Annotated in this window: 54 protein-coding genes and 1 pseudogene (1 of these 55 cut by a window edge); 21 read left to right on the top strand and 34 right to left on the bottom strand. The window is 64.1% G+C overall.

Going from position 1 to position 52,153, the window contains the following annotated elements:
• Window positions 1-1,332, top strand: the 3' portion of a protein-coding gene (locus IVB27_RS05040) for a fatty-acid--CoA ligase (protein WP_247441876.1). 297 nt of this gene lie to the left of the window's left edge; 1,332 of the gene's 1,629 nt are visible here — the last part of the coding sequence; its start codon lies beyond the left edge, outside the window; it ends in the stop codon at window positions 1,330-1,332.
• Between the two features lie 174 nt (window positions 1,333-1,506).
• Window positions 1,507-2,361, top strand: coding sequence for a DUF1499 domain-containing protein (locus IVB27_RS05045; protein ID WP_247441878.1), 855 nt, complete (start codon window positions 1,507-1,509; stop codon window positions 2,359-2,361).
• Window positions 2,362-2,368: 7 nt separating this feature from the next.
• Here IVB27_RS05045 and IVB27_RS05050 read toward each other — a convergent pair whose 3' ends face one another.
• The 4 genes from IVB27_RS05050 to IVB27_RS05065 all read right to left on the bottom strand — a co-directional run bounded on the left by IVB27_RS05050 (window position 2,369) and on the right by IVB27_RS05065 (window position 7,785).
• Window positions 2,369-3,292: an MBL fold metallo-hydrolase gene (locus IVB27_RS05050; RefSeq protein WP_247441880.1), complete on the bottom strand. Its 924-nt coding sequence runs from the start codon at window positions 3,290-3,292 to the stop codon at window positions 2,369-2,371.
• Window positions 3,293-3,450: 158 nt separating this feature from the next.
• Window positions 3,451-4,665 carry an acyl-CoA dehydrogenase gene (locus IVB27_RS05055; RefSeq protein ID WP_247441882.1) on the bottom strand — a complete coding sequence of 405 codons (1,215 nt, stop codon included), beginning with the start codon at window positions 4,663-4,665 and terminating at the stop codon, window positions 3,451-3,453.
• A 136-nt stretch (window positions 4,666-4,801) separates the two neighbouring features.
• On the bottom strand, window positions 4,802-5,878 hold the full coding sequence (gene ribB / locus IVB27_RS05060; protein WP_247348021.1) for a 3,4-dihydroxy-2-butanone-4-phosphate synthase: 1,077 nt from the start codon (window positions 5,876-5,878) through the stop codon (window positions 4,802-4,804).
• 176 nt (window positions 5,879-6,054) lie between these two features.
• Window positions 6,055-7,785: a cation:proton antiporter domain-containing protein gene (locus IVB27_RS05065; protein ID WP_247441883.1), complete on the bottom strand. Its 1,731-nt coding sequence runs from the start codon at window positions 7,783-7,785 to the stop codon at window positions 6,055-6,057.
• Window positions 7,786-7,852: 67 nt separating this feature from the next.
• Between IVB27_RS05065 and IVB27_RS05070 the strand changes: the two genes are divergently transcribed.
• From IVB27_RS05070 to IVB27_RS05085, 4 genes are all read left to right on the top strand, one after another.
• Window positions 7,853-8,380 (top strand): DUF3124 domain-containing protein, encoded by a 528-nt coding sequence (locus IVB27_RS05070; RefSeq protein WP_247441885.1) that lies wholly within the window; start codon window positions 7,853-7,855, stop codon window positions 8,378-8,380.
• Between the two features lie 64 nt (window positions 8,381-8,444).
• A complete protein-coding gene (locus IVB27_RS05075; protein ID WP_247441887.1) occupies window positions 8,445-9,677 on the top strand; it encodes an aminotransferase-like domain-containing protein in 1,233 nt (410 codons plus the stop codon).
• 80 nt (window positions 9,678-9,757) lie between these two features.
• Window positions 9,758-10,210, top strand: coding sequence for a hypothetical protein (locus IVB27_RS05080; RefSeq protein WP_247441889.1), 453 nt, complete (start codon window positions 9,758-9,760; stop codon window positions 10,208-10,210).
• A 141-nt stretch (window positions 10,211-10,351) separates the two neighbouring features.
• A complete protein-coding gene (locus IVB27_RS05085) occupies window positions 10,352-10,576 on the top strand; it encodes a hypothetical protein (protein ID WP_247441891.1) in 225 nt (74 codons plus the stop codon).
• Window positions 10,577-10,645: 69 nt separating this feature from the next.
• On the opposite strand, the gene IVB27_RS05090 is transcribed toward IVB27_RS05085, so the two are convergent.
• From IVB27_RS05090 to IVB27_RS05125, 8 genes and pseudogenes are all read right to left on the bottom strand, one after another.
• Window positions 10,646-11,464, bottom strand: coding sequence for an aldo/keto reductase (locus IVB27_RS05090; RefSeq protein WP_247441892.1), 819 nt, complete (start codon window positions 11,462-11,464; stop codon window positions 10,646-10,648).
• 145 nt (window positions 11,465-11,609) lie between these two features.
• Window positions 11,610-11,867: pseudogene (locus IVB27_RS05095) on the bottom strand (PhoD-like phosphatase N-terminal domain-containing protein); the annotation flags it as partial.
• A gap of 117 nt (window positions 11,868-11,984) precedes the next feature.
• Window positions 11,985-12,434: a hypothetical protein gene (locus tag IVB27_RS05100; RefSeq protein ID WP_247441893.1), complete on the bottom strand. Its 450-nt coding sequence runs from the start codon at window positions 12,432-12,434 to the stop codon at window positions 11,985-11,987.
• Window positions 12,435-12,544: 110 nt separating this feature from the next.
• Window positions 12,545-13,546: an NAD(P)H-dependent flavin oxidoreductase gene (locus IVB27_RS05105; protein ID WP_247441895.1), complete on the bottom strand. Its 1,002-nt coding sequence runs from the start codon at window positions 13,544-13,546 to the stop codon at window positions 12,545-12,547.
• Between the two features lie 93 nt (window positions 13,547-13,639).
• Entirely contained in the window at window positions 13,640-15,259 is a 1,620-nt protein-coding gene (locus IVB27_RS05110) for a DHA2 family efflux MFS transporter permease subunit (protein ID WP_247441897.1), read from the bottom strand.
• Window positions 15,256-16,410: an HlyD family secretion protein gene (locus IVB27_RS05115; RefSeq protein ID WP_247441899.1), complete on the bottom strand. Its 1,155-nt coding sequence runs from the start codon at window positions 16,408-16,410 to the stop codon at window positions 15,256-15,258. The genes IVB27_RS05110 and IVB27_RS05115 overlap by 4 nt, the downstream gene beginning before the upstream one ends.
• A 183-nt stretch (window positions 16,411-16,593) precedes the next feature.
• Window positions 16,594-16,752, bottom strand: coding sequence for a hypothetical protein (locus tag IVB27_RS05120; protein WP_247348003.1), 159 nt, complete (start codon window positions 16,750-16,752; stop codon window positions 16,594-16,596).
• 22 nt (window positions 16,753-16,774) lie between these two features.
• Window positions 16,775-17,149: a PRC-barrel domain-containing protein gene (locus tag IVB27_RS05125; protein ID WP_027516524.1), complete on the bottom strand. Its 375-nt coding sequence runs from the start codon at window positions 17,147-17,149 to the stop codon at window positions 16,775-16,777.
• Between the two features lie 155 nt (window positions 17,150-17,304).
• Between IVB27_RS05125 and IVB27_RS05130 the strand changes: the two genes are divergently transcribed.
• The 7 genes from IVB27_RS05130 to IVB27_RS05160 all read left to right on the top strand — a co-directional run bounded on the left by IVB27_RS05130 (window position 17,305) and on the right by IVB27_RS05160 (window position 21,907).
• Entirely contained in the window at window positions 17,305-19,092 is a 1,788-nt protein-coding gene (locus tag IVB27_RS05130) for a thiamine pyrophosphate-requiring protein (RefSeq protein ID WP_247441901.1), read from the top strand.
• Between the two features lie 8 nt (window positions 19,093-19,100).
• A complete protein-coding gene (locus IVB27_RS05135; protein WP_211397214.1) occupies window positions 19,101-19,328 on the top strand; it encodes a hypothetical protein in 228 nt (75 codons plus the stop codon).
• Window positions 19,329-19,412: 84 nt separating this feature from the next.
• Window positions 19,413-19,964 (top strand): DUF4142 domain-containing protein, encoded by a 552-nt coding sequence (locus IVB27_RS05140; RefSeq protein WP_247441903.1) that lies wholly within the window; start codon window positions 19,413-19,415, stop codon window positions 19,962-19,964.
• Between the two features lie 108 nt (window positions 19,965-20,072).
• Entirely contained in the window at window positions 20,073-20,657 is a 585-nt protein-coding gene (locus IVB27_RS05145; protein WP_247441905.1) for a phosphatase PAP2 family protein, read from the top strand.
• Window positions 20,654-21,001, top strand: coding sequence for a DUF3147 family protein (locus tag IVB27_RS05150; protein ID WP_247347993.1), 348 nt, complete (start codon window positions 20,654-20,656; stop codon window positions 20,999-21,001). Before IVB27_RS05145 ends, IVB27_RS05150 begins: the two co-directional genes overlap by 4 nt.
• Window positions 21,001-21,489 (top strand): DUF3147 family protein, encoded by a 489-nt coding sequence (locus tag IVB27_RS05155; RefSeq protein WP_247441907.1) that lies wholly within the window; start codon window positions 21,001-21,003, stop codon window positions 21,487-21,489. The genes IVB27_RS05150 and IVB27_RS05155 overlap by 1 nt, the downstream gene beginning before the upstream one ends.
• 169 nt (window positions 21,490-21,658) lie before the next feature.
• On the top strand, window positions 21,659-21,907 hold the full coding sequence (locus tag IVB27_RS05160; RefSeq protein ID WP_247347989.1) for a hypothetical protein: 249 nt from the start codon (window positions 21,659-21,661) through the stop codon (window positions 21,905-21,907).
• Window positions 21,908-22,044: 137 nt separating this feature from the next.
• Here the strand turns inward: IVB27_RS05160 and IVB27_RS05165 are convergent, their stop codons facing one another.
• Both IVB27_RS05165 and IVB27_RS05170 read right to left on the bottom strand, forming a co-directional pair.
• Window positions 22,045-22,251: a hypothetical protein gene (locus IVB27_RS05165; RefSeq protein ID WP_247441909.1), complete on the bottom strand. Its 207-nt coding sequence runs from the start codon at window positions 22,249-22,251 to the stop codon at window positions 22,045-22,047.
• Window positions 22,252-22,618: 367 nt separating this feature from the next.
• Window positions 22,619-22,813 (bottom strand): hypothetical protein, encoded by a 195-nt coding sequence (locus tag IVB27_RS05170; protein WP_247347985.1) that lies wholly within the window; start codon window positions 22,811-22,813, stop codon window positions 22,619-22,621.
• A 96-nt stretch (window positions 22,814-22,909) separates the two neighbouring features.
• Between IVB27_RS05170 and IVB27_RS05175 the strand changes: the two genes are divergently transcribed.
• The gene (locus tag IVB27_RS05175) at window positions 22,910-23,422 is read left to right on the top strand and encodes a DUF4142 domain-containing protein (protein WP_247441911.1); all 513 of its coding nucleotides are present in this window, start codon (window positions 22,910-22,912) and stop codon (window positions 23,420-23,422) included.
• Window positions 23,423-23,427: 5 nt separating this feature from the next.
• Here the strand turns inward: IVB27_RS05175 and IVB27_RS05180 are convergent, their stop codons facing one another.
• Complete coding sequence (locus tag IVB27_RS05180; protein ID WP_247441912.1) at window positions 23,428-23,724, bottom strand: hypothetical protein; 297 nt, start codon at window positions 23,722-23,724, stop codon at window positions 23,428-23,430.
• Between the two features lie 281 nt (window positions 23,725-24,005).
• Here IVB27_RS05180 and IVB27_RS05185 point away from each other — a divergent pair, with 281 nt between their 5' ends.
• Together IVB27_RS05185 and IVB27_RS05190 are read left to right on the top strand one after the other, a co-directional pair.
• Window positions 24,006-30,296, top strand: coding sequence for a HAMP domain-containing protein (locus IVB27_RS05185; RefSeq protein ID WP_247441914.1), 6,291 nt, complete (start codon window positions 24,006-24,008; stop codon window positions 30,294-30,296).
• 13 nt (window positions 30,297-30,309) lie between these two features.
• Window positions 30,310-31,800 carry an HWE histidine kinase domain-containing protein gene (locus IVB27_RS05190; protein ID WP_247441916.1) on the top strand — a complete coding sequence of 497 codons (1,491 nt, stop codon included), beginning with the start codon at window positions 30,310-30,312 and terminating at the stop codon, window positions 31,798-31,800.
• Here the strand turns inward: IVB27_RS05190 and IVB27_RS05195 are convergent.
• Entirely contained in the window at window positions 31,797-32,018 is a 222-nt protein-coding gene (locus IVB27_RS05195) for a hypothetical protein (RefSeq protein WP_247347975.1), read from the bottom strand. The two genes, IVB27_RS05190 and IVB27_RS05195, sit on opposite strands and share 4 nt — an antisense overlap.
• Window positions 32,019-32,159: 141 nt before the next feature.
• Here IVB27_RS05195 and IVB27_RS05200 point away from each other — a divergent pair, with 141 nt between their 5' ends.
• Window positions 32,160-32,417: a hypothetical protein gene (locus tag IVB27_RS05200; RefSeq protein WP_247347974.1), complete on the top strand. Its 258-nt coding sequence runs from the start codon at window positions 32,160-32,162 to the stop codon at window positions 32,415-32,417.
• Window positions 32,418-32,510: 93 nt separating this feature from the next.
• Complete coding sequence (locus tag IVB27_RS05205) at window positions 32,511-32,756, top strand: hypothetical protein (protein WP_247347973.1); 246 nt, start codon at window positions 32,511-32,513, stop codon at window positions 32,754-32,756.
• A gap of 134 nt (window positions 32,757-32,890) precedes the next feature.
• On the opposite strand, the gene IVB27_RS05210 is transcribed toward IVB27_RS05205, so the two are convergent.
• Both IVB27_RS05210 and IVB27_RS05215 read right to left on the bottom strand, forming a co-directional pair.
• On the bottom strand, window positions 32,891-33,097 hold the full coding sequence (locus tag IVB27_RS05210) for a hypothetical protein (RefSeq protein ID WP_247441918.1): 207 nt from the start codon (window positions 33,095-33,097) through the stop codon (window positions 32,891-32,893).
• An 18-nt stretch (window positions 33,098-33,115) separates the two neighbouring features.
• Window positions 33,116-33,337 (bottom strand): hypothetical protein, encoded by a 222-nt coding sequence (locus IVB27_RS05215; RefSeq protein WP_247441920.1) that lies wholly within the window; start codon window positions 33,335-33,337, stop codon window positions 33,116-33,118.
• Between the two features lie 116 nt (window positions 33,338-33,453).
• On the opposite strand from IVB27_RS05215, the gene IVB27_RS05220 reads away from it, so the two are divergent.
• Both IVB27_RS05220 and IVB27_RS05225 read left to right on the top strand, forming a co-directional pair.
• Complete coding sequence (locus IVB27_RS05220) at window positions 33,454-33,648, top strand: DUF3072 domain-containing protein (protein WP_247327823.1); 195 nt, start codon at window positions 33,454-33,456, stop codon at window positions 33,646-33,648.
• Window positions 33,649-33,736: 88 nt separating this feature from the next.
• The gene (locus IVB27_RS05225; protein WP_247441922.1) at window positions 33,737-34,045 is read left to right on the top strand and encodes a DUF6496 domain-containing protein; all 309 of its coding nucleotides are present in this window, start codon (window positions 33,737-33,739) and stop codon (window positions 34,043-34,045) included.
• Between the two features lie 15 nt (window positions 34,046-34,060).
• Here the strand turns inward: IVB27_RS05225 and IVB27_RS05230 are convergent, their stop codons facing one another.
• The 12 genes from IVB27_RS05230 to IVB27_RS05285 form a co-directional block, all read right to left on the bottom strand.
• Complete coding sequence (locus tag IVB27_RS05230; RefSeq protein ID WP_247441924.1) at window positions 34,061-34,423, bottom strand: hypothetical protein; 363 nt, start codon at window positions 34,421-34,423, stop codon at window positions 34,061-34,063.
• Window positions 34,424-34,695: 272 nt separating this feature from the next.
• Window positions 34,696-36,231, bottom strand: a complete 1,536-nt coding sequence (locus tag IVB27_RS05235; RefSeq protein ID WP_247441926.1) for a Do family serine endopeptidase — start codon at window positions 36,229-36,231, stop codon at window positions 34,696-34,698.
• Between the two features lie 117 nt (window positions 36,232-36,348).
• Window positions 36,349-36,561: a hypothetical protein gene (locus tag IVB27_RS05240; protein WP_247441928.1), complete on the bottom strand. Its 213-nt coding sequence runs from the start codon at window positions 36,559-36,561 to the stop codon at window positions 36,349-36,351.
• 182 nt (window positions 36,562-36,743) lie between these two features.
• Window positions 36,744-38,591 (bottom strand): putative bifunctional diguanylate cyclase/phosphodiesterase, encoded by a 1,848-nt coding sequence (locus IVB27_RS05245; protein WP_247441930.1) that lies wholly within the window; start codon window positions 38,589-38,591, stop codon window positions 36,744-36,746.
• A 262-nt stretch (window positions 38,592-38,853) separates the two neighbouring features.
• Window positions 38,854-39,591, bottom strand: a complete 738-nt coding sequence (rpe, locus tag IVB27_RS05250; RefSeq protein WP_247347963.1) for a ribulose-phosphate 3-epimerase — start codon at window positions 39,589-39,591, stop codon at window positions 38,854-38,856.
• Window positions 39,588-40,523 (bottom strand): CbbX protein, encoded by a 936-nt coding sequence (gene cbbX / locus IVB27_RS05255; RefSeq protein ID WP_247347961.1) that lies wholly within the window; start codon window positions 40,521-40,523, stop codon window positions 39,588-39,590. The genes rpe and cbbX overlap by 4 nt, the downstream gene beginning before the upstream one ends.
• Window positions 40,524-40,624: 101 nt before the next feature.
• Entirely contained in the window at window positions 40,625-41,032 is a 408-nt protein-coding gene (locus IVB27_RS05260) for a ribulose bisphosphate carboxylase small subunit (protein ID WP_247347959.1), read from the bottom strand.
• 11 nt (window positions 41,033-41,043) lie between these two features.
• A complete protein-coding gene (locus tag IVB27_RS05265; RefSeq protein ID WP_247347957.1) occupies window positions 41,044-42,504 on the bottom strand; it encodes a form I ribulose bisphosphate carboxylase large subunit in 1,461 nt (486 codons plus the stop codon).
• A 31-nt stretch (window positions 42,505-42,535) separates the two neighbouring features.
• Entirely contained in the window at window positions 42,536-43,621 is a 1,086-nt protein-coding gene (gene fba / locus IVB27_RS05270; RefSeq protein ID WP_247441933.1) for a class II fructose-bisphosphate aldolase, read from the bottom strand.
• Between the two features lie 14 nt (window positions 43,622-43,635).
• The gene (gene tkt / locus IVB27_RS05275) at window positions 43,636-45,657 is read right to left on the bottom strand and encodes a transketolase (protein ID WP_247441935.1); all 2,022 of its coding nucleotides are present in this window, start codon (window positions 45,655-45,657) and stop codon (window positions 43,636-43,638) included.
• A gap of 16 nt (window positions 45,658-45,673) precedes the next feature.
• A complete protein-coding gene (locus IVB27_RS05280) occupies window positions 45,674-46,549 on the bottom strand; it encodes a phosphoribulokinase (RefSeq protein ID WP_247347952.1) in 876 nt (291 codons plus the stop codon).
• Between the two features lie 12 nt (window positions 46,550-46,561).
• Entirely contained in the window at window positions 46,562-47,599 is a 1,038-nt protein-coding gene (locus tag IVB27_RS05285; protein ID WP_247347950.1) for a class 1 fructose-bisphosphatase, read from the bottom strand.
• A 119-nt stretch (window positions 47,600-47,718) separates the two neighbouring features.
• On the opposite strand from IVB27_RS05285, the gene IVB27_RS05290 reads away from it, so the two are divergent.
• Complete coding sequence (locus tag IVB27_RS05290; RefSeq protein WP_247441937.1) at window positions 47,719-48,690, top strand: LysR family transcriptional regulator; 972 nt, start codon at window positions 47,719-47,721, stop codon at window positions 48,688-48,690.
• 248 nt (window positions 48,691-48,938) lie between these two features.
• Here the strand turns inward: IVB27_RS05290 and IVB27_RS05295 are convergent, their stop codons facing one another.
• The 4 genes from IVB27_RS05295 to IVB27_RS05310 all read right to left on the bottom strand — a co-directional run bounded on the left by IVB27_RS05295 (window position 48,939) and on the right by IVB27_RS05310 (window position 51,658).
• Entirely contained in the window at window positions 48,939-49,148 is a 210-nt protein-coding gene (locus tag IVB27_RS05295; RefSeq protein WP_247347946.1) for a hypothetical protein, read from the bottom strand.
• A gap of 138 nt (window positions 49,149-49,286) precedes the next feature.
• Window positions 49,287-49,706 carry a DUF4118 domain-containing protein gene (locus tag IVB27_RS05300; protein WP_247441938.1) on the bottom strand — a complete coding sequence of 140 codons (420 nt, stop codon included), beginning with the start codon at window positions 49,704-49,706 and terminating at the stop codon, window positions 49,287-49,289.
• 151 nt (window positions 49,707-49,857) lie between these two features.
• Window positions 49,858-51,051 (bottom strand): MFS transporter, encoded by a 1,194-nt coding sequence (locus IVB27_RS05305; protein WP_247441940.1) that lies wholly within the window; start codon window positions 51,049-51,051, stop codon window positions 49,858-49,860.
• A 52-nt stretch (window positions 51,052-51,103) separates the two neighbouring features.
• Entirely contained in the window at window positions 51,104-51,658 is a 555-nt protein-coding gene (locus tag IVB27_RS05310; RefSeq protein WP_247441942.1) for a TetR/AcrR family transcriptional regulator, read from the bottom strand.
• Window positions 51,659-52,153 lie beyond the last annotated feature (495 nt).

Here is a 52,153-nt window from a genome sequence, read left to right on the forward strand (position 1 = left end):
CCCGAGCAGATCGCCTGGATCATCAACCATGCGCAGGACCGCATCGTGATGACCGACATCACTTTCGTTCCGGTCCTGGAGAAGATCGCCGACAAGCTCACAAGCGTGGAACGCTACGTCGTGCTCACCGACAAGGCGCACATGCCACAGACGACGCTGAAGAATGTGGTCGCCTACGAGGACTGGATTGCGGAGGCCGACGGCGAATTTAAATGGAAGGACTTTGACGAGAACACGGCGGCTGCGATGTGCTACACGTCAGGCACCACCGGCGACCCCAAGGGCGTGCTGTATTCGCATCGCTCCAACGTGCTGCATGCGCTGATGGCGAACAATGTCGACGCGCTCGGCACCAGCGCCTCCGAGACCATGCTCCCCGTGGTGCCGCTCTTCCACGCCAACAGCTGGGGCATCGCCTTCTCCGCGCCCTCGCAGGGCACCAAGCTGGTCATGCCCGGCGCCAAGCTCGACGGCGCCTCGGTCTACGAGCTGCTCTCGACCGAGAGAGTGACGCATACCGCCGGCGTGCCCACGGTGTGGCTGATGCTGCTCCAGCACATGGCCGCCAACAATCTCAAGCTGCCGGATCTGAAGATGGTGATCTGCGGCGGCTCGGCGATGCCGCGCTCGATGATCAAGGCCTTCCTCGACATGGGCTCGAACGTCCGCCACGCCTGGGGCATGACCGAGATGAGCCCGATCGGCAGTGTCGCGGCGCTGAAGCCGCCGTTCCAGAATGCGACGGGCGATGCGCGGCTCGACGTGCTCCAGATGCAGGGCTACGCGCCGTTCGCCGTCGAGATGAAGATCACCGACGATGCCGGCAAGGAACTGCCATGGGACGGCACGACCTTCGGCCGTTTGAAAGTCTCCGGCCCCGCCGTCGCCAAAGCCTATTTCCGCATCGACGCCAACATCCTCGACGAGGACGGCTTCTTCGACACAGGCGACGTCGCGACCATCGACGAGGCCGGCTACATGCGGATCACCGACCGCTCCAAGGACGTGATCAAGTCCGGCGGCGAGTGGATCTCCTCGATCGACCTGGAAAACCTCGCAATCGGCCATCCCGCGGTGGCGGAAGCCGCCGTGATCGGCGTGTTCCATCCCAAATGGGACGAGCGTCCGCTGCTGATCGTGCAGCTCAAGCAGGGCCAGCAGGCCAGCCGCGAGGACATCCTGAAGTTCATGGACGGCAAGATCGCCAAATGGTGGATGCCCGACGACGTCGCTTTCGTCGACGGCATCCCGCACACGGCGACGGGCAAGATCCTGAAGACCGCGCTGCGCGACCAGTTCAAGGACTATCGCTTCCCGAACGCGGCGGCGTAGACGGCCGAACCAAACACCGTCATTCCGGGCGATGCCAACGGCATCGAACCCGGAATGACAGGGCCGTAACATCCCGGGAACCCTTGAATTTGCCTCCGGGCCGTGATCTCAACGGCTCATAGTCGCGCCAAATCGGCCGATACCGCCCCAAGCCCCCCCGGCAGAGCTCACCCGATGGCCCGCAGGTTTTCCGCTCCCTATCAGTCGGAGCCCGTATCCAGCCTCGCGAGCTGGGCGCGCAATTTGGCCGTGTTCGCAGTGGTGGCGGTGGTGGTCTCGATCATCATCCTCCGGTTCGGCTTCCTGGAGATGAAGCCGGCACTCGCGACTTTCTTCGGCGGGCTCGGGATCGCCGCGCTCTCGATCCTGTTCGGGCTCGCAGGCTTTGCCGCGATCTGGCAGAACGGCTCGCGCGGCATGGCGCGCATTCTGCTTGCCTTCCTGATCGCCGGCGCGATCCTCGCCTATCCCGCTTATCTCGGCCTGCAATACCGCAAGCTGCCGGCGATCCACGACATCACCACCGACCCGATCGATCCGCCGCGCTTCGACGCACTGGCCCGCCTGCGCACCGGCGATGGCACCAATACCGCTGTTTATGCCGGCCTCTATTCGGCCGAGCAGCAGCGTCAGTTCTATCCTGATATCGAGCCGATCGAGCTTGAGATTTCGGTCGACCGCGCCTATGCGATCGCGCTTCAGCTTGTCAACAAGCGCAAATGGCTGGTCATCGACGAGCGCGCGCCGCAGCCGCCGCGCCGCATCGGCCGTATCGAGGCCGTGGCGCGTTCGCCCATCATGGGATTCCGCGAGGACATCGCGATCCGCGTCGTACCCGACGGCGACGATTCCCGCGTCGATATCCGGTCCGCCTCGCGCTATTTCGAGAGCGACCTCGGCAGCAACGCCGCGCGCGTGAAAAAATTCATCGACGACCTCAACACCGCCGCCGACGCCGACGCACTCAAGCCGGTGAAGAAGACCCCGGTGATGCCGCCGAAGGCGCCGGCGAAGACGGTGAAGAAGTGACGGAACGCTAAGCGTTCGCCATCCGATACGTCCCGCCAATCACGGGATCACCGTCCGTCGCCACCACGCCGCGGGCGACCAGATCTTCCAGATGCGCCAGCACGGAATAGCCGGCAGCTGTCGTCAGCCTGGGATCGATGCCGATATAGATCGCGCGGACCATGGTCGGGATGTCGGTCTCGCCCTTGGCGAGGCGATGCAGGATCGAGGACTCGCGCGCCTTGCGGTGACGGATCAGGAAGCGCACGAAACGCGGGCCGTCCGGGATCTCGGGACCGTGGCCGGAGAAATACAGATCCTCCTCGCGTGCGGCCAGTCGGTCGAGTGACTCCATGTAATCGATCATCGAGCCGTCGGGCGGCGCCACGATCGAGGTCGACCAGCCCATCACGTGATCGCCGACGAAGTTGAATTTTCGCTCGGGCCAGGCGAACGCGAGATGATTGGCGGTGTGGCCGGGCGTCGCCACGGCTTCGAGCTGCCAGCCGTCGCCTTCGACGACGTCGCCATGGGCGATCCTGATATCGGGCGCGAAGTCGCGGTCCGCGCCGGATTCCGGATTGTGCTTCTCGCTCTCGAAACGCGGGCGCGAGGCGCGGTGCGCGCCTTCGGCATAGACCGGCGCGCCGGTCGCCTGCTTGATCCGCGCGGTGTTCGGTGAATGGTCGCGGTGGGTGTGGGTGACGAAGATATGGCTCACCGTCTCGCCGCTGACAGCATCGAGCAGCGCCGCCGCATGCGCCTCGTCGTCCGGACCGGGATCGATGATCGCGACGTTGCCTTGGCCGACGATGTAACTGACCGTGCCGGTGAAAGTGAACGGGCTCGGATTGCTACAAAGCACGCGCCGCACACCGGGGCGGACTTCCTCGACGACGCCGGGCTTCAGCGGAAAGTTGCGGTTGAACGGGACGTCGTCGTTGTCGGACATGGCTTGCTCATACCTTGCTGACTTCGTCTTGCCCGGGCTTGTGCCGGGCATCCACGTTCTTCGTGCGGCCTAGAACGTGGATGGCCGGGACGTCTAGCGCGAAGACGCGCTTCGCGCTTCTGCCCGGCCATGACGCAATTCCACGCCGAGACGTCTGCTCAGAAAAACGCCTGAATGCCCGTGATCGCGCGGCCCAGGATCAGGGCGTGGACGTCGTGGGTGCCCTCGTAGGTGTTGACCGTCTCGAGGTTATGGACATGACGCATCACGTGGTACTCGGCCGAGATGCCGTTGCCGCCGTGCATGTCGCGCGCGACGCGGGCGATGTCGAGCGCCTTGCCGCAATTGTTGCGCTTCATGATCGAGATCATCTCGGGGGCGAACTTGCCCTCGTCCATCAGACGGCCGACGCGAAGCGAGCCCTGGAGGCCCAGCGCGATCTCGGTCTCCATGTCGGCGAGCTTCTTCTGCACGAGCTGGGTCGCGGCGAGCGGCTTGCCGAACTGCTTGCGGTCGAGCGTGTACTGGCGGGCGCGGTGCATGCAATCCTCGGCCGCGCCGAGCGCGCCCCAGGAAATGCCGTAGCGGGCGCGGTTGAGGCAGCCGAACGGGCCCTTCAGGCCGGAGACGTTGGGCAGCAGCGCGTCTTCCGGCACCACGACGCCGTCCATCACGACCTCGCCGGTGATGGAGGCGCGAAGCGACAGCTTGCCGCCGATCTTCGGTGCGGACAGGCCTTTCATGCCCTTCTCCAGCACGAAGCCGCGGATCTGGTTGTCGTGCGCGGCCGACTTGGCCCAGACCACGAACACGTCGGCGATCGGTGCGTTCGAGATCCACATCTTGCTGCCGGTGAGGCGATAGCCGTCCGAGACCTTCTCCGCCCGGGTCTTCATGCCGGCCGGATCGGAGCCGGCGTCGGGCTCGGTCAGGCCGAAGCAGCCGACCCACTCGCCGCTGGCGAGCTTCGGCAGGTATTTCTTGCGCTGGTTCTCGTCGCCATAGGCGTAGATCGGGTACATCACCAGCGAGGACTGCACCGAGTTCATCGAGCGGTAGCCGGAATCGACCCGCTCGATCTCGCGGGCGACGAGGCCGTAGGCGACATAGCCTGCATTGGCGCAGCCATATTCCTCCGGCAGCGTGATGCCGATCAGGCCGAGCTCGCCCATCTCGTTGAAGATCTCGCGGTCGGTCGTCTCTTCGAGATAGGCCTTGGTGACACGCGGCAGCAGCTTGTCCTGGGCGTAGGCGCGCGCGGTGTCGCGCACCATGCGCTCGTCTTCGGTGAGCTGCTCGTCGAGCAGGAACGGATCGTCCCACTGGAAAGAAGCCGAGATCGGCTTGTCCTTGGCCTGAGGGCGCGCGGTCATGAAACGTCCTTTCGTCTGGTTCCGTCAAAATTTGCCCGACAAAGTAAAGCGCCGCGGCAACAAGTGCAATTGCGTTGCAGATGTATGGGTCTGCGTGGATCCCGGGGACGCGCGTCGCGCGCCCGGAATGACAGCGCTAGCTTTCGAGCTGCTCGTTGGCGACGATCTCGATACCGAAGCCCGACAGGCCCTTGTAGTCGTGCACCGAAGAGGTGAGATGCCGGATCGAGGTGACGCCGAGATCGCGCAGGATCTGCGCGCCGACGCCGACTTCGCGCCACTGGCGGTTGCGGTCAGCCTCGGTCGCGCTCTCATCGGGCAGCGGCGCCACGGGGACACCGGCCGCGCCGTCGCGCAGATAGACTAGCACGCCACGGCCGGACTTCTTGAAGTGCTCGAGCACCACCGCCATGCGTTTGTGTCCGGTGAAGATGTCCTTGACGATGTTCGGCTTGTGGAAGCGCGTCAGGACGTTCTTGCCGTCGCCGACGCCGTTGTAGACGAAGGCGACGTGGGCGATGGAATCGAACGGCGAGCGGTAGGCATAGCCCTGAAGCGGCCCGATCGGGCTCTCGGTGACGAAGGTCGAGACCCGCTCGATCAGCTTCTCGCGCACCTGGCGGTAGGCGATCATGTCGGCGATGGTGACGTGCTTGAGCTTGTGCTCGGCGGCAAAGCGGGCGACCTGCTCGCCCTTCATCACGCTGCCGTCGTCGTTCATCAACTCGCTGATGACGCCGACCGGTGGCAGGCCGGAGAGCTTGCACAGATCGACTGCGGCCTCGGTATGGCCGGAGCGCAGGAGCACGCCGCCGTCCTTGGCAATCAGCGGGAAGATGTGGCCGGGACGGGCGAAGTCGTTGGCGCCGGCGTTGGGATTGGACAGCGCGCGGCAGCACGAGGCGCGCTCTTCGGCCGAGATGCCGGTGCCGCCGTCGGGCTTGTAGTCGATCGAGACCGTGAATGCGGTGGTGTGCGCGGAATCGTTGTGGGCCACCATCGGATCGAGCCGCAGGCGGCGCGCATCTTCGGTGGTGATCGGCGCGCAAACGATGCCGGAGGTGTGGCGGATGATGAACGCCATCTTCTCGGAGGTGCAGAGCGAGGCGGCGACGATCAGATCGCCCTCGCCCTCGCGGTCATCGTCGTCGGTGACGACCACGAGCTCACCGCGGGCAAAGGCCTGCAAGACTTCCTGAACGTTATCGGGCATTTCCCAATCTCTATCGGTTATAGCCCGGAGGCTTAGCCGGACTTGGGCCGGGGCGCTAGTGTCCTGGACGCAACCGCATATTCCGGGTGGCGGGCCGATCAACGGGTTTCAGGCTTGCACCGAAGATACCGGGGATTTAGCAAGAAATGGTCCAGGAAGAAGGCCGCCAGGCACCGTCAGGGCAGCACTTCGCGCCGCTCACCGAGGCGCTGATCGAGCTCGGCACGTTTGTCGGCCAGAAGCCCGGCCTGGGCGGCCTCGATCACGGTGAACAGCTCGTGGGCATCGCTGAGCCGGGTCACGGTGACGTAGCTGGCGCCGGCCTCGTAGAGCTCGCCGACATCGGCCAGCAGATCGGCGCTCGCCACGATCAGGGCGGTCGGGTTGAGCGCACGGACGTGGCGAACCAGCTTCTCGTTGGTAGCGCCCTTGAGCAGCGAATCCGGCACGCTGAGGATGATCATCTCGGACTTGCCGATCCCGGCATGGAGCAGCGTATCGGCGCTGCTGATGTCGCCATAGATCACGTGCAGGCCGCGCGAAAGCAGGGTCTGGTACACATTGGGGTTGAAGTCGACCACGGTGATCTGCTCCAGCAGCACCGGCGTCTGCCGCTCGATCTCGGCCAGCAGCGCGCTCGCCGCACGGAAAAAGCCAAGGATGACGATGCGGCGGGCCTCGCCATGGCCGCCCTCGTGGCCTTCCTCGCCGTGGCCGTTGCCATGGTCGAGGTCGCGCAGGCCGATCCGCTTCAGGGGCCCGATGGCCCAGCGGGTGATCTCGTCGCTGCGGGTCATCGCGAAGGTCGAGACCACAGCCAGCACCACGAAGGCGAAAGAGGCCGCATTCGCCGTCTCGGCTGCGATGTGGTGGTCGGCGACGCCGGTCTGGATCACCACCAGCGAGAACTCGGAGATTTGCGCGAGGTTCAGGGCCGGCAACAGGCTGGCGCGCAAGCCCTGCTTCATCAGATAGAGCGGGGCGAAAGTGGTGACGAGGCGGCTCGCCACCGTGAACACCGCGATCAGCAAGGCAAGGCCGATCACGGAGAGGCCGGGCACGGGAATGGTCATGCCGAGAGCGACGAAGAACAGCGTGATGAAGAAGTCCCGCAGCGTGGTGACCTTGGCCGTGACGTCGAGCGCATAAGGAAAGGTCGAGAGTGAGACGCCGGCGATCAGGGCGCCCATCTCGCGCGACAGCGACAGCCGCTCGGCGGTCTCGGCGACCAGGAAGCACCAGGCGAGCGCGCCGAGCAGGATCAACTCGGGGCGGCGGGCGATCTGGTGAAACAGGCGCGGCAGCACGTAGCGGCTGACCAGCAGCGCGGCGGCGACCAGCACAGCGACGCGGCCGATCGAGAGCAGGATGACGCTGACTTCCAGATTGGCAAGGCTCGGCTGCACCGCCAGGAACAGGATGGCGAAGATGTCCTGGAGCACCAGCACGCCGAGCGTGATGCGGCCGGGCAGCGTGTCGAGCTCGCGCTTCTCGTAGAGCACCTTGACGATGATGACGGTGCTCGACAGCGCGCAGGCGACGCAGAGATAAACCGCATCGAACTGCCCCCCGCCGAGCGACAGGCCGATGCCGGCGAAGAACAGCACCCCGAGCAGGCAGCCGCCGATGAGCTGGCCGCCCGCCGCGAACAGGATCACCTTTCCCGCCCGCACGATCTTCTTCAGGTCGATCTCCAGGCCGATCATGAACAGCATGAAGATCAGGCCGAGCTCGGAGATGACGCTGATCGATTCCTGCGACTTGACCCAGCTGGCGCCGAATGGACCTATGCAGAAGCCGGCGATAAGGTAGGCCAGGATCAGCGGCTGCCTGGAGAAGTGGGCAAGCAGGCCCAGCATCCAGGCAAACAGGATACAGAGAGTAATGTCGCGAATGAGCTCGTGCATGCCAGATTGGTCCGTTCTGCCGCACCCTAATGATCGAGTGCGGCGCGGCAAGCGAGCAATTCGTCACATGCGGATGAGGCTCGCCGTTGCAATGCTGTTATGTCCGCTCGCGTTCGCCCTGCCCGCGCTTGCCCAGCCCAAAGTCAATATCGAGCAGAGTTCTGCCGATTCGCTCACCGCCATGCCGAAGGAGGAACCCGCCGTCTCCGGCGGCTTCTACGTGCCGGCCTATTCCAGCGTGGCAATGAGCCAGGGCAAGCTGCGCGTTGATTTTTCGGTGACGCTGAGCATCCACAACGCCTCGGAGACCCAGGCGCTGGTGGTCAAGCGCATTGCCTATTTCGACACCGCAGGCAAGCAGGTCGAGAGCTATCTGAAGGCGCCGGTCGCGCTCAAACCGCTCGCCACCGTCTCGATCTTCGTTCCGACCGACGACGTGCGCGGCGGGACCGGAGCCAATTTCCTCGTCGACTGGGCCGCAACAAGCGAGATCGCCGAGCCTGTTGTCGAGGCCTTGATGGTTGGCGGCGTCGCCAATGCGCATTACGCCTTCATTAGCCAGGGCCGTCCAACCCGGACCGTCGGCAAGAAGTAAGCAAGAAACACGACTGACCGGCGCAAAGCCGGCAGCCTGACAAGAATAGAACGAGGAACGCCCCATGACGTCCAGCTTCGATTTCGCGCCCCTGTTTCCCGCAGGGCTGCCGGCCCCTTCCGCGCGCTGGAAGGGCCTTGCCAAATACAGCTTCGTCGGAGGCAATAACGATTCCGAGCAAGTGCCGCTCGACGATTTGGTCGAGGCTGCCAACACTGTACTTCGGAGCGAGGGCCGATCCCTTTCCACTTATGGCCTGGCGCATGGCCCGCAGGGTTATTTGCCCCTGCGCGAATTTCTCGTCGCAAAACTCAAGCGCGATGCCGGCATCAGCTGCACGGTCGACGATCTCATGATCGTCTCCGGCTCGCTGCAGGCGCTCGACCTCGTCAACGCGACCCTGCTGACGCGCGGTGACACCGTGATCTTTGAGCAGGATAGCTATCAGGGCTCGCTGACCCGCCTGGCACGGCTCGGGGTCAACGTAACAGGCATCCCCCTCGACAAGGACGGCATGCGCATGGACGTGCTGGCCACGACGCTGGCAGACCTCAAGAGCCGCGGCATCCGGCCAAAATACATCTACACCATTCCGACGGTACAGAACCCGACCGGCAGCATCATGCCGGAAGGCCGCCGCGCGGAGTTGTTGCGGCTATCGGCAGAATACGGCGTGCCTGTATTCGAGGACGATTGCTACGCCGATCTGGTCTGGTCAGGACAGCGGCCGCCGGCGATCTATGCGATGAGCCCGAACGGCGGCGTGATCCATATCGGCTCGTTCTCGAAGTCGATCGCGCCGGCGCTGCGCGTTGGCTTCATCGTTGCGCCATGGGATGTGATGTCGCGGATGCTGGCGCTGAAGACGGACGCCGGCTCCGGCGCACTGGAGCAGATGGTGCTCGCCGCCTACTGCAAGCCGCATTTTTCGACCCACGTCCCGGCGCTGACAAAGGCGCTGCGCACCAAGCTCGATACGCTGATGGAAGCCCTCAACGAGCAATTCGGGACGACAGCCGAATTCGAGGAGCCGAAGGGCGGCATCTTCCTGTGGGTGAAGCTGCCCGATCAGGTCGATACGCTAAAACTGTATCAGGCCGCGCTCGCGGCCGGCGTATCGATCAATCCAGGGCCGGAATGGTCGACCGACAAAAGCCATTCCAGCTCGCGGCTGCGGCTGTGCTTCGCGAGCCCTTCGCATCAGCAGATCCGCGAAGGCGTCGCCGTGCTGGCCGAAGTGTGCCGCAAGGAGTTCGGCGTGCCGGCCCGCAGCGCCAATGTGGAGAAGCGGCCCTAAGCCACCTGGGGCTGGCTGCCGTGGACCGATGCGAGCAGGATGCTACACTTGGCATTATTGGAAGTGGGGCTTTTCAGGACATGACGCGTTGTCCGAGCCGCTGGATCACGGCGGCGCTGCTGTGGCTTGCATTCACGCCAGCGGCCGGCGCCGAGACGCTTGCGGCGACGGTCGAGCAATGGGGCCTGCTCGGCTCCTTGGCGGTCGATTGCGCGGCTCGCCCTGACCGCGACAAGGGCGCGGCGCTGACTTACGAGATCCGGAAGGACGGAAGGGTGATGTACCGGCGCAATTTCGGCGAGGCCAAGGACGAGAACGAAGTGGTGTCCGCCACGGTCGGTGCCGAGGGCCTGCTCAATGTGATGGTGTACTTCCCCTCGCTGCATCAGACGCGCGAGTTCGGTCTGCTACTCTCAAAGCAAGATAGCTTGCGCGCGATCTACAATCGCAGTGAGCACGGCGAGTACACGATCAGGGACGGCAAATACGTCGCGACAGGCGCGCCAACACCGGCACAGCAACGCTGCGATTAACTATTACCCTCGAGCTTGACCTCTCGAAAAACCGCTCCACACTTTTCTGTCTGAACAGCTGTTCAGAATTCTCTGGTGATTCCTCCGGAACGTTCACGCGAATGCGCCGTTTAGATTTGCATTCTATTGGAGGAGGACATCTTGAAGAAACTTGGTTATGTGGTTGCTGCTATCGGCGCACTCGCGGTTGCATTGCCGACGCTCGCGAGCGCGGAGACGGTGGTGATCAAGCGCGGTCATCATCACGGCCCGTACGGCGCCCGCGCCGAATACGGCATGCATCGCGATCACGGCTGGCATCGCGGCTGGCACCATCGCGACAAGGTCGTCGTGATCAAGCGTGGCGGTCATCGCCACTGGGACTAATGCGCAACGCAATACGGAAATGGCCCCTCACGGGGCCATTTCTTTGCGTGTTCGAAACGTTCGGCGAGGTTAGTCCCACGCCGGCGCGAAGCCGGGATTGACGCAGCGGCTGTCTTTCGGCAGCGCGGCGATCTTGTTGCGGTCGGCATCGTCGAGCGTGATCTTCAGCGCGTCGAGATTGGCCTGTTGGCTCTCGAGGCGTGAGGCCTTCGGAATCGCGGCGACGCCATCCTGGTCGAGCAGCCATTTCAGCGCGACCTGCGCGGCGGTCGCGTCGTGCTTGGCGCCGATCTCGGCCAGCACCGGATCGGATGCGACACGCCCCTGCGCCAGCGGACAATAGGCGACCAGCGGGATCGACTTGGCCTGGAGATAGGCCAGCACCTTCGATTGATCGAGCATCGCGTGATATTCGATCTGATTGCAGGCGATCGGCGCCTTGATGTCTTCGACCACGGTCTTGAGCAGCGCGGTGGTGAAATTGGCGACGCCAATCGCCCGCGTGCGCCCCTCCTCCTTCAGCTTCATCAAGGCCTCGAACACAGCACCCCAGTTCGCGGCCTTGGACGGCCAGTGCACGAGATAGAGGTCGACATGGTCGAGCCGGAGTTTTTTCAGGCTGGCGTCGAAGGCGCGGCGGATTGCTTCGGGTGCGAGGTTCTCGTGCCAGACCTTGGTCGTGATATGCAGCTCGCCACGCGGCACGCCGGCCGCTGCGAGCGCCGCGCCGATCGGCTCTTCGTTGCCGTACATCTCGGCGGTGTCGATATGGCGATAGCCGATCGACAACGCGCTCTCGACCGCCGCGCGGCAGGCATCGCCCTGCATGCGGAAGGTGCCGAGGCCGAGCTTGGGCATGCTGATGCCCTGTGTCTTCAGATTGTCCATGAAAAGGCTCCTAAGATATTTCAGCCCACCGGATGCGCGCGGCGATGCCGCGTGAGCAGACTCTTCGGTGATGGAAAAGAGGTGGCGGGAAGGTACAGCATAGCGTGGGAGCCGCACGAGCGCCAATCAAGATCGGGTTAGCGCTCGAAGCTGACGCAATAATGGTCTTGAAGCTCTCGACGGTCGAGCACTCCACCTGCATCCGCGCCGGCCGGTCGGCGCGCGCCCAGATCACGGCGGAGCCATCCGAGGCGTCGCCGGACTGGATGCCGCCTGCGATCTGCGGACGATCGGCGGCGCGGCTGAGATGTGGCTTTGCGAGCGTGGCGACGGCGAGGCCGGAGGTGGAGCGGACCAGGAATTGCCGCCGGGTCCAGGCGCGCGACGCGCGGAGCGATGCCATTCAGGAAACCTTCGTCGAATCGCGACGGAAGATGCCTGCGTCGTTTGACTCCGGCTTACGGTTTCTTGACCCCGGGCCTACGGTTCTGCGAGGTACGGATGACGGCTCGGAACTGACCTAGCGCTGCCAGTTGCAGATGCCGCCGGAGCGGCAGGGCCAGGTCTGGATGCGGGTATCCCTCGCTTGCGCGTCGAGCGGATTGCCGTGGCGATGCGCGAGCTTGGTGCGCGCCGCGCCGCGTGGCTGCGCGGACCTGGCATGCGCAACCTTGGGGTGCGCTACTTTGGCGTGCGCGACCTTCGGCTCCGACACATGCACGCGTTCGGCCGCGACTTTCTTCGGCACGCCGAACGGCTCGGCGCGCGCCTGCGCCTCGTTGCCGCCGCGCGCCTCCAGCGCGAGCGGCGCGAATTGGGTTTCGGGCCCGAGCCGCTTCGGCGACAACACGGCCTTCGAAAGATCGAGGCCTAGATACTCACTCGGCTTGTACTCGTCAGCGCGCGCGATGCCGCCCCATGCGAGCACGAGGGCAACGGCAACTGCAAAATGAACGCTCTTCAGGACCACGGACGCCTCCTGAAATTGATTGTTAAGAGGTAATTTACCTCTATTTATTTAGGAGGCGTCGCGCGCAATTCCAGCGGTCAACTGCCGCCGTGGTTAAGAAGTTGGCGGTGTCAGGCGACCCTTTGCGGTGCACCGGTCCCTTCAAGGAACCCCATCAGACGGTTGCGAATGATGGTTTCCGCCTCAGCCATGATCCTGTCGACGAGTTCCTTGCAGGTGGGGATGTCGTGGATGAGCCCTGCGACCATGCCGCAGCTCCAGGCGCCTGCATCCATCTTCCCGTCCAGCATGATCCTGGGATAGACGCCCGCGACCTGATCGTGGATGTCGTCGATCTTGAGCTTGTCGCCCTTCTCGCGTTCGATCTCGAGCAGGCGGTCGACATTGGCGTTCTTCAGCACGCGCTCGGTGTTGCGCAGGCTCCGCATGATCAGGCGGGTGTCGAGTTCGGTCGCCGCGACCAGCGCGTTCTTCACGTTCTGATGCACCGGCGCTTCCTTGGTGGCGATGAAGCGCGTGCCCATGTTCATGCCGGCCGCACCCAGCGACAGCGCCGCGACCAGGCTGCGTCCGTCGGCCATGCCGCCGGAAGCGACGAACGGGATCTTCAATTCCTCCGCCGCGCGCGGCAGCAGGATCATGTTGGGAATGTCGTCCTCGCCGGGATGGCCGCCGCACTCAAAACCGTCAACGCTGACGGCGTCGCAGCCGATGCGCTCAGCCTTCAGGGAGTGGCGCACCGAAGTGCATTTGTGGATGACCTTGATGCCGGCCGCCTTCAGCGCCGGCATGTAGGTTTCCGGGCTGCGGCCCGCGGTCTCCACGGATTTGACCCCGCCCTCGACGATCGCGGCGATATATTCAGGATAAGGCGGCGCGGCGAAGGCCGGCAGGAAGGTGAGGTTCACGCCGAACGGCTTGTCGGTCATGTCGCGGCAGCGCGCGATCTCTTTTGCCAGCAGCTCCGGCGTCTTCTGCGTGAGACCGGTGATGATGCCGAGCCCGCCCGCATTGGAGACGGCGGCCGCCAGCTCGGCAAAGCCGACGAAATGCATACCGCCCTGGATGATGGGGTGCTCGATGCCGAACAGTTCGGTGATCGCGGTCTTCACTTAAGTTACCTCCCGGACTTTTGCTTGGTGTTCGGACCAGTCTAGCCGGACTTTTGCGCCGCGGTCACCCTTTCTGTCCCAACGGTCGTTGGCTCAATGTCCCTTTGCCGGCGCGTTCAGATTGATTGGCCGCAGCACGGCGGCAGTGGGGATCATCAGCACGGCAACAACCGCGAGGGTCCAGAACACGTCGATATAGGCGAGCAAATCGACCTGCTGCTGCAAGATGCGGCCGACCCAGGCGACGGCCTGCGAGGCCGCATCGCTCGCGCTCGAGCCCTGAGCCTGGAAGAAGCGGGTCATCGTCTCGATGTTCTGCTGGTAGCCGAGATCGGATGGCGCGGCGTGCTCGATCAGCCGGCTCTGGTGGAATTGCTGGCGCTGCGCCAGGACCGTCTGTGCCAACGCGACGCCCATGGAGCCGCCGATGTTGCGAGCGACGTTGATCAGCGCGGAGGCTTGGTTGGTCTTTTCAGGCGGCACGCCGTCGTAGGACGCTGTCGTGACCGGCAGGAACAGGAAGGGCAGACCGAGGGCGAGGAAGATGCGCGACATCGCGGCGTAGCCGTAGGTGATGTCGCCGGTGAGCCCCGTGAGATGCCACATCGAGAACGCGACGATGGCAGCGCCGAGCATGATGAGATATTTCGGCTGCACGATGCCGGTGAGGCGGCCGACCACGGGCATCAGCACCAGCGTCGCGATGCCTCCGGGTGACAATGCGAGACCGGCGAGCAGCGCAGTGTAATTCAGTTCGGTCTGGAGCAGTTGCGGCAAAAGCTGCGTTGTGGAGATCAGCACCGCACCGGTAGCAAGCATGACCAGGAAGCAGGCGGCGAACTGGCGGCGGCCGAGCAGGCGGAGATCGACGATGGGATCCTCGCGTGTCAGCTCCCAGGGGATCAGCGCAAGCAGTGATACGGCCGAAAGCAAGGCGAAGAACACGATCATGTTCGAGCCGAACCAGTCGCTGCGCTGGCCTTCGTCGAGCACGTATTCGAGCGAGCCGAGCCCGGTCGCGACCAGCAGGAAGCCGACATAGTCGACCCGCAGCCCCTTGCTCAGCAGCTTCTTCCTCTCCTCCTCCGCGCCCGACGGCTCCTTGACCAGCGTGCCGACCAGGAACAGCGACAGCACCCCCATGGGGACGTTGATCAGGAACACCCAGTGCCAGGTGTAGGTGTCGGTGATCCAGCCGCCGAGCGTCGGTCCTATCACCGGCGCCACCACGACGGCGATGCCATAGATCGCAAAGGCCTGGCCCCGCTTGTGCGGCGGGAAGGAGTCGGCGAGGATCGCCTGCTCACTGGTCGCCATGCCGCCGCCGCCAAGGCCCTGAAGGATGCGGAACAGCACCAGCGCCTGCAAATTCCATGCGAAGCCACACAAAAGCGAAGAGACCGTGAAGGTCGCAACGCAAATCATGTAGAAGCGTTTGCGGCCGATCACGGTCGACAGCCAGCCCGAGATCGACAGCACAATGGCGTTGGCGACGAGATAGCTGGTGATGACGTAGGTGCTCTCGTCGATACCGACCGCGAGGCTGCCCGCGATGTGTCGCAGCGCGACATTGGCGATGGTGGTGTCGAGCACCTCCATGAAGGTCGCGATCGAGACGACGAAGGCGATCAGATAAGGATTATGACCACCCGCCGCCGAGCGCTCCGGCGACCAGCCGCCCGCGGATGCGCCGCTGTCGACGGCGTCCGTCATCGCACCCTGATCCAGGGCACGACCGACATGCCGGGACCGACAGGCAGATCCGCCGGCCAATTGTCGACCACGATCTTCACCGGCACGCGCTGCACCACCTTGACGTAATTGCCGGTGGCGTTCTCCGCCGGCAGCAGGCTGAACGCGGTGCCGGAGCCCGGCTGCACCGACTCGACATGGCCGGTCAGCTTACGGCCGGGATAGGCGTCGATGCGGATCTCGACCGCCTGGCCCGGCCGCATGTCATTGAGCTGCGTCTCCCTGTAGTTGGCGACGATCCAGACCTCGTCGGGCACGAACATCATCAGGCTTTGTCCCGCAGTAACGAAAGTACCCTTGGCACCACTGAGCTTGACGACGCGGCCAGACTGCGCCGCAACGACGCTGGTATATTGCAGGTTCAACTTGGCCTGATCGAGCTGCGCCTGCGACTGCGCGAGCTGCGCGCGGGCGCCCTCGAGCTGCGCTTGAAGCGTCTTGATGCCCACTTGCGCGGCGGTCACCGCGGTCTTCGCACGTTCAGTGTTGGCCTGCTGCGCCTGAAGATCGGAGCGGGTCTGTTGCTGGCGCTGCACGGTGCCGGCGCCCTTCTCGACGAGATCTTCCGCGCGCTTGAACTCCTCCTGCGAGAACTGGAGCTGCGCCTGCGCTTGTTCGAGCTGCGCCTGGGCCTGCTTGATCTGTTCCTGTTGCGAAACGATCTGGGCCTCGACGTTGGCGATGTTCGCCGTTGAGACCGCAACTTGAGCCGCGGCCTGGTCTATGGCGATGCGATAGTCGCGCTCGTCGATCTTGGCAAGGAGATCGCCGGCGTTGACATGCTGGTTGTCCGTGACCGGAATATCGGTCACATAGCCGCCGACCTTCGCGGCCACCGAAAAGCTGCGCGCCGCGACGAAGGCATCGTCGGTGGATTCATAGTGGCGCACCTGGAGCCAGTAGAGCAGGCCAGCGATCAGGGCCGCGAGCAACACAATGGCGCCGACGGTGGCGAGCAGCCAATGCTCGCGCATCCGATCTCGCAGCGATGGCATCTTCGCCGGCTTCTGATCTTTGGCGTCGCGGGCCTGATCAGGAGATGTCTCCGGAGCTTCCTTCGCCCTCTGCGGCGGCTCCGCGGACGGCCCATGCTCCCGGGTTTGAGCATCCACGGTGAACACCTCTGTCGGTACTAAGCCGCCTCAGTCCGGCTCGCACCGGAGGCCTAACCGCAGTGCGAAGGCATGGTTCCGGCCTGCGCAAGCGACGGTGTCATACGTCAATGTGACTGCTCAAAGAACAAGCGCGGCATCGTGCACGCCGCGCTTGCTGCGAATTCATTATTAACACCTTGCTCAGTGCGTATTGGTCTCATGCCATTTTTCGAGATCGGGTTTCACCTCGCCCGATCCCTGCTCCTTTTCCGGATTGCCTTTCCAGGGCTTGTCCGTTTGCTTGTGCGAACCCCAGTCGCTCTGCTGCCGGGGATCGTCGTTCGGCCGTTCCTTGCTCATCGAACTCCCTTTCCGTGAATCCCTAAGCGAAGGGGACGCCGTAGTAGGAGTTGATACCGCGAACTGCGGCGTCATCACCCCAGTTCCAATCACTCCGTTCGCCGTATTTCGGCGCGCCTTCCAGCTCCTTGGTGGTAATGCCGGTGACGTAGCCGCCAAGCTCCGTGTCGTATTTCAGCGACTGCCACGGCAGCGGATAGTGGTCGTTGCCGAGGCCCAGGAAACCGCCGAAACCGAGCACGGCGTAGGACACCTTGCCGCTGACCTTGTCGATCATCACGCGTTCGATCGAGCCGATCTTGTTGCGATCGGCGCCATAGACCGATGTTCCCTCGACCTTGTCGCTGCCGATCAAACGGCCCATCTCGTTTTGGTCCAGTTCGCCTTGATTCAACATCTCAATTCTCCACTCAGCCAGTATCGAGACAACCCGAATGAGTGAGCGATCGTTCCAGCTTGTTCCGCGTGAGTTGAGGAACATCGCCTGAAACAGGCGGTTCTCTCGACTTCAAGTCCCCGAATCAAAGTTCCTGGAATGAAGAGCCGCCCACGATGTCCCAGACCGTCTCCGACTTCATCGTTCAGCGTCTGCATCAATGGGGAGTGCGCCACCTCTTTGGCTATCCCGGCGACGGAATCAACGGCGTGTTCGGTGCCCTTCAGCGTGCTGAGGGCAAGATCGGCTTTGTCCAAGCCCGGCATGAGGAGATGGCCGCCTTCATGGCGACCGCCTATGCGAAGTTCTCCGGTGAGCTCGGCGTCTGCATCGCAACTTCGGGCCCCGGCGCCTCGCATTTGATTACCGGTCTCTATGATGCCCTGCTCGATCACCAGCCGGTGCTTGCGATCGTCGGTCAGCAGGCACGCAATGCGCTGGGCGGACACTATCAGCAGGAGCTTGATCTCGTCTCGATGTTCAAGGATGTGGCTGGCGCCTACGTCATGCAGGCATCCTCGCCGGCGCAAATTCGGCATCTGATTGATCGATCGATCCGGATCGCGCTGGCCCGGCGGACGCCAACCGTGATCATCTTGCCCAACGATATCCAGGAGGAGCCGTACGAGGATCCGCCGCGCGCTCACGGCACCCTACATTCTGGCATCGGCTATAACGCTCCAAGCATCAAACCTCGTGACGCTGATCTCGACCGTGCCGCCGAAGTGCTCAACGCCGGCAAGAAGGTCGCGATGCTCGTTGGCGCCGGCGCGCTGCATGCCACCGAGGAGGTGATCGCGGTCGCCGACCGGCTGTCGGCCGGCTGTGCCAAAGCGCTGCTCGGCAAGGCTGTGCTGCCCGACGACCTGACCTGGGTCACCGGCTCGATCGGCCTGCTCGGCACCGAGCCCAGCTACAACATGATGATGGAATGCGACACGCTGCTGATGGTCGGCTCCGCCTTTCCCTATGCCGAATTCCTGCCGAAGGAAGGCGCGGCGCGCGGCGTGCAGATCGACATCGACGCCAGCATGTTGTCGATCCGCTTTCCCATGGAGGTCGGCCTCGTCGGCGATGCCGCCGAGACGCTGCGCGCACTGCTGCCGCGACTGAAACCCAAGAGCGATGGCGCCTGGCGCCAGGGTATCGAAGCCGACGTCGCGAAATGGTGGAAGACGCTGGATGACCGCGCACATCAGCCCGCAGCACCGGTCAATCCGCAGCTCGTCGCCTGGGAATTGTCGCCGCGCCTGCCCGACCGGGCCATCATCACCAGTGATTCCGGCTCCTGCGCCAACTGGTTCGCGCGCGACCTGAAGATGCGCCGCGGCATGACGGCCTCGCTCTCCGGCGGCCTCGCCTCCATGGGTGCCGCGGTGCCCTATGCGCTCGCCGCGAAATACGCCCATCCCGACCGCCCCGTGATTGCACTCGTCGGCGACGGCGCGATGCAGATGAACAACATGGCCGAGCTGATCACCGCCGCGAAGTATTGGCGCGACTGGAAGGATCCGCGCTTCATCGTCTGCGTCTTCAATAACGAAGACCTCAACCAGGTAACCTGGGAGCAGCGCATCATCAACGGCGATCCAAAATTCGAGGCATCGCAGCGCATCCCAAACGTGTCCTATTCGCGCTTTGCCGAGTTGATCGGCCTCTCCGGCATCTACGTCGACAGCCCGCAGCTGCTGGGCTCGGCCTGGGAGCAGGCGCTGGCGAGCGAGATGCCGGTGGTGCTGGAGGTGAAGACCGACCCCGAAGTGCCGCCGCTTCCGCCGCACGTCACCTTGCAGCAGGCGAAGAATTTCTCGCTCGCCTTGATGAAGGGCGATCCCAACGAGAGCGGAGTGATCAAGGGGGCGGCGCGGCAGATGTTGGAAAAGATCCTGCCTGGAAAGGAATGAGGTGAAGCATGAGCGATTTCCGCGATATCCAGCACGGCGTCAACGATCCCGTCGATGGCCTCGACGTGAAGCGGCAGATCAACGACAACCGGACGCCGCATGAACGGGCGCAACGCCATGCAGACGTACGTGCCGAGGCCACCGCCACGCCGACCGAGCCGTTTCTGCCTGAACGGCTTCGGCGCAAGCCGACCGATCCCATCAATCCGCGCACAGGGCGGCATCCCACGGATTAGCCGTTAGGAACCTCGGCCCCTGCGGCGTGTTGGTCGGCGCAATGTCGCGCGGGAGGCTGCGCGCTCAACCGGAGGGACCGGACCATGAAACGTACCGTCATCGCCTTTGCTTGCGTGCTTCTCGCAGGCCCCACGCTCGCCCAGTCGCTCGGTGAGAAGACCGGCGTCAACTCGGTGCTCGGCGTCGCGCCTGCGACCGCCGACTTCGTCAAGGAGGTCGCCATCAGCGACATGTTCGAGATCGAATCGAGCAAGCTCGCCGAGCAGAAGGGCAACGCGCAGGAGAAGAGTTTTGCGCAACAGATGGTGACCGACCACACCAAGACCAGCGGCGAACTCAAGGGCCTGGTCAGCGGCGGCAAGGTGCAGGCAACCCTGCCGACAGCGCTCGACAGCTCGCACCAGAGCAAGCTCGACAAGCTCAAGAGCGCGAATGGCAAGGACTTCAGCTCGGATTACAATTCGTACCAGGTCAGCGCCCATGAGGACGCGGTCTCGCTGTTCGAGCGTTACGCCAAAGGCGGGGACAATTCCGACCTGAAGGATTGGGCCGGCAAGACGCTGCCGGCACTCAAGCACCACCTCGACATGGCCAAGGAGCTCGGCAAGGCACCGAGCGTCGGCCAGTCCAAGTAACGAGTTTCCGAGGACGGCGGCTTGCATATGCCACGAGGCAGAGCTCAGGAACCTTCTTTGTCTCCGGGCTTTGCAAGACCGTCATGGGGACATCACGCTTGCAGACCGATGGCCTTAGTCAACGTCAAACCTAACCGGATCGACGTCACGATCGCGAACGAGATCGCTGATCACACCAATTCAGGCGTCGAGCACACCGCGCAGACATTAACCTGGGCCGCCGACGAGCACGTGCTGCTCGCGCTGGCCGCAGCGGGGTGGCTCTATGCTCATATTTGGCAGCCGCAACAGCGGCCCGTGGCAAATCACGTTCTGGCTGTGTCGCTAGCGACGGCCGTTCTGCCTCATGTCCTGAAATCCGTGTTCGATCAGATCAGGCCAGACCGGCTGACCGTACGCGGACACCGACATGGAGTACCCGTCTCAGGACAGGCGCGCGACGCCTTCCCGTCCGGTCACGCGGTCCATTTGGGCGCACTTGCCTCGGCGGCGGGCTTGCTGCCCGAAGCGCCGCGTCGACTGGTGCGCACGGTTGCGGTCGCGCTTTCGCTGACACGGATCGCGGTGCTCGCGCATTGGGCAAGCGATGTGGTCGCAGGATTTGCGCTTGGCGCGGCCGTAGAGAGACTTTTGCGGCCATGGACACTGACGCGATCGTTCCGCGAGCAGGTCAATCGGCGGGAACGGCCGTGACCGAATATGTCCTGCGATTCATTGCCGGTGGCGTCATCGTCTCCGCCTTTGCGATCTTCGGCGATATGCTCAAACCCAAAAGCTTTGCGGGGCTGCTTGGCGCAGCGCCGTCAGTCGCACTGGCGACGCTCGGCATCGCCGTCGTCCAGCACGGCCCGCAATATGCTGCGGCCGAAAGCTGGACGATGATCTATGGCGCGGTCGCGCTCGGCTGCTACAGCGTTGTCGTCTGCCATCTGCTGATCGGATACCGTGTGTCCGCGCTGCCCGCGACCGTCCTCGCTGTTGTCGTGTGGCTTGCGGTCGCCTTCGGCCTGCTCGCCGGCTTCGGAGGTGCGGCCTGATGCCGGTCAAGCTGTCACTCTCCGCGCTAAAGCAGACACGCTGGTACGAATACGGCATTCGTTTCCTGCTCGGTGGCCTGGCGACCGTGCTCACGGGGATACTGGGAGCGCGCTTCGGTGTGTCCGTCGGCGGACTATTCCTTGCGCTTCCCGCCATCTTCTGCGCGAGCGCCACGCTGGTCGAAAGCCATGAGCGCCGCACCAAGGAGAAGGCCGGCCTCAGCGGCACGCGCCGCGGGCAAGAGGCCGCCGCGCTCGACGCGGCTGGCGCCGCTTGGGGAAGTGTCGGTCTCCTGGCATTCGCCGCCGTCTTCCATCTCACCGTGACTTCGAGCGTTCCGGGCGCTTTCGCTGCAGCGTTGATAGTCTGGGCCGTCGTCTCGGTACTGGCCTGGTGGCTCAGGCGCAAGCTTCGCATCGTCTCCCGGAAACCGCACCGATCAGCCCATTCGCTGTCGGCAAAGAGCCCTCCCCTCGCGAAGCGTTAGCTCGCTTTCGCTTGCGTCGAAGGCTGCAATCTCGGCGGTTGAAGGCCCGGGCTGTTGGCCCAGCGCTCTATCTGCTCGATGACCATCTGGTGGCTCGGATTTTGTGGAACCCTCGTGGAATGAGTTTGTTGAGTGGATTACTCAACATACTCATTTTGGGTGATTGACCATGAACGACCTTCGCGCCGAGCGGCTCCAGGTCATGCTGTCACCAGAAGAACTGGCCGCGGTGGACGACTTCCGGTTCAAACATCGCATGCCGACGCGAGCCGCGGCGGTACGCGAGCTCCTCAAGCTCGGACTGGCCGCCGCCGGGGTCGATGCAGGGGCTAATGTCAAATCGAGCAGGTTCGGGGTTTTCGGGCGCGGACCGGACGGCCACACGCACCCGCATCCGCAGCGCGAGTCCGAAGATTAGCCCGGCCTGATGCTCAAGCAAACGGCCCCGGCGCGGGGTGCCAGGGCCGTCCTTGGAGATTGCTTCCGGATCACCGGGGGCATGACAACCGGAAGCATTCCCTCGACTCGTCGCGCGGGGATTCGTTCCTCGTGGAATTAGCCGCTCGGCGCGTCGCCGGAATCATCCGGCACCATGCCGGAGCCGGGTGTCTTGCTGTTGTCGTTCAACTTGGGATCGCGCGTGGCCTCGCGAGAGGGCGAGCCCTCTCGCTTCGACTTGTGCACCGTTTGCGCGCGCTGCTTGTCCCGCGGCTGCTGTTCACCGCGCTGATCTCTGATCATGCCTTGGTCGGAATGGGCCATGATATGCTCTCGCCTCTCTCGTGTCGTCTCGAAGCGCTTACGCGCCTGAGCCTCGAAGGTTCCGAGAGCAAGAGAGGCTGCGGCTAACTATGGGCCGCGTGGACTGCGGCCGTTGCATTTTCATGATGCACCTGCCGCACCGTCGTCACCGTCGCAAATGCGACCGAGACGCCAAAGGCGAAAATGAGAGAAAGAAGAGCCAGACGTGGGCGTGTAGCCATCGCAAACCTCCTTCTGGAATTAAATTCCTGGAATCAAAAAATAACGCGATCGACTGCTCCCGAATGATCGACTGCTCCCGAATAATGAATTGGTGGCTTGCGTTCCGTGAGCCGTCTCACAACGCAGATTCACAAAAACGAGAGCGTCACGCCTCCTGCCTTTGACGGCTGCGGGCCGCAACGGGCGGCACCTCGCCGTCGAGCCAGTCCTGCTCGTTCGCGAGTGCCGTCCATGCCTCCGCCATGCGCAAGAAGCGGTTGTGAGCCGGCTGTCCTTGGGACCGTTCAGCGAGCTGAAGGCAGTTATCGGCATTGTCTCTGAAAGTGTCGGATCGTTTCATGAAGGTAAAATTGGGGACGGAACCTGGGCGCTGCAACAGCCCTTACGGGATCGTAACATTTGCGGAACTTTGGTCATCATCCGCTATTGGCTATCCATGCGGATTCTTGTCGCGATAGTCCTCGCCTCCATCAGCACTGCAGCGCTTGCCGATAGCACCGCCGAGCACAGTCCGGCCGGCCGCACGCCGACCGCAACCGAGGTCATCAGCGACCTCTACACGTTCAGCCGCTTCCAGCAGGGTCTGCTGGAGAGCACCGACCTGAAGGGCAATGCCGAGGTCAAGAACCTCGCCGCCCTGCGTGCCGAAGAAGCGGTCCAGCGTGACAAAGCCCTGAAGCCGATCCAGGAAACGATTGGCACTGAACCGCGCGTCGCCAAGACGACACCGGCGAGCGCGAGCCTGGTCGAGCCCGAAACCTCGGACGGGCCAACTTTCGTCAAAAGCTTCTATGCCGCGCAGATTCCCGAATATCAATCGGTGATCGACCTGCTCGAACGCTATCTCAAGGCACCCGATGATGCCGCGCTTGCGGCGTTCGCGCGCGAGCAGCTCCCGATGTTGCGCTCGCAGGTCAAGGCCGCCGAGCGCACCATGGCGGACAAATAGCCCCTTTACTTGTCGTTCGGATGATGTTGCTGGCTCTCCGGCCGCACCGTACGGTCGCTCTCCGGCATTCTATCCCGGCCGGCATCCCCATTGTCATCCTTGCCGCCCGAGCTCGAGGTGCCGCTACCGCTGGGGTTCGACCGGGTCGACGTGCCCGTGGTCGGCGTATCCGCCCGTGGCGTGGCGGAGCTTGCGGCGGGATCGCCGGTCACGGCGCCGCGACCGCTGGGCGCACCGCTCTGCGCCAAAGCCGATCCGGCAAACATCATCACAGTCACGACGACGGCAAATCCGGCTTTCATATGCGCTCTCCCTGCATTTGCGGGCTAACGGGAGGGCCGCCACTCCGTTCCTGAAGCCAACTGCCCCTTGCAATGGCGCGTTGAAGGGGGACCTTCGGCCCGAAAATTTTGGAACCCGATGGAACCATTTTGGTCCGTCGCGATTGTTTCCATTGGGCTGAGCAAAGCAGGTTCCATTTCCTGGTGCCGTACGTTGGCGCTTGATTTCGAATTGGGCTGAAGCTCTATCTTGATCAATCGCGTCTTGCCTGGGATTCGGCCGGCGCCTGCGGGGAATGAGTATGAGCGACGTCGAAACCGGAACTGCATCACGCTCCGGTCGTCGCGGCCCAAAGCCAAAGAACAACGGTATGTCGGAGCCGGATTCCCGGGCAGAATTGCTGCTTGCCCTCCAGGCCATGCGCAACGGCGATTTCTCGGTGCGCATGAGTGGCGACTATCTCGGCATTGACGGCAAGCTCGCGGACACTTTCAACGAAATCATCGCCGCCAATCAGCGCATGGCGCAGCAGCTCGAGCTGGTCGGCCAGGTGGTGGGCCGCGAGGGCAAGACGCGGCAGCGCGTGAAGTTCGGCCTCGCCTCCGGCTCCTGGGCCGACATGGAAGGCTCGGTCAACACATTGATCGACGATTTGTTGTGGCCAACCCGCGAGGTGACGCGCGCGGTCGCAGCCGTGGCGCAAGGCGACCTGATCCAGACCGTCAAGCTCGACGTCGACGGCCGTCCGCTCCGCGGCGAATTCCTGCAGTCCGCGACCATCGTCAACACCATGATCAAGCAGCTCGGCGTGTTCACCTCCGAGGTGACGCGCGTCGCGCGTGAGGTCGGCACCGAGGGCAAGCTCGGCGGCCAGGCCCAGGTGCCGGAAATGACTGGCGTCTGGAAGGATTTGACCGAGAGCGTCAACTCGATGGCGAACAACCTGACCAACCAGGTTCGCAACATTGCCGAGGTGACGATCGCTGTGGCCAACGGCGACTTGTCGAAGAAGATCACGGTGGACGTCCGCGGCGAGATCCTTCAGCTCAAGGAAGCCATCAACACGATGGTGGACCAGCTCCGCTCCTTCGCTTCCGAAGTGACGCGCGTGGCGCGCGAGGTCGGCACCGACGGCAAGCTCGGCGGCCAGGCCATCGTGCCCGGCGTCGCCGGTACCTGGAAGGACCTGACCGATTCCGTGAACGCGATGTGCGGCAACCTCACCGCCCAGGTGCGCAACATCGCCAACGTCACCACCGCCGTTGCGCGCGGCGACTTGTCGCGCAAGATCACGGTGGACGTGCGCGGCGAGATCCTGGAGCTGAAGGACACCATCAACACCATGGTGGACCAGCTCAACTCCTTCGCCTCCGAAGTGACGCGCGTGGCGCGCGAGGTCGGAACCGAGGGCAAGCTCGGCGGCCAGGCCCAGGTGCCTGGTGTCGCCGGCACCTGGAAGGACCTCACCGACAACGTCAACTTCATGGCGTCGAACCTGACGGCCCAGGTCCGCAACATCGCCGACGTCGCGACCGCCATCGCCGGCGGCGACCTCTCGAAGAAGATCACGGTGAACGTGTCGGGCGAGATCCTTCAGCTGAAGGAAACGCTGAACACCTGCGTGGACCAGCTCAACGCCTTCGCCGGCGAAGTGACGCGTGTGGCGCGCGAGGTCGGCACCGAAGGCCGCCTCGGCGGCCAGGCCAACGTGCCCGGCGTCGCCGGCACCTGGAAGGATCTCACCGAGAGCGTCAACTCGATGGCGTCGAACCTGACCGCGCAGGTCCGCAACATCGCCGAGGTGACGACGGCGGTTGCCGGCGGCGACTTGTCGAAGAAGATCACCGTGGACGTGCGCGGCGAAATCCTGGAGCTGAAGGACACCATCAACACCATGGTGGACCAGCTCAACGCCTTCGCCGGCGAAGTCACGCGCGTCGCGCGCGAAGTCGGCACCGAAGGCAAACTCGGCGGCCAGGCCCAGGTGCGCGGCGTCGCCGGCACCTGGAAGGACCTCACCGACAGCGTCAACTCGATGGCGTCGAACCTGACCGGGCAGGTCCGCAACATCGCCGAAGTCGCGACCGCGGTGGCCAAGGGCGATTTGTCGAAGAAGATCACCGTCAACGTGTCCGGCGAAATCCTTCAGTTGAAGGAAACGCTCAACACCATGGTGGACCAGCTCAACGCCTTCGCCGGCGAAGTCACGCGCGTTGCGCGCGAAGTCGGCACCGAAGGCAAGCTCGGTGGACAAGCCGAAGTGCCCGGCGTCGCCGGCACCTGGAAGGACCTCACCGACAGCGTCAACTCGATGGCTGGCAACCTCACCGCCCAGGTCCGTAACATCGCCGAAGTGGCGACCGCGATCGCCGGCGGCGACTTGTCCCGCAAGATCACGGTGGACGTGCGCGGCGAGATCCTTCAGCTCAAGGACACCTTGAACACGATGGTCGACCAGCTCAACCGCTTCGCGGGCGAGGTGACGCGCGTGGCGCGCGAGGTCGGCACCGAAGGCCGCCTCGGCGGCCAGGCCAACGTGCCCGGCGTCGCCGGCACCTGGAAGGACCTCACCGACAGCGTCAACTCGATGGCGGGCAACCTCACCGCCCAGGTCCGCAACATCGCCGAGGTGACCACCGCCGTGGCGCGCGGCGATCTCTCGCGCAAGATCACCGTCGACGTGCGCGGCGAAATCCTCGAGCTGAAGAACACCATCAACACCATGGTGGACCAGCTCAACGCCTTTGCCGGCGAAGTCACGCGCGTTGCGCGCGAGGTCGGCACCGAAGGCAAGCTCGGCGGCCAGGCCGAGGTGCCCGGGGTTGCCGGCACCTGGAAGGACCTCACCGACAACGTCAACTTCATGGCCTCGAACCTGACGGCCCAGGTCCGCAACATCGCCGAGGTCGCAACCGCGATCGCGGGCGGCGACCTGTCGAAAAAGATCACGGTGGACGTGCGCGGCGAGATCTTGCTGCTCAAGGACACCTTGAACACCATGGTCGAGCAGCTCCGCTCCTTCGCGGCCGAAGTGACGCGCGTCGCGCGCGAGGTCGGCACCGAAGGCCGGCTCGGCGGCCAGGCCGTGGTCCCCGGCGTCGCCGGCACCTGGAAGGACCTCACCGACAACGTCAACCTTTTGGCCGCGAACCTCACCACGCAGGTCCGCAATATCGCCGAGGTCACCACTGCGGTGGCGCGCGGCGACTTGTCGCGCAAGATCACCGTGGACGTGAAGGGCGAAATCCTCGAGCTGAAAAACACCATCAACACCATGGTGGACCAGCTCAATGCCTTCGCCGGCGAGGTGACGCGCGTCGCGCGCGAGGTCGGCACCGAAGGCGAACTCGGCGGCCAGGCCCAGGTGCCCGGCGTCGCCGGCACCTGGAAGGATCTCACCGACACCGTCAACTTCATGGCGGCGAACCTGACCGAGCAGGTCCGCGGCATCGTCAAGGTGGTGACCGCGGTCGCCAACGGCGACCTCAAGCAGAACCTGACGGTCAAATCGAAGGGTGAGGTCGCGGCGCTCGCCGACACGATCAACAACATGACCGAGACGCTCGCGACCTTCGCCGACCAGGTGACGTCGGTGGCGCGCGAGGTCGGCGTCGAGGGACGGCTGGGCGGTCAGGCCGACGTGCCCGGCGCCGCCGGCACCTGGAAGGATCTCACCGGTAACGTCAACCTCCTGGCGGCCAACCTCACCTCTCAGGTGCGCGCGATCGCGGAGGTCGCAACCGCAGTGACCAAGGGCGACCTGACACGGTCGATCCAGGTCGACGCCCGCGGAGAGGTCTCGGAGCTCAAAGACAACATCAACACGATGATCACGAACCTCCGTCTGACGACGGACGTGAACACCGAGCAGGACTGGTTGAAGACCAATCTTGCGAAATTCACCAACATGCTCCAGGGCCAGCGCGACCTCACCACCGTCGGCCGGCTGCTGCTCACCGAATTGTCGCCGCTGGTGAACGCCCATACCGGCGTGATCTATCAGGTCGAAAACGAGGATAGTCCGCAGCTTCTGCTGCTCGCTTCCTATGCCGGCGACGGCATCTATCCGTATCAGCGCGTGCTGCCGCTCGGCGACGGCCTGATCGGCCAATGCGCGATCGACAAGCGTCCGCGCGTGATCGCGGACATTCCGGCCGACGTGGTGCCGATCAATTCGGCACTGCTCCGGGTCGCGCCGAAGAACCTCGTGGTGCTGCCGGTGCTGTTCGAAGGCCAGGTCAAGGCGGTGATCGAGCTGGCCTCGCTCACCTCGTTCACGACCTCGCAGATGACGTTCCTGGAGCAGCTCACCGACTCGATCGGCATCGTGCTCAACTCGATCGAAGCGACGATGCAGACCGAAGGTTTGCTCAAGCAGTCGCAACAGCTCGCCGGCGAACTCCAGACCCAGCAGCGCGAGTTGCAGCAGACCAACGACCAGCTCGAACAGAAGGCGCAGCAGCTCGCCGAGCGCAACGTCGAGGTCGAGCGCAAGAATCAGGAGATCGAGCAGGCCCGCCGCGCACTGGAGGAAAAGGCGACCGAGCTGGCACTCACCTCGAAGTACAAGTCCGAATTCCTCGCCAATATGAGTCACGAGCTGCGCACGCCGCTGAACTCGATCCTGATCCTCGGACAGCAGCTCACCGACAATCCGGACGGCAATCTCACCGGCAAACAAGTCGAATTCGCCCGTACCATCCACGGTGCCGGCACCGACCTGCTCAATCTCATCAGCGACATTCTCGATCTCTCCAAGATCGAATCCGGCACCGTGACGGTCGACGCCGAGGAAATCCTGACCGCGAACCTGCTCGATACCGTCGGGCGGCCGTTCCGTCACGAGGCGGAAAACCGCAACCTTTCGTTCAAGATCGACCTCGATCCGAATCTCGCGCGCAGCCTCGTCACCGACTCCAAGCGTCTGCAGCAGGTTTTGAAGAACCTGCTCTCCAACGCCTTCAAGTTCACCGCCGAGGGCGAAGTGCGCCTGAAGGTCGCCGCCGCGGTCGGCGGCTGGGGGACGGATCATCCCGTGCTGAACTCGGCGCCGGCCGTGATCGCATTCGAAGTGTCCGACACCGGCATCGGCATTCCCCTGGAGAAGCAGAAGCTGATCTTCGAGGCGTTCCAGCAAGCGGATGCGGGCACCAGCCGCAAATATGGCGGCACCGGCCTCGGCCTTGCGATCAGCCGCGAGCTCGCAAGCCTGCTCGGCGGCGAAATCCATCTGCGCAGCTTGCCGGGCAAGGGGTCGTGCTTCACGCTATACCTGCCGCTGAAATATTCCGGTCCGACACTCGCGCCGCGCCCTGCGCCCCAGCAACACAGTCAGCCGCCGGCGCTGCAGCCCGCCACGCCCGAACAGCAGCGCGTCATCGAGCAGCTCGCCGACGACCGGCTCAACCTCGAACCCGGCGACAGCATCCTGCTGATCGTCGAGGACGATCCGCATTATGCGCGTATTCTGATTGACCTTGCCCGGGACAAGGGTTTCAAGGTGCTGGTCGCCGCACGCGGCGCGGAGGCGCTGGAGCTTGCAAAGCAGTACCAGCCGCGCGCCGTCTCGCTCGACGTGTTCCTGCCTGATATGCTCGGCTGGACAGTGCTAAGCCAGCTCAAGCACAATCCGCTGACCCGCCACATCCCCGTGCAGGTCATCACGCTCGACGAGGACCGCCAGCATGCGCTCGCGCGCGGCGCCTTCTCCTTCGTCAACAAGCCGACGACGACCGAGGGCGTCTCGGCCGCGCTGACGCAGATCAAGGAATATGCGCGGCCGCGGCGCAAGCGGCTGCTGATCGTCGAGGACAACGAAGCCGAGCAGCTCTCGATCCGGGAGCTCCTGCATCACGACGATATCGAGATCGTGACGGCCGGCACCGGCGCCGACGCGCTCTCGATGCTGCGTGAGTCCCCCTGCGATTGCGTCGTGCTCGACCTGCGGCTGCCCGACATGAGCGGCTTCGAGGTGCTGGACCAGATCCGCAACGACGAGGCGCTGTCGAACGTCCCGGTCGTCGTCTTCACCGGCCGCGAGCTGTCCGCCGAGGAAGATGCGGAACTCCACACCATGGCGCGCAGCATAGTGGTCAAGGGCGTGGAATCACCGGAGCGCCTGCTCGACGAGACCGCGCTGTTCCTGCACCGCGTGATCACGGAATTGCCGGTCGAGAAACAGCGCATGCTGGAGAAGCTGAACAGTTCCGACGACGACCTGATCGGCAAGACCGCCCTCCTCGTCGACGACGACGCCCGCAACATTTTCGCGCTGTCGAGCGTGCTGGAACGGCGCGGCATGAAGGTGCTGACGGCGACCACCGGCAAGGAGGCGGTGACGCTGGTCGAATCCAATCCGGAGATCGCCATCGTGCTGATGGACATCATGATGCCGCAGATGGATGGCTATCAGACCATCGGCGTTATTCGTGAAGATCCGGCCTTCGCCCGCGTTCCGATCATCGCGTTGACGGCCAAGGCCATGAAGGGCGACCGCGAGAAATGCCTCGAAGCCGGCGCGTCCGACTACCTGGCCAAACCCGTCAACACCGATCAATTGCTGCTTGCAATCCGCATGTGGCTGCACCGCTGAGTTGGATGCCCGTATGGACCACCAAAAGGTCAACATCCTCCTCGTCGACGACCAGCCGGCCAAGCTGCTCGCCTATGAGGTGATCCTGAAGGATCTGGGCGAGAATCTCGTGATCGCCTCGTCGGGTCGCGAGGCTCTGGAGGTGCTGCTCAAGACCGAGATCGCGGTGATCCTGGTCGACGTCTGCATGCCCGAACTCGACGGCTTCGAACTTGCCGCGATGATCCGCGAGCATCCGCGCTTCCAGAAGACCGCGATGATCTTCATCTCGGCCATTCAAGTCAGCGACATCGACCGCCTGCGCGGCTACGAGATGGGCGCGGTCGACTACGTCCCGGTGCCGGTCGTGCCGGAGGTGCTGCGCGCCAAGGTCAAGGTGTTTGCCGAACTCTACCGCAAGACGCGCGAGCTCGAACGGCTGAACCAGGATCTCGAGGACCGCGTGCGTGCACGTACCGCCGAGCTTGAGAATTCCACCGCAAAGCTGCGCGAGAGCGAAGAGCGGCGCAGCATGGCGATCGCCGCCGGCAAGATGGGCTCCTGGGACTGGGACTGGATTACCGGCGACTGGATCTGGGACGAGGGGCAGTATCGCATCTTTGGCGTTGGCCCGGAGAGCTTCGAGGTGAACCCGGCCAACGTTCAGGCGCTGTTGCATCCCGATGAGGTCGATCAGTTGCGCAAGGCGATCGGCGAGTTCAACAAGGGCACGCGCGCCTATGAAACGGAGTTCCGCATCGTGCGGCCTGACGGCGATGTGCGCTGGTGTGTCGGCACGGCCGCCGCCACGGCCGACGATAGCGGTCGGGTTCTGCGCGTCAGCGGCGTGACGGTGGACATCACTGAACGCAAGCGCGCCGAGGAGCGGCAGAATCTCCTGGCGCGGGAAGTCGATCATCGCGCCAAGAACGCGCTGGCACTGGCGCAATCGATCGTGCGCCTCACCCGCGCGGACGAGGTCAAGGCCTATGTCAACGCCGTCGAGGGGCGGATCAATGCACTGGCGCGCGTGCATACGATCCTGTCGCTGTCGAGTTGGCAGGGCGCCGAACTCTCGAAGCTGATCGACGAGGAGCTTGCGCCCTATTCCCTCGGCGGCCAGATCAAATTGGCAGGCCCCGAAGTTCAGTTGCTGCCGGCGACCGCCCAGACGCTGGCACTGGCGCTGCATGAGCTTTTCACCAACTCGGCAAAGTATGGCGCGCTCTCGACGCGGTCGGGACGGCTCGCGATCGGCTGGCAGGCCGAGGACGAGTTGCTCACGCTGACCTGGGAGGAGACCGGCGGCCCGCTTGTCAGGCCCCCGAAGTCCCGCGGCTTCGGCACGCGGAGCCTGCTTGCGAGCGTCGAGTCCCAGCTCGGTGGACAAGCGCATTTCGATTGGCGCGCCGAGGGCCTGCTGTGCCGCCTGGAGGTGCCGTTGATTCGCAAGACTGCCGCGACAACGACACCAGGCAAATTCGAAGACGCCAGCTCCGCCGAATTGCAGCGCGCATCCGGCTAGCCGGAGGACGCATTCGTCATGCGCTGCGCCGGACGCGGTTCGCGCGCGACGCGTCCTTCGAGCCAGGCTTCCGTTCGGGCGAGCTCGCGCAGCGCTTTTGCATAGCGGCGAGCAGCACTTCGCTCCGCGCCGCGGGGCAGCTTGCGCGCTTTGCCCAGGATGTCCGCGGCGGCGTTGCGATAGGCCAGCGAGCGGTAAAGAAAGACCACCTTACCCATATCGAATGTTCCCGTGGTGTGACGTGTTCATCCTCGCAAAGCCGGCATGAACGTCGGATGAAGCGGGCAATGACAATTTCTTCATCCGGATGGAACCGGCGAGCGTCGCAGGCGTTGCATGCGAGATCGGGATAGAGTTCCATGCGCACGAAAAAGTCGTCGGACCTGATCTCTCCCAGCGGCCTCGTCAAGCTGATGACGCATGCGATGATGGGCGCAGCCCTCGGCCTCGCTTTCAGCCTCGTGCTCGTTCTGACCAATCCAGCCGTCGCCAACCTGCTCAGCCACGGCGGAAGCCAAGCCGCTGTCGCTTTCGCCCTCACATTGGCGACGACATTCGCGATCGGCGCGACACTCACCGGCGTCGTCTTCATCCTCGCAGAGGACAAGGAATCTTGAAGTGTGCGTGATGCAGCGGAGCTCCTGTGTTCGGAACTCCTGTGACCGAGCGCGGTTGGCTGCCTGCGTCAATTCAACTCAGGGAGTTCCCCCATGAAGACAACCAAGCTCGCCCTCGCCGTGATGTTGGCAACCGGCCTCGCCGCCGCGCCGTTCGCCGTGCAGGCAAAGTCGCACAAGGCGAAACATGGATCCTCTATGTCGTCGTCGCAGACCACGGGCGCCAACACCAAATCCTCCAAGGGCGCCGATCCCTCCGGTCAGGGCGGCTCCGGCCCCGGCTCCGACCAGGGCGGCACCATGACGCACAACAAGGGCGGCATGAGCAACACCAAGTAGCTGCTCGCCGAAATTCAAGGAGGCCCCGCCATCGCGGGGCCTTTTTGCTTTGCGGGTTCGGCTGAACCCTTCTCAGGCCGCTTCGCCAACCTCCGGCATCGACAAGCCCGCATGTCGCCCTGCGCGCGTACGCTTCAACGACGGCCGCCGGTGAGGTCGGGATGACAGCCCGCACGATCTGATTTCACGAGATGATCGAGCTGTCCGCGCTTGCGCACGATCAGGAGCTGGGCCGCGGCGTCGTCGAGCCCCTCGCGTTGCAGCTGCCGGATGGCCGAGCCCAGTTCGAGAATCTCGGCGCGCAGTCTCAAGATCCGGTACGTCGCCGGGTCTTCTTCCACGGCACACTCCCAAAGCTTTCAATGGCGCGCGATAGCACGCACGGGATTGCCGGCTTTCTTCGCGGAACGAAGGCGCATCCTGTCGCGGACATCCGGCAGGACATCGCCGCCACCTGCAGCCTTCCATTCGCCGATCAGAAGATTGATTTTCCAGCGCAGATCCATCTGCGCCAGGGCCTTCTCCGTGCAGTCGCGATCGCGGTCGACGAGCTCGCGCACGGACGCCTCGACATCGGCCATTTCGAGCCTCAACACACTGATTTTACGTCGAATTTCATTAATTCTGTTGTCCATGACTTGTTAGAACAAAATAAGAACATATAGTCAAGTCATGATTTCAGGTCCGGAGAAGCGACATGCAGGTTCAGGGTAAATACGATGCCAGGGCTTTCCTCACCGAGCAGATGACCCGGACGCAGGGCCTCAGGCTGAAACGGCTCAGCGAAGAGGCCTATCAACCCGCGCAATATGCGCGGGATCTGTCCTCCAGTGAGGCAGCACGGCGCATCCAGGTGCTGGAAGCGGAGATCGAGCTGGCGAATTCGTTCTAGGCTACCCGCTCAATCCAGGACGTTGCGTGCCCGCTTTCGGAACCATGCCTGTCGCGGATGGTTCTCCCCGGGCCAAGGGAGAACATGCATGGCACGCAAGGCAAAGAAGCGCCGCTACTCGCGCAGTTCCGGCAGCGATGTCGAAAGCGAGATGAAACGCTACAAGAAGGGCAGCGCGAAGAGCGGACCTGGCGGTCGAGGCGGACGCGTGAAGAGCCGCAAGCAGGCAATCGCGATCGGCCTGTCGAAGGCGCGCAAGAAGGGCAAGAAGGTCCCGAAGAAGGCCGCGAAGCGGAAGACTGCCAAGAAGACATCCAGGAAGACCTCCAAGAAGAATTCGAAGAAAACCTCCAAGAAGACTTCGAAGAAAACATCGAAGCGCAAATCCTCCAGATAGTCGCGCTGAACTCTGTCAGGTCATGCTGCCCGGCATGAAGCAGCGGATCGAAACGCCAAACGCGGTCTTCACCGGCCACACCATGGTTCGGCCGGCCCGGTTCGGCTCGGTGATCACGGCTTCGTCCGGGACCTCCACCCACTCTCCGTCGAGCCGCACCCGATAATGCCCGTTGTGCGAGTCCCAGTCGGGATCGGCGACGGCAAACCCATCCGCATCCGAGCAGCACGGACCGAGATGGCTGCGCAGGCCGTCGAACCACGGCTTGAGGGGTGAGTCCGCGTAGCGGCCGTCGTCGCGCCCGAGAGCGTTTCCACCCCACAGCACGAATGGCGCCACGAGCAGCGCAGTCCTCAGCGAGAGCTTCAATCGATCCATGTCGGCACCGATCAAATGCGAACTGCCGGCCAGCTAGCTCAGCGGCGGCAAGTTCGAAGTTCCACGCTTGCAATCGTCCCGGCGGCTTCATTGCCGCCGACTCCATACGAGATCTGCAATTGTGATGAGCGAACACGGCTTTTTCGGACGAACCGGGTCATCCTCTCTGCCGTTAACGAGAATGTTATCGGCGGCCATCCGGAATCCTGAAGGCAAACAGGAAAGGCGGCCCGTGGGCCGCCTTTTTGGATTTGCGCGGATCGACGTTCGACTTATGCGAGCGGCACCGCGACGAATCGGGTCGCCTGCGCGTTTCTGATCTGCAGCAGCACGCTGCGCTTGCCGGACGATTTCGCCTGCGCCAGTTCCGAACGGACATCACCGATATTGGCGACGGCCTTGCCGCCGACGTTGAGGATGACGTCGCCGGTCTGAATGCCGCGCTGCGCGGCCGGCCCTTGCGGATCGACTTCAGTGACGATGACGCCCTTCTGGCCGGCGCCCTGGACGTCGCCGGCCGGAGCCAGGCTGAGCCCGAGACGCGGCGTGCCGGCATCCGGCTGCGCCTTGCCCTCGTCGGCCTTAGCCTGCCGCTCGTTCGGCAATTCGCCGAGCGCCAGCGTCACCGTCTTGCTGTCGCCCTTGTGGACGACATCGAGCTTCACGGACGTGCCCGGTGCAAGCGTAGCGATAGTGCGGGCGAGATCGCGGGAGTCCTTGATCGCGGTGCCGTTGACGGCGGTGATGACGTCGCCCGCCTCGATGCCCGCCTTCGCTGCCGGGCTAGCGTCCTGCGGATTGTCCACGATCGCGCCGCGCGCCTCCTTGAGGCCGAGGCTGTCGGCGATATCCGATGTCACCGGCTGCACCTGCACGCCGAGCCAGCCGCGTGTCACCGCACCCTTGTCCTTCAACTGTGCGACGACGAGCTTTGCGGTCGAAGCCGGAATGTCGAAGCCGATGCCGACCGAGCCGCCGGAGGGCGAGAAGATCGCGGTGTTCACGCCAATCACGTTGCCGTTCATGTCGAACGCCGGACCGCCGGAATTGCCCTTGTTGATCGGTGCATCGATCTGGATGAAATCGTCATAGGGACCGTTGCCGATGTCGCGGCCGCTGGCCGAGACGATGCCGGCGGTCACGGTGCCGCCGAGGCCGAAGGGATTGCCGACCGCGACCACCCAGTCGCCGATGCGCGGCTTCTGGTCGGAGAATTTGACGAACGGAAAATCCTTCTTGCCCTCGACCTTGATCAGCGCGAGATCGGTCTTCGGATCGGTGCCGACCACCTTCGCGGTATAGGTCTGGCCGTCATCCATCGTCACCTGCACCGACTCAGCGTGGTCGACGACGTGGTTGTTGGTCACGGCATAGCCGTCGGCGGAGATGAAGAAGCCGGAGCCCTCACCCGTGATAGTCTGGTGGCGCTGGCGCGGCATGCCGTTCATGCCACCCGGACCACCGAAGCCGAATTGCCGTGAGAATTGGTCGAACGGCGTCGCCTCGTCCGAATCCATCCGGTTCTGTTGCAGCATCGCGCTCTTCTCGCTGTCTTGGTCGATTTTGACCCGCACCGAAATGACGGCGGATTTGACCTTGCTGACGAGATCGCCGAAGCCCAGCGGTGTCGTGGCGGACTCCGCGGCCTGGGCGGGCGCAATGAAGGAGGTCGCGCTGAACGGCGAACAGCCGGGAGCAGTCGCCAGCACGGCCAGGCCAAGCGCGGCCACGGTACCGAGCAGCGCGAGCCGGCGCGGCCTCAGGATCTTGCGGGACGTGGTGGTGTCGGAATTGACGCGATCGTTCATGTCGAAATGTCCATGTTGGGTAAGTCGCCTTGCACCCAACATGGCGGTCGCCACCTTACGGCGTCCCGTCCACGCGATTAAATCTTGGCAAAGAAGACACGGAGGCGGGACGAAATGTCAGGCCGCGGCAGGCCTCTCCCACGCCGTGGTCGCGACAGCGTCCTCGTCATGTTGCGCATTGCACGCATCGTAATGTGCTTTGAGCTCAACTTCGGCGAGATATTCAAAATGTTCGGCCTGGCCGAGCAGTTCCCAGTTCTGGAGCGGCCGGTAGGCGGCCTGCTGACGACAGAGGGACGCCAGCGCGCGGTAACGACGTACGTTCTCCATGAGAGCCTCCCTCGCGTTCACAGGGGTTATGGCCCTTATTTGCGTCAGGGCGATGGCGGTCGTGCAAAACATTTGCTGCGCCCGCAGCGCGCCCGGCTCGGTTGCGTCTAGGAAATGCGTATTCGAGCGAAAGTTCCAATCAGCGCGGACTTGACGCTCGAAATCCTGTCGCAGGCCAACGGCTAGGCGTAGAGGCGCCGCTCCACGGTCACGCCGACGACGTCGAGATAGCGCTCGATCAATTCGGGCCGGCCGATGAGATAGCCCTGCATCTCCTCGCAGGCCTCGCGCGCCAGGAAGGCGCGCTGCGCTTCCGTTTCCACCCCCTCGGCGACGACCGGGATATGCAGGGCGTGCGCGAGGCTCACAACCGCGCGGACGATCTCGGCCGATTGCGGGCTCGCCTCGAGATTGGAGATGAAGCTGCGATCGATCTTGATCTTGTCGAACGGGAATGACTGGAGATAGGACAGTGAGGAGTAGCCGGTGCCGAAATCGTCCATCGCGATGCGGATGCCGAGCGCCTTCAACCTCCGCAGCAGATTGAGCGCGCGGGTGAAATCGCCGATCAGCACCCCCTCGGTGATCTCGACCTCGAGCCGCATCGGCGAGAGCCCGGTCTCAAGCAGGATCTGATGGATCGAGCCTTCGAGGTCGCCGGCCTGGAACTGGACCGGCGACAGATTGACCGCCACCTGCAACGGCCGCGGCCACGACGCCGCCTCGCGGCACGCTTCGCGCAAGACCCACTCGCCGATCTGGATGATCAGACCATTCTCCTCTGCAAGTGGAATGAACTGGTCGGGCGGCACAAAGCCCCGCGTTGGGTGGTTCCAGCGCAGCAGCGCCTCGAAGCCGATGACCTCGCCGTTGATCCGCGCCTGCGGTTGGAAATAGACGAAGAGCTGGTTCTGCTCCACCGCCTGCCGCAGGTCGTGCAACAGCAACCTGCGGTCGCGCAGCTCCCGGTCCATCTCGGACTCGAAGAAGCGGACCGTACCCCTGCCCTCGCGCTTGGCGCGATAGAGCGCGGAATCGGCATTTGCGAGCAGCGTGGCCGCATCCACGCCGTCATCCGGGTAGAGCGCGATGCCGACGCTTAAGCCGACATGGGAGAGATAGTCGTCGACCTCGAGCTCGTTACCGATCGCCTCGACGAGGCGCTCGCCGAGCGTCAGCACCTCTTCGCGGCAGACATCGTCCGGCACCAGGATTATGAATTCGTCGCCGCCAATGCGGGCGACGAAGGCGCCATCGGCTTCCGCTGCAAGACGCTCGGCCGCCGCGCGCATCAACATGTCGCCGACGGGATGGCCGAACACGTCGTTGACTTCCTTGAAGCGGTCGAGATCGAGGCTGAGCACCGCAAAACTGGTCGACGCCTCCTGCGCCCGTTCCAGCCGCTCGCTCAGCGCCGCATTGAACGCGCTGCGGTTCGGCAGATCGGTCAAGGCATCGTGGCGCGCGAGGTGGCTGATCCGTTCTTGAGTGGTGATGCGCTCGGTGACGTCCTCGATGACGCCAACCAGATATTGCGGGTCGCCGGCGCCGTCCGTGATCAGCATCTTGCGCGAATTGACGACGCGATCGTGGCCCTTGACGCCGACTTCGAGCAGATGCTCCTCGAGGAACATCGGCATGCCGCTGGCGACGACGCGACGATCCTGCTCGTTGACCATTCGGGCGACGTCGGCCGAAAAAATCTCCTCAGGTGTCCGGCCCAACATCTGTTCGCCGTAATAGTCCTCGCCAGCGCGGTTGAGCAGGATATAGCGCGAATCCCTGGCGCACTTCGCAAACACGGCGATCGGGATATTCTCGACGATGGTGTCGAGGAACTCCTGGGTCCGCAACAAATCCTGCTCGACCTCGTCATGCGTGTGTGCTCGCGCGTCAGTCATTCGCTGGCGTTCGCGGTCGCTCGCCTCATAGGCAGCGCTGACGAGCTCGCCCAGCTTGGCAAGATCGAACCGTCCAGTCGTGTCGGTGGCGCAGCGGAGCTGCTCGGCGAACAAGCGATGCATGCTCATGCCATCGCTCCCCGCCGCGCGCAGGCCTCATGCCCGCAGATATTCGATCCGCATCCCGCGCTCTCTCAGCGTTTCCAACCGCAGATTGCGACGCATAGCATTGCACGGGCGTTAATCGAACTTTCGTCTCAATGCGTTGGTTACCCCGGCCTGAAACGAGCTGATCATTTTGTGCGTCATCCTCCGTATTTCTCCGGAGGAAAGTGGCACGCCTTGGCACAACCAGTCCGGCGCCGGATCGGCCCCCGCCTGTATACCGTATTTACCGGATGAGCGCGGTCTCGCCGAGACGCGCCGGCCTTCCGGAGACATCCTGCAACTTCGGAACTCTGCCGGCCTCCGCCGCGCCGCGAATGGCCGCGATGTTCGCGGCATAGTCCGCGCTGCTCTTGCCGCGAAACACAGCGGAACCCGCCACAAGCGTATCGGCGCCCGCAGCGGTCACGGCAGCGGCATTGTCGCGCGTGATGCCGCCGTCAACTTCGAGCCGGATTGGACGGTCGCCGATCAAGCTTCGAATGCGCCTGATCTTCTCGAACTGGGACTCGAGGAAGGACTGGCCGCCAAAGCCCGGATTGACAGTCATCACCAGCACGAGATCGACACGATCGATCACGTATTCGATCACGGCTTCCGGCGTCGCCGGACAGAGGCTGACGCCAGCCTTCTTGCCGAGCGCGCGGATGGCCTGGAGCGAGCGGTCGAGATGGACGCCGGCTTCGGCATGCACCGTGATGACATCCGCACCGGCCTTCGCGAACGCTTTGAGATAGGGATCGGCCGGCGCGATCATCAGATGAACGTCAAAAATCTTCGCCGTCAGCGGCCGGATCGCCTTGATGACGTCGGCGCCGTAACTGATGTTCGGGACGAAATGCCCGTCCATGACGTCGCAATGAATCCAGTCGGCGCCCGCCGCGTCGATCGCAGCGATCTCCTCGCCGAGGCGCGCGAAATCCGCGGCCAGGATCGAAGGCGCGATGAGGATTTCTTTCGTCATGGCTTCGCACTCCTCTGCGCGTCCGCACCGCCGCTGAAAACGCGGCTCGCCAGGACGTCCATGGGATCGATCGTTTCGAGGTCGGCGATATCGAGCATGCGGTCGAGATCGGACACCAGGCGATCCGCCTGCCGCAGGCGGATGCGGTCGACGGCGTTGCGGATCGAGCGCGCATTGGAGAAGAACGGCTGGGTCCGGCGCAGCGCGATGTACTTCTCGAAAGCTTCACGCGCCGCCGCCGAGAGGCGATAGCCGCGCTCCCTCAGCATCAACTCGGCAATGACGAGAAGCTCTTCCTGCGCATAGTCCGGGAAATCGATGTGGTGCGCAATGCGCGAGCGGAAGCCGGGATTGGAGGCAAAGAAGCTCGTCATGCGCTCGCCATAGCCGGCAAGGATGACGACGAGGTCCTCGCGCTGGTTCTCCATCACCTGGAGCAGAATCTCGATCGCCTCCTGGCCGTAGTCGCGTTCGTTGTCGGGGCGATGCAGATAATAGGCCTCGTCGATGAACAGCACGCCGCCCATCGCCTTCTTCAGGATCTCCTTGGTCTTCGGCGCAGTGTGGCCGATATACTGGCCAACGAGATCGTCGCGCGTCACCGAGATCACCTGCCCGCGCCGCACGAAACCGAGACCATGGAGGATCTTGGCCATGCGCAGCGCGACGGTCGTCTTGCCGGTGCCGGGATTGCCGGTGAACGACATGTGCAGTGTCGTCGGCGACGAAGCCAGTCCCGCGCGCTGCCGGATGCGTTCGATCAGCAAGAGCGACGCGATCTGGCGCACCCGGTTCTTCACCGGTTTCAATCCGATCAGCTCCTGCTCGAGCTGTTGCAGCGTGCCGGTGATGCCGGCTGCTACGGCCTCCTTGCGGAGATCGAAATTGGTCTCGCCGGGCTCGGCGGTCGTTACGTGGGGAACATCCAGCATCGGCACCTCGAAGAAAAGAGCTTCGCCGCGGGGGGAGGAGCGGCGAAGCAGTGGTCCGCCAAGGAAACGGAGCAGGGAGTGCTCCGCGCGGAGGAGACGACTTAGGTTGACGCGCGCGCGGGCTGCCGGCGCACGGTGGTGTAGCGGATCGCGCGTCCGCCCACCTCCTGCCGCACCAGGTCGAACTCGGCCTCCTGCGGCGGGCGGTTGACGAGGAACGAGATCCGCACCGATTCCCAGCCATGGCTGGAGTCGAAGCCGCTGAGGCGGATGTAACGGTCGCCATACACTCTGCGGCATTCGGCGAGCTCCATCATCACGCCGGCGGCGTCCTGGAGATCGAACATGGGCAGACCCCACATCTCCCAATAGGTGTTGCGGGGATGCGGATCGTCGGTGAACTCGATGTTCACCGCCCAGCCTTTGGTCAGGCAATATTGCACCTGCTTGGTGATCTGGTCGTCGGTCAGATCGGGCAGGAACGAGAAGCAGCCTTGGGTCAACTTCATGTCAAATCTCCTCAAACGGTTTCGAGCGCGGTCGGCACGAAGTCCGGCGTGTCGGTGGATTGATAATTGAAGGAGACGTCCTTCCAGACCTCGAGCGCAGCTTTCAGCGGCGTGCAAGTCTCGGCCGCCCTGGCCAGGATCTCCGGACCTTCATGGACGTAGTCGCGACCCTCGTTGCGGGCGAGGATCATCGCTTCCAGCGCCACGCGGTTGGCGATTGCGCCGGCCGCGATGCCCATGGGATGGCCGATGGTACCGCCGCCGAATTGCAGCACGACATCCTCGCCGAGGAGATCGAGCAGCTGGTGCATCTGGCCGGCATGGATGCCGCCGGAAGCGACCGGCATCATCTTGTTCAGGCTCGCCCAGGACTGGTCGAAGAACAGGCCATGTTCGAGCTTGGTCGGGTTGAAGTCTTCGCGGCAGACATCGTAATAGCCACGTGTGGTGTTGGGATCGCCTTCGAGCTTGCCGACCACGGTGCCGGCATGGATGTGGTCGACGCCGGCAAGGCGCATCCACTTGGCGATGACGCGGAACGACACGCCGTGGCTCTTCTGCCGCGTATAGGTCGAGTGACCGGCGCGGTGCAGATGCAGGATCATGTCATTGCGCCGCGCCCATTTCGCCATGGACTGGATCGCGGTGTAGCCGATCACGAGATCGATCATGACGATGCACGACCCGAGCTCCTTCGCGAACTCGGCGCGCTCGTACATGTCCTCCATCGTTCCCGCCGTGATGTTCAGATAGGTGCCCTTCGCCTCACCGGAGGCCGCCTGCGCCCGGTTCACCGCTTCCATGCAGTAGAGGAAACGGTCGCGCCAGTGCATGAAGGGCTGCGAGTTGATGTTCTCGTCATCCTTGGTGAAGTCGAGCCCGCCCTTCAGCGCCTCATAGACGACGCGGCCGTAATTGCGACCGGAAAGCCCGAGCTTCGGCTTCACCGTGGCGCCTAGCAGCGGCCTGCCGAACTTGTCGAGCCGCTCGCGCTCGACCACGATGCCGGTGGCCGGTCCCTGGAACGTCTTCACATAAGCGACCGGGAAACGCATGTCCTCCAGCCGCAACGCCTTCAGCGGCTTGAAGCCGAACACATTGCCGATGATCGAGGCCGAGAGGTTGGCGATCGAGCCCGGCTCGAACAGGTCGAGGTCATAGGCGATGTAGGCGAAATACGAGCCCGGCGTGCCCGGCACCGGATCGACGCGGTAACATTTTGCGCGATACTTTTCGGCGGCGGTCAGGCGATCGGTCCACACCACTGTCCAGGTCGCGGTCGAGGATTCACCGGCGACTGCGGCCGAAGCCTCGATCGGGTCGACGCCCTCCTGCGGCGTGACGCGGAACAGCGCGATGACATCGGTGTCCTTCGGCACATAGTCGGGCTCCCAATAGCCCATGCGCTTGTATTCCATCACGCCAGAGCGATATCTTTCCTTGCCGCGGACGGTTCCTGCGTGTGCATTCATGGCTCTCTCCTGCTCTTCTCTCTTTGAATGATTAGGCCGCGACGGGCTCGCGGGCGTCGACACTCGGATCGAGTTCGCCGGCGCGGTAGCGCCGCGCCATCTCGCTCAAGGGAATGACCTTGATCTGGCTCGCGTGTCCCGCGGTGCCGAACTGCTCGAAGCGCTCGCGGCAGAGCTCGCGCATCGCGCCCATCGCGGGCTTGAGGAATTTGCGTGGATCGAACTCGGATCGTGTTTGCGCGGCGACTTTGCGGAACACCGCGGTCATCGCCAACCGGCAGTCGGTGTCGATATTGACCTTGCGCACGCCGCTCTTGATGCCGCGGACGATCTCCTCGACCGGCACGCCCCAGGTCTGCGGCATCTCGCCGCCGAACTCGTTGAACATGTCCTGGAGCGGCTGCGGCACCGAGGAAGAGCCGTGCATCACGAGATGCGTGTTCGGCAGCCGGCGATGAATCTCCTCGACCACCCGCATCGCCAGGATGTCGCCGTCCGGCTTGCGGCTGAATTTGTAGGCGCCGTGCGAGGTACCCATCGCGATCGCGAGCGCATCGACCTTGGTGGCGCGGACGAAGTCGACCGCCTGGTCGGGATCGGTCAACAGCTGGTCGTGGCTGACTTTGCCCTCGACGCCGTGACCATCCTCCTGCTCGCCACCGCCATGCTCGAGCGAGCCGAGCACGCCGAGCTCGCCTTCGACGGAGGCACCGACCCAATGGGCGAGATCGACGACGCGGCGAGTGATCGCGACGTTGTAGTCGTAATCGGCCGCGGTCTTGGCGTCGGCCTCGAGCGAGCCGTCCATCATCACCGAGGTGAAACCATGGGCGATCGCGGATGCACAGGTCGCCTCGTCGTTGCCATGGTCCTGGTGCATGCAGAGCGGGATGTCTGGATAGGTTCGCTCCAGCGCGTCGATCATGTGCGAGAGCATGATGTCGCCGGCATAGCTGCGCGCGCCGCGCGAAGCCTGGATGATGACGGGCGCATCGACCTCGGCCGCCGCCTGCATGATCGCGATGCCCTGCTCCATGTTGTTGATGTTGAACGCCGGTACCGCGTAGCCGTGACTGGCGGCGTGATCGAGCAGCTGACGAAGGGTGATACGGGCCACGACAATTCCTCCTGTTATTGCTTGCCGGCACGGGCAATCGCCCGCCGGGCCGCTTCCGCAACGCTTTGCGGCGTGATGCCGAACTCGCGGTAGAGCACCGGGGCCGGCGCCGAAGCACCGAAGCCGCGCATGCCGACGAATTCGCCGTCAGTGCCGATCCATCGATGCCAATCGCCGGCGACTGCCGCCTCGATGCCCACCCGTGGCACAGTGCCGAGCACGGCAGCGCGGTAGTCCTCCGGCTGCTCCTCGAACAACGCGAAGCAGGGAGCGGAGACCACGGCCGCGCGGACGTGCTCGGTGGCCAGCAGGCGAGCCGCTTCCAGCGCGATGGACACTTCCGACCCTGTTGCGATGAGCGTCACGTCGCGGCCGCCGTCGGGCGAAACGATGAGATAGGCGCCCCGTGCGACGCGGTTTCTACCGCGGACATCGCTGCGGAAGGTCGGCAGCGCCTGACGCGACAGGCACAGCACAGAGGGGCGATTTTCGGATCCGAGCGCGCAATCCCACGCTTCCAGCGTCTCCACCGCGTCGGCCGGTCGGAACACGAGCAAGTTCGGAATGACGCGGAGCGCTGTGAGATGCTCGACCGGTTGGTGCGTGGGGCCGTCCTCACCCAGGCCGATGGAGTCGTGGGTCATCACATGAATGACGCGGATCCGCATCAAGGCCGCAAGGCGGATCGCCGGACGGCTGTAGTCGGAGAAGGCGAGGAAGGTGCCGCCATAGGGAATGAAGCCGCCGTGCAGCGCGAGGCCGTTCATTGCGGCCGCCATGCCATGCTCGCGAATGCCGTAATGGATGTAATCGCCGGCGAACGCATCGCGCTTCACCGGAGCCTGCGCCTTGGCATGCGTCAGGTTCGAATGCGTCAGGTCTGCGGAGCCGCCGACCAGCCCGGGGATCGTCCCGGCGATGCCGTCGAGCACTTGTTGCGAAGCCTGCCGCGTCGCGAGCTTGGGACGCTCGGTGGCAAAGCGTTCGCGTAATTTCGCCAAGGCCTGGGCATAGGCGTTCGGCAGGGCAACCGCCTTGCCCTCGACAAACAGGTCGCGCTGCTCGGGCGTCGCGCGTTCATAGCGATCGAGCCAGGCAAGACGCTCGACCTGCCCGCGCTGCCCGATCATCCGCCATGCTTTCATGATCGTGACAGGCACCACGAACGGTTGATAGTCCCAGCCGAGCGTTCGCCGTGCTGCCGCCGTCTGTTCAGCACCGAGCGGAGCGCCATGCGCCTTCTCAGTGCCCTGACGATCCGGCGCGCCATAGCCGATGATGGTGCGGCAGGCGATCAGCGAAGGCTTTGCGCTCTCACGCTCCTCCGCAATCGCCTGCGCAACTGCTTCGGGATCGTGCCCGTCAACACGGCGCACCGACCAGCCGGAGGCGGCGAAGCGCGCGAGCTGGTCGTCGGAGGTCGCGAGCGAGGTCGGGCCGTCAATGGATATGCCGTTGTCGTCGAACAGCACGATCAGGCGCGCAAGCTGGAGATGGCCCGCGAGCGAGATCGCCTCCTGGCTAATGCCTTCCATCAGACAGCCGTCGCCGACGATCACATAAGTGAAATGATCGACAAGGCCTTCGCCGTGCCGCGCATTGCCCATTCGCTCGGCGAGTGCCATGCCGACCGCGGTCGCAATCCCCTGGCCCAGCGGACCAGTCGTCGTCTCGACCCCCGGCGTGTGGCCATATTCGGGATGGCCCGGCGTCTTGGAGCCCCATTGCCGGAACGCCTTGATGTCGTCGAGGCTGACATTGCCGCCGGTGAGATGGAGCAGTGCATAGAGCAGCATCGAGCCATGGCCCGCCGACAGCACGAAGCGATCGCGGTCCGGCCAATTGGGGTGAGCCGAGTCGAATTTCAGGAATCGCGAGAACAGCACGGTCGCGACATCGGCCATGCCCATGGGCAGGCCGGGATGGCCGGACTGCGAGGTCTCGATGGCGTCGACCGCAAGGAAGCGAACCGCGTTGGCGAGATCGTTGTGCGCGACCGCCGAGAGGTCGGCTTCGGCGTGGACGGAGATGTTCATCGGATACTCCCCTTGTTCACTTCAGGTTTCGCTTGCGCTCGATGAGCTGCATGATCAGCGGCGTCAGGATCAGCTGCATCGCGAGGTCGAGCTTCGCGCCGGGGCACACGATCGAATTGGCGCGAGACATCCAGCTTTGCGGCAGCATCGAGAGCAGATAGGGGAAGTCGATGCCGCGCGGGTTCTTGAAGCGGATCACGACCATCGATTCGTCCGGCGTCGGGATCCAGCGCGCGATGAACGGATTGGAGGTGTCCACCGTCGGCACGCGCTGGAAGTTGATGTCGGTCTCGGAAAATTGCGGGCAGATATAGTGGATGTAGTCAGGCATCCGCCGCAGAACGGTGTCGGTGACGGCCTCGGTCGAATAGCCTCGCGCACTACGGTCGCGGTGCAGCTTCTGGATCCATTCGAGATTGATGACGGGCACGACACCGATCTTGAGGTCGGCATAACGCGCGACATTGACCTTGTCGGTGACGACGGCGCCATGCAGGCCCTCGTAGAACAGCAGATCGGAGCTCTCCGGCAGCCGTTTCCATTCGGTGAAGGTGCCTGGTGCGGCGCCATGCAGCGCGGATTCCTCGGCGTCGTGGACATAGTGCCGCGTCGTCGCCGTGCCGGTCTCGCCATAGTCGCGGAACGCCCGCTCCAGCTCCTCGAACAGATTGGTCTCGGGACTGAAATGGCTGAAATGCCTGTTGCCGCGATCGGCCTCCTTCGCCATCTGCGTGCGCATCTCCGCGCGATCGTAGCGATGGAAGGCGTCGCCTTCGATGTAGGCGGCGTTGACCTTATCGCGGAAGAATATCTGTTCGAAGGTCTTCTTGACCGAGGTTGTGCCGGCGCCGGAGGAGCCGGTGATGGAGATGATCGGATGCTTCCTGGACATGGGATGCCTCGCTCACAGTCGGAAGAAGCCGCGCCGCGCGAACAGCGGTGCGGAGACGCTGGCGACCAGCAACGGATCGCAATGCAGTTCCTCGACGCGCTGCACCTCGTTGCTCGAGCCCATGATCAGCGGCACGCGCTGGTGCAGGCTCTGTGCTGAGAGCTCGAGGATGCGCTCGCGCCCGGTCGAAGCAGAGCCGCCGGCCTGCTCGATGATGTAAGCCATCGGGTGCGCCTCGTAGACGAGGCGCAGGCGGCCGTCGCCATAGCCGGGCCGTGCATCGGAGGGATAGAGGAACACGCCGCCGCGGGTGAGGATACGGTAGGCCTCGGCGACCAGCGAACCGATCCAGCGCATGTTGAAATTGTGGTTGGCCGGCCCTTCCACACCGGCGAGGCATTCGTCGACGAAGGCGCGCACCGGCTGTTCCCAATGCCGGCGGTTCGAGGCGTTGATCGCGAACTCCTCGCACGTCTCGGAAATCTGCACGGCGCTGCGCGCGAGACGGAAGCAACCGGACTTGCGGTCGAGCGTGAAGATCTCGACGCCGTCGCCGAGTGTCAGCACCAGCGAGGTCTGCGGACCGTAGGTGACGAACCCCGCCGCAAGCTGCGCCGAACCGCGCTGATGGAAGGCGAGCGCGAGATCGTCGGGCGCGGGCAGGATCGAGAAGATCGTGCCGACGGTCATGTTGACGTCGATATTGGAGGAGCCGTCGAGCGGATCGATCGCGACGCAGATCTTGGCCTCGCGATCGCCGATCTGCGGTTCGCGCATCTCTTCCGACGCCAGTGCCGCGATCGGCAGCTTGCCGAGGCAGCGGCGCAGGATCGCGTCGGCCTGGACGTCGAGATCGCGCTGGACATCACCGTCGCTGTTGCGGCCGGTGGTCAGGCCCGAGGCGTCTGCAAGGTCTCCGGTCGCGATGAGATCGGCGATCTCGATCGCGGCCGCGGCAATGGCATCGACTGCGGCCGCCACGGCCAGCGCATGGGGTGCGGTCTCGGAGTACCGTTGAAGGTGGTCGTCCAGCCTGAGTTGCCCTGTCATCTGCGTCCATCCCTTTGCTGGTGCCGCATCCAGTCCCTCCCCGCTGGAGGTTGGTGCAGTCAGTCCCAACAATGAGGAGATTGACAGGGCCGGCTTAATAAGGAAAATTTCTATTCATAATGAGCGCCAAAGAATTATCTTATAATGCCCATTCGGCAGCGCAGCTCCGGCATCTGACGATCCGGCAGCTCCGCTCGCTTGCGGCGCTCTCTGCCAAGGGCAGCGTGACGGCAGCCTCGAGCCAGCTCGGACTGACCCAGCCGGCGGTGACCCAGCAGCTGCGCCAGCTTCAGGATCTCGCCGGCCTGCCGCTGGTGCAGCGGACCGGCGACGGCATGCTGCTGACGGAGGCGGGCATGGAGGTGCTGACGCTCGCCGAGCGCGTCGACGCCGCGATCGCCGACTGCCAGGGCGCGCTCGACCTGCTTGCGGGGCGAACCGGCGGCACCGTCCATCTGGGCGCTGTCTCGACCGCCAAATATTTCGTGCCGCATGCGATCGCGGCGTTCTCGAAGCGGTATCCGAAGATCGAGATCAAGCTCACCGTCGGCAACCGCGAGGAGATCCGCGAGGCCATGCACGGCTACGACCTCGACTTCGCGGTGATGGGTCGGCCACCGGCCGACGTCAGCGTCGACGTGCGTCAGCTCGGGCGCAATCCGCATATCATCGTCGCGCGCAAGGGACACTGGCTGGAGAAGGATTCCGGCCTCAACCTGACGGACCTCGTGCACGAGACCTTCCTCACCCGCGAGCCCGGCTCGGGCACGCGGACGCTGATGGAAGGCATGTTCCAGAGGTCGGATCTCGAGCCGGTCATCGGCATGGAGATGAGCAGCAACGAGACCATCAAGCAGGCCGTCATCGCCGGGCTCGGCATCGCCTTCATCTCGGCGCACACCGTGGCGCACGAGCTCACCGAGGGCCGGCTCATCGTGCTCGACGTCGCGGGCTTGCCGATCGTGCGGCAATGGTACGTGATCCGACGCAGCGACAAGGTGCTGTTGCCGCCGGCGCAGGCGATGTTCGATTTTCTGGGCTCGGAGGGGGCGAACTATCTGCCCGACGTGCCCGAACTCGGCGCGCGATAGCCCGCCGAAATTCAGCCCATCAGCTTCATTGCGACCGTCGCGGCCAGAATGACGATGATCTGGAGCAGGCGCTCGGTCGTGAAAATGCGGTTGAAGGTGGTCATCGCTTGCCCCGGAATATCTCTGTGCGGACGTTGCTAGCATATGCGGGCATCGAGATAACTCCGTAGTCGCCACGAGTCCTGTCGCCACCAGTCCTGTCGGCGCGCCAACAGACGTCAGCGCCGGAACTTCCAGGACGTTAACTATCAGGCCGCGAGCTGCGTAGCGTAGTCCATCCGCGCGGCGAAATAGGTTTCCAGCTCCGTCAGCGCCCGCGCTTCCCAATCCCTCGCCTGCTCGAGCAGCGACCAGCTCTGGCCCGGGCGGAATGCAGCGGTCTGGCGATAGAGCGATGCGATCCCGCGGTAGCGGCGCACGTTCTCCAAGATGGCGTGACCGGTTATTTGGCCGTTCATGTCCGAAAACTCCGTCGTCATTCCCGGGGGAGAAATTGCCGCCAAATCTTTTTCGAAAAGTTAGCGCCGCGCGGCAAGCGTCCGAATGGTTTCCGGACTGTTGCGCGCGCGCAACGCCCGCGGCCGTGCAATGCCGACCTATTGCGAATTCGTTGCCGCGCTCTCGCCCCGCGGCTTCAACCCGCCGCGGCTGATGATCGCCATCGTCTCGCGGCAGAGGTCGGCAAGGCCGATCACCAGCACTGCGAGCAGGCAGAACAGATTGATGGAATCGGCATGCGCGCCGGTCAGCGAATTGAACTTGAAGAAGGGCGGCATGAACGCCCACCACACCACCGGAATGGTGAGCAGCGCGGCGAACCCCGCCGCCGGCGCGCCCGCGACAATGCCGAGCACGAACAGGCTGGGCAGGAACGTCGCGAAATAGAGTTTTGCGCCGAGCGCGACACAGATGCCCTGGAGCGCAGCCGACATTGCGACAACGACGAATCCAAGCAGAAACGCCTGCCACGACCATGGCCGTACTCGCGGTACGCCAAACAGCCCCGCACTCCTCATCAGCCTCCCCCTGCCGCCCGTTAACCAGGCCCGCTTGCGACCAAAGTACTACAGCGGCAGGGAAACCGCGAGGTGGAAATTGCCACCCAGGTTGCTTGCAGGCGGCTTTAGTAAACGGCCCGCATCGCACCATTTATGGCCACGCCGGCGGCTACTCGGTGGCCGCATAGGCCAGGCCCGCGACGGGAAGCGCGAGGCCAATGGCCGATGCCAGCGTCCAGCCGCCTTGCGCAAAGGCCCAGGCGCCAAGTGCCGAGCCTGCGGCAGCCGCGCTGAAGAACGTTGCCATATAGAGGCCGTTGAGGCGGCTGCGATGCTCATGCCCCAGCACGAAGATGGCGCGGAAGCCGAGCACGACGTTGCCCTGCACGCCGAAATCGATCGCGATGGCGGCGACGACAAGGCAGGCCAGATTCAGCGTCGAACCGGCCGTGCCGATCTGCGTGATCAGGAAGCCCACGGCAACCAGGAGCATCGCGACCAGGGTCGCGACGCGGCTATGGCCGCGATCGGCAAGCCGTCCCGCGATCGGGGCCGCGAACACGCCGGCGACACCGGCGAGCGCGAACAGCGCAATGCCACGCTGGGTGAAGCCGAACTCGTTTGCGAGCAGCAGCGGCGTCACGGTCCAGAACAGGCTGAAGGCACCGAACAGGCTGGCCTGGTAGAGCGCGCGGCGCCGCAGCAGCGGCGTGGTCCGCACCAGATGCGGCATCGACAGCAGCAATTCGCCATAGTGCATGCGCGCGACCGGTTTGCGCTTCGGCAGCGTCATCCAGAGCACAGCTGCGAGCACGATCATCAGCGCGGCGGACAGCAAGAACACCGCGTGCCACGACAGCACTGCCGTGACGAAGCTCGACACCGGGCGCGCCAGCATGATGCCCAGCATCAGGCCGGTCGAGACGTTGCCGACGACGCGGCCGCGGATGGCTTCCGGCGCGAGATGCGCCGCATAGGGAATGATGATCTGCACCGCGACCGAGCCGAGCCCGATGAACAATGCGGCGATCAGGAACGGCAGCACGTGGGACGCGAACCCCGCGGCGAGCAGCGCTGCGGCGCCGAGCGTGATGACGGAGCAGATCAGGGTGCGGTTTTCGACGAGATCGCCGAGCGGCACGATGAAGAGAAGCCCCACGCCGTAGCCGATCTGCGTCATGGTGACGATCAGCCCCGCCGCTTCATGCGACAGGCCGAGCGCGGCGCTGATCGGGGCGATCAGCGGCTGGGCGTAATAGATGTTGGCGGCGACCATGCCACAGGCCGCGGCAAGCACGAAGGTCAGTCGTTGCGACACCGCATCCGGTCCGGGCGCGGTCTCGATCGTGGCATTCATCGTCATTCACGCGGTCTCCAGATATAGGAAACGTTCGTTTCCCAATATGACAAAAAATTCAGGCGAGCAGTTTCATCGCGACGGCGACCAGGCGCTTGCCGTCGAGCGAAAGGCGCGCCTTGCCGACGACGCGCAGGCCCTGCGTGATGCAGATCATCAGCCGCGCGGTGTCGTCGGCGGCGACATGGCGGGGAATCGAGCCGTCGGCCTGCCCCTCGCGAATGAGGCCGGCGATGAAGTTTTCGTTGGTCTCGAGCCGCGCGCTGACGAGGGCGGCGACCACCGGGTCGACCACCGACAATTCGACCGCGCTGCCGACCACGAGGCAGCCGCGCCGCCCCTCGCTGCCCTGGGAGTGCTCCACATACGAGAGCAGCATGTTGCGCAGCCGCTCGCGGCCATTGGCGCCTTGCGCCGCGGCGCTGCGCGTCTGCTCCTGACGCAGCGCCGCGTAGCGCTCGAAGGCGGCGAGAAACACCGCATGCTTGTCGCGAAACGCCTTGTAGACGCTCCCCGTCGCCAGCCGCATCGCCGCGGTGAGATCGCCGATCGAGGTCGCATGATAACCGCGCTCGCAAAACACGCGCACGGCGCGGTCAAGCGCAGTGTCCATGTCGAACTCCCGGGGACGGCCGGGCCGGCGAGCAACGGGCTCGGATTTGCGGACTGCTTTTTGCATTGCGGGATAATAGGGAATGATTGTTTCCGAATAAAGACACTTGGTTGTGATGGGAGGGGCGGACTTGTGACGGGGAGCAACGGTACCGCTCACGTCCGTGTCCCGGACGCGCTGCAACGCGCAGCGTTGCTGCGCAGAGCCGGGACCCAGAAGGCGACACGGTACAATGCGGCGACGTGGGCCCCGGCTCTGCAGCGCACCGCAAGGGCGCTGCGCTGCGTCCGGGGCACGAGAGCGGAGCTTGCCGCACTCTCGCCGCATCGTCATTGCGAGCGCAGCGAAGCAATCCAGAATCCCTCCGCTGAACGGCTCTGGATTGCTTCGCTACGCGTAACTGCCCAGGTCCGTTTGCTCGGTTAGGCGACGCTGAGTTTGTGGATGAGTTGTGTGGGGCATCGGGACAATGTTTCGAGCATGTTCCATCCGCGC

It is taken from the genome of Bradyrhizobium sp. 197, from assembly GCF_023073375.1.
Taxonomy (GTDB): domain Bacteria; phylum Pseudomonadota; class Alphaproteobacteria; order Rhizobiales; family Xanthobacteraceae; genus Bradyrhizobium.

Bases quoted from the DNA above. Each gene is read 5' to 3' on its own strand.
- IVB27_RS05045 (WP_247441878.1), top strand. From the start codon at position 1,507: ATGGCCCGCAGGTTTTCCGCTCCCTATCAGTCGGAGCCCGTATCCAGC.
- IVB27_RS05050 (WP_247441880.1), bottom strand. From the start codon at position 3,292: ATGTCCGACAACGACGACGTCCCGTTCAACCGCAACTTTCCGCTGAAG.
- IVB27_RS05055 (WP_247441882.1), bottom strand. From the start codon at position 4,665: ATGACCGCGCGCCCTCAGGCCAAGGACAAGCCGATCTCGGCTTCTTTC.
- ribB (WP_247348021.1), bottom strand. From the start codon at position 5,878: ATGCCCGATAACGTTCAGGAAGTCTTGCAGGCCTTTGCCCGCGGTGAG.
- IVB27_RS05065 (WP_247441883.1), bottom strand. From the start codon at position 7,785: ATGCACGAGCTCATTCGCGACATTACTCTCTGTATCCTGTTTGCCTGG.
- IVB27_RS05070 (WP_247441885.1), top strand. From the start codon at position 7,853: ATGCGGATGAGGCTCGCCGTTGCAATGCTGTTATGTCCGCTCGCGTTC.
- IVB27_RS05075 (WP_247441887.1), top strand. From the start codon at position 8,445: ATGACGTCCAGCTTCGATTTCGCGCCCCTGTTTCCCGCAGGGCTGCCG.
- IVB27_RS05080 (WP_247441889.1), top strand. From the start codon at position 9,758: ATGACGCGTTGTCCGAGCCGCTGGATCACGGCGGCGCTGCTGTGGCTT.
- IVB27_RS05090 (WP_247441892.1), bottom strand. From the start codon at position 11,464: ATGGACAATCTGAAGACACAGGGCATCAGCATGCCCAAGCTCGGCCTC.
- IVB27_RS05110 (WP_247441897.1), bottom strand. From the start codon at position 15,259: ATGACGGACGCCGTCGACAGCGGCGCATCCGCGGGCGGCTGGTCGCCG.
- IVB27_RS05120 (WP_247348003.1), bottom strand. From the start codon at position 16,752: ATGAGCAAGGAACGGCCGAACGACGATCCCCGGCAGCAGAGCGACTGG.
- IVB27_RS05125 (WP_027516524.1), bottom strand. From the start codon at position 17,149: ATGTTGAATCAAGGCGAACTGGACCAAAACGAGATGGGCCGTTTGATC.
- IVB27_RS05130 (WP_247441901.1), top strand. From the start codon at position 17,305: ATGTCCCAGACCGTCTCCGACTTCATCGTTCAGCGTCTGCATCAATGG.
- IVB27_RS05135 (WP_211397214.1), top strand. From the start codon at position 19,101: ATGAGCGATTTCCGCGATATCCAGCACGGCGTCAACGATCCCGTCGAT.
- IVB27_RS05140 (WP_247441903.1), top strand. From the start codon at position 19,413: ATGAAACGTACCGTCATCGCCTTTGCTTGCGTGCTTCTCGCAGGCCCC.
- IVB27_RS05145 (WP_247441905.1), top strand. From the start codon at position 20,073: ATGGCCTTAGTCAACGTCAAACCTAACCGGATCGACGTCACGATCGCG.
- IVB27_RS05155 (WP_247441907.1), top strand. From the start codon at position 21,001: ATGCCGGTCAAGCTGTCACTCTCCGCGCTAAAGCAGACACGCTGGTAC.
- IVB27_RS05160 (WP_247347989.1), top strand. From the start codon at position 21,659: ATGAACGACCTTCGCGCCGAGCGGCTCCAGGTCATGCTGTCACCAGAA.
- IVB27_RS05165 (WP_247441909.1), bottom strand. From the start codon at position 22,251: ATGGCCCATTCCGACCAAGGCATGATCAGAGATCAGCGCGGTGAACAG.
- IVB27_RS05170 (WP_247347985.1), bottom strand. From the start codon at position 22,813: ATGAAACGATCCGACACTTTCAGAGACAATGCCGATAACTGCCTTCAG.
- IVB27_RS05175 (WP_247441911.1), top strand. From the start codon at position 22,910: ATGCGGATTCTTGTCGCGATAGTCCTCGCCTCCATCAGCACTGCAGCG.
- IVB27_RS05180 (WP_247441912.1), bottom strand. From the start codon at position 23,724: ATGAAAGCCGGATTTGCCGTCGTCGTGACTGTGATGATGTTTGCCGGA.
- IVB27_RS05185 (WP_247441914.1), top strand. From the start codon at position 24,006: ATGAGCGACGTCGAAACCGGAACTGCATCACGCTCCGGTCGTCGCGGC.
- IVB27_RS05190 (WP_247441916.1), top strand. From the start codon at position 30,310: ATGGACCACCAAAAGGTCAACATCCTCCTCGTCGACGACCAGCCGGCC.
- IVB27_RS05195 (WP_247347975.1), bottom strand. From the start codon at position 32,018: ATGGGTAAGGTGGTCTTTCTTTACCGCTCGCTGGCCTATCGCAACGCC.
- IVB27_RS05200 (WP_247347974.1), top strand. From the start codon at position 32,160: ATGCGCACGAAAAAGTCGTCGGACCTGATCTCTCCCAGCGGCCTCGTC.
- IVB27_RS05205 (WP_247347973.1), top strand. From the start codon at position 32,511: ATGAAGACAACCAAGCTCGCCCTCGCCGTGATGTTGGCAACCGGCCTC.
- IVB27_RS05215 (WP_247441920.1), bottom strand. From the start codon at position 33,337: ATGGCCGATGTCGAGGCGTCCGTGCGCGAGCTCGTCGACCGCGATCGC.
- IVB27_RS05220 (WP_247327823.1), top strand. From the start codon at position 33,454: ATGCAGGTTCAGGGTAAATACGATGCCAGGGCTTTCCTCACCGAGCAG.
- IVB27_RS05225 (WP_247441922.1), top strand. From the start codon at position 33,737: ATGGCACGCAAGGCAAAGAAGCGCCGCTACTCGCGCAGTTCCGGCAGC.
- IVB27_RS05230 (WP_247441924.1), bottom strand. From the start codon at position 34,423: ATGGATCGATTGAAGCTCTCGCTGAGGACTGCGCTGCTCGTGGCGCCA.
- IVB27_RS05235 (WP_247441926.1), bottom strand. From the start codon at position 36,231: ATGAACGATCGCGTCAATTCCGACACCACCACGTCCCGCAAGATCCTG.
- IVB27_RS05240 (WP_247441928.1), bottom strand. From the start codon at position 36,561: ATGGAGAACGTACGTCGTTACCGCGCGCTGGCGTCCCTCTGTCGTCAG.
- IVB27_RS05245 (WP_247441930.1), bottom strand. From the start codon at position 38,591: ATGAGCATGCATCGCTTGTTCGCCGAGCAGCTCCGCTGCGCCACCGAC.
- rpe (WP_247347963.1), bottom strand. From the start codon at position 39,591: ATGACGAAAGAAATCCTCATCGCGCCTTCGATCCTGGCCGCGGATTTC.
- cbbX (WP_247347961.1), bottom strand. From the start codon at position 40,523: ATGCTGGATGTTCCCCACGTAACGACCGCCGAGCCCGGCGAGACCAAT.
- IVB27_RS05260 (WP_247347959.1), bottom strand. From the start codon at position 41,032: ATGAAGTTGACCCAAGGCTGCTTCTCGTTCCTGCCCGATCTGACCGAC.
- IVB27_RS05265 (WP_247347957.1), bottom strand. From the start codon at position 42,504: ATGAATGCACACGCAGGAACCGTCCGCGGCAAGGAAAGATATCGCTCT.
- tkt (WP_247441935.1), bottom strand. From the start codon at position 45,657: ATGAACATCTCCGTCCACGCCGAAGCCGACCTCTCGGCGGTCGCGCAC.
- IVB27_RS05280 (WP_247347952.1), bottom strand. From the start codon at position 46,549: ATGTCCAGGAAGCATCCGATCATCTCCATCACCGGCTCCTCCGGCGCC.
- IVB27_RS05285 (WP_247347950.1), bottom strand. From the start codon at position 47,599: ATGACAGGGCAACTCAGGCTGGACGACCACCTTCAACGGTACTCCGAG.
- IVB27_RS05290 (WP_247441937.1), top strand. From the start codon at position 47,719: ATGAGCGCCAAAGAATTATCTTATAATGCCCATTCGGCAGCGCAGCTC.
- IVB27_RS05295 (WP_247347946.1), bottom strand. From the start codon at position 49,148: ATGAACGGCCAAATAACCGGTCACGCCATCTTGGAGAACGTGCGCCGC.
- IVB27_RS05300 (WP_247441938.1), bottom strand. From the start codon at position 49,706: ATGAGGAGTGCGGGGCTGTTTGGCGTACCGCGAGTACGGCCATGGTCG.
- IVB27_RS05305 (WP_247441940.1), bottom strand. From the start codon at position 51,051: ATGACGATGAATGCCACGATCGAGACCGCGCCCGGACCGGATGCGGTG.
- IVB27_RS05310 (WP_247441942.1), bottom strand. From the start codon at position 51,658: ATGGACACTGCGCTTGACCGCGCCGTGCGCGTGTTTTGCGAGCGCGGT.